Source organism: Streptomyces sp. NPDC107546 (assembly GCF_055639175.1).
This window is the reverse complement of sequence record NZ_JBVKBA010000016.1, coordinates 1-56,175: the sequence shown is the minus strand read 5'-3', so window position 1 is coordinate 56,175 and position 56,175 is coordinate 1. Positions and strand designations below refer to the sequence as shown.

Here is a 56,175-nt window from a genome sequence, read left to right as displayed (position 1 = left end):
GGTTGTCGATCGGCCCGGGCGGCAGGCCCTTGATCTTGTAAGTGTTGTACGGGTCGTCGATCTGCCGCAGAGCGTTCACGGAACCGGTGTCGAGCTTCGACTGGCCGCGCAGGTAGTTGACCGTGGAGTCGAAGTCGAGCAGGCCGTAGGTCTCGGTGTTGTTCGGCTTGAGCCGGTTGTAGACGACCGTCGCGACCTTCTCGAAGTCGTGCTTGTACTTGCCCTCGGCCTGCACGAGGCTCGCGACCGTGAGGACCTGCAGCGGATTCTGCAGGTTGAGGCTCGTGGCCTTGGCCTGGATGCCGAACTCGGCATACTTCTCCTTGGCCGTGTCGACCATCTGCTTCAGGACGTCCTCGGGCTTCATGCCCTTGGAGACCGGATAGGCGGAGGGGTAGAGGAAGCCCTCCAGCGGGTCCTTGATCTCCTTGCTGCTGTTGGCCCAGTCGGGCAGACCGAAGGTCGACCACTCCTTCTTGGCGACGTCCCGGGTGGTTCCCGGCTTGAGCTGCAGCCGCTGGTCGATCGCCGCGTAGACCTTGGTGTTGCGCCACCCCTCGGCGATGATCAGGTTGTTCTTGCTCTTCGGGCTGAGCATCAGCTGCACGGCGGCGGCCGCGGACATGTGCTTGTTCAGCGTGTATGTGCCCGCCTGGATGCTCTTGCCGTTGGGGTTCTGCTCCTGTGCCGCGACGAAGGCGTCGACGCTCTTGACGACACCGGCCTGTTTCAGCACCCGGCCGATGGTGTAACCGCCGGCTCCCTTCGGAATGGTGACCGTGACCTGTTCGCCGTCGCCCTCGCCCACGTAGTCGGGCGCCGCGCCGAAACGATTTTGGTAGAACTGGTACCCGAAATATCCGACTGTGCCGGTACCGCCGCCGAAGACCAGTACGACCACCAGGCAGGCGCATCCGTTGCGGCGCTTCTTGCCCTTGGCGGTCTTGCCGCCGCGTCCCCGCCGGTCACCGCGGCCACGCCGACCCTCCGGCTCGTCGTCGGCCTCGTCCTCGTCGTCACCGTCCGCGAAGAACGCGTGGTCGCCCTCCTGGGGGTCGGGGTCCCAGTCGGTCCTCGGTTCCGGCTCGGCGCGCCGCCGGTTCGGCGGCTCCGGCGGCGGATACGCGTCGGGCGTCTGGTAGAAGTCGGGCTGCTCGCCGCCGTAGCCACCGGGCTGGGCGCCGTAGGGGTCGGCCGGGTCGGGGGCGTACGGCACATGGGCCTGCCCGCCGCCGTCCCAGCCGCCGTTGCCGTAGTCCTGCTGCCCCTGACCGGGGTACTGCTGCTCGTGCTGTCCCTGCCGGTCCGGGTACTGCGGCTGGTTCTGCTGTCCCTGCCCGCCCGGGTACTGCTGCTCGTACTGCGCCTGCGTGTCGTACCGCTGTCCGTCCGGATGCTGTCCCGGCTGCTGGTACTGCTGCTGGTCCGCGTACTGCTGGTGGTCCTGCTGCCCCTGGTCGTGCGCGCCCTGCCGGCCGCCTCCCCAGTCGCCGTAGTGCTGCTGCGGCTGCTCCGGCTGGTGCTGGCCGCCGTAAGGGGACGGGGCGGCGTGGCCCTCATGTCCTCCCCATCCGCCGTCCCCGTACAACGGGTCCTCCGGATGCCACGGTGCGGAGCCTGGGCCCCGGCCATACTCAGTCATCGATCCCCTAGAGCCGCGAGGCTTCAGGTCGCGCGGCGCTGTGACCCGGCTCCCGTTCCGCCTCTCTCTGTGCGGTGGCTGTTCGAACACCATCGCATCGCGCGGAACGTTACCGTATCGCGATCAGATGACCACTTCGACGCCTTCGCCAGGAGATTGCCCTGACACCCGTTCGGATTCCAGCGCCTGCTGCAGGATGATGACGGCGGCCGCCTGGTCGATCACCGAGCGGCCCTTCTTGGACTTCACGCCGGAGGCGCGCAGTCCCTGACTGGCCGTCACCGTGGTCATGCGCTCGTCCACCAGTCTGACCGGAACCGGCGCGATCATGCGCGCCAACTCCTGGGCGAAACCACGGACCTTGACTGCCGCCGGACCCTCGCCCCCCTTGAGGGAGCGAGGGAGTCCGACGACGACCTCGATCGGCTCGTACTCCTCGACGAGCTGCTTCAGTCGCCGCTGGGCGGCCGGGATGTCCCGCCCCGGGACCGTTTCCACCGGGGTGGCGAGGATCCCGTCGGGGTCGCAGGAGGCGACCCCGATCCGGGCGTCACCGACGTCGATCGCGAGTCGGCGTCCTCTTCTCATCATCACGACCGTTTCTTGACCGGTTCTTTACTTGACGGTCTCGGCGACCAGGCGCTCCACGGCGTCGACGGCCTCGCCGACGGCGGCCGGGTTCTGACCGCCGCCCTGGGCGACGTCCGGCTTGCCGCCACCGCCGCCGCCGAGGGTCTTGGCGGCGGTGCGGACCAGGTCACCGGCCTTCAGACCGCGCTCGCGGGCGGCCTCGTTGGTGGCGATGACCGTGAGCGGCTTGCCGTTGTTGACGGTGAACAGGGCGACCACGGCGGCGCGGCCGCCCTGGATGCGGCCGCGCACGTCGAGGACCAGCTTGCGCAGGTCGTCGGGCGTGGTGCCGTCCGGAACCTGACCGGTGACGACGGCGACGCCGTGGACGTCCTTGGCGGACTCGGCGAGTCCGGCGGCGGCCTGGAGCACCTTCTCGGCGCGGAACTTCTCGATCTCCTTCTCGGCGTCCTTCAGCCGGGCGAGCATGCCGGAGATCTTCTCGGGCAGCTCCTCCGGGCGGCCCTTGAGCAGCTCGGTGAGCTGGTTGACGACCGTGTGCTCGCGGGCGAGGAAGTTGTAGGCGTCCACGCCGACCAGGGCCTCGATACGGCGCACACCGGAGCCGATGGAGGACTCGCCGAGCAGCTTCACGAGGCCCAGCTGGGCGGTGTTGTGCACGTGGGTGCCGCCGCACAGCTCCTTGGAGAAGTCGCCGATGGTCACCACGCGGACGCGCTCGCCGTACTTCTCGCCGAACTCGGCGATGGCCCCCTGCTTCTTGGCCTCGTCGATGCCCATGATCTCGGCGTGCACGTCGAGGTCGCGGGCCAGCACCTCGTTGATCTTCTGCTCGACGTCGGTCATCACGACCGTCGGGACGGCCGACGGGGAGCCGAAGTCGAAGCGGAAGCGGCCCGGCTGGTTCTCGGAACCGGCCTGGGCGGCCGTGGGGCCGAGCGCGTCGCGCAGGGCCTGGTGGGTGAGGTGGGTGGCCGAGTGGGCGCGGGCGATGGCCTTGCGGCGACGGGTGTCGATGGTGGCGTGGGCCTTGGCCCCGACGGTGACCTCACCGACCTGGACGACGCCCTTGTGGACGTAGACGCCCGGGACCGGCTTCTGGCAGTCGCGGACCTCGATGACGGCACCGGAGTCGACCTTGATGCGACCGGTGTCCCCGATCTGGCCGCCGCCCTCGGCGTAGAACGGGGTGCGGTCGAGGACGATCTCGACCTCGTCGCCCTCGGTGGCGGCCGGGGAGGACACGCCGTCGACCAGGATGCCGACGATCGTGGACTCGCCCTCGGTGTCGGTGTAGCCGATGAAGTCGGTCTCGCCGGCGGTGTCGGCGATCTCGCGGTAGGCGCCGAGGTCGGCGTGACCGGTCTTCTTGGCCTGGGCGTCGGCCTTGGCGCGCTCCCGCTGCTCCTTCATCAGACGGCGGAAGCCGTCCTCGTCCACGGACAGGCCCTGCTCGGCGGCCATCTCCAGGGTGAGGTCGATCGGGAAGCCCCAGGTGTCGTGGAGCAGGAAGGCCTTGTCACCGGGCAGCACGGTGGAGCCGGCGGCCTTGGTCTCGGCGACGGCGGTGTCCAGGACGTTCGTGCCGGCGTTGAGCGTCTTGAGGAAGCGGGACTCCTCGGCGAGGGCGACCTTCTCGATGCGCTCGCGGTCGGTGACGAGTTCGGGGTACTGCTGGGCCATCATGTGGATCACCACGTCGGTCAGGTCCTTGACGACCGGACCGGTGGCACCCAGCAGGCGCATGTTGCGGATGGCGCGGCGCATGATGCGCCGCAGGACATAGCCGCGGCCCTCGTTGCCGGGGGTGACGCCGTCGCCGATCAGCATGGTGGCGGTGCGCATGTGGTCGGTGACCACGCGCAGCGAGACGTCCGAGTCGTGGGCGTCGCCGTAGCGCACACCGGTCAGCTCGGTGGCCTTGTCGATCACGGCCATGGAGGTGTCGATCTCGTACATGTTCTGCACGCCCTGCAGAATCATGGCGAGCCGCTCGAGGCCGAGGCCGGTGTCGATGTTCTTGCTCGGCAGGTCCCCGAGGATCTCGAAGTTGTCCTTGCCGGTGCCCTCGCCGCGCTCGTACTGCATGAAGACGAGGTTCCAGATCTCCACGTACCGCTCGTCGTTGACGGCGGGGCCGCCCTCGACGCCGAACTCGGGGCCGCGGTCGTAGTTGATCTCGGAACAGGGGCCGCACGGGCCGGGGACGCCCATGGACCAGAAGTTGTCCTTCATGCCGAGGCGCTGGATGCGCTCGGCGGGGACGCCGACGACGTCACGCCAGATCCGCTCGGCCTCGTCGTCGTCCTTGTAGACGGTGATCCACAACCGGTCGGGCTCGAGGCCGTAACCGCCCTTGTCCTGGGGCGTGGTGAGCAGCTCCCAGGCGAGCTTGATGGCGCCTTCCTTGAAGTAGTCGCCGAAGGAGAAGTTGCCGCACATCTGGAAGAACGTGCCGTGCCGCGTGGTCTTGCCGACCTCTTCGATGTCGGGCGTGCGCACGCACTTCTGCACGCTGGTGGCGCGCGGGTAGGGCGGCTTGACCTCACCCAGGAAGTAGGGCTTGAAGGGCACCATGCCGGCCGGGACGAGGAGCAGAGTCGGGTCGTCCGCGATGAGCGACGCCGAAGGGACGACGGTGTGACCGCGCTCCTCGAAGAAGCTCAACCAGCGGCGGCGGATCTCAGCCGACTCCATCAGTGGTCCTCATTCCGGTTGTACGAGTACGTCGTGGTCTCGACGTACTTCGGGCTGTTGCGGTTCTCGATGGCGGCGTACCGCCGGGGTCCGGGGAGTTCGGGCTCGACGGCGGCGTTCAGACCGAGCGCGTCGCCGAGTTCGGCCTCCCGCCGGTTCATGTTGTCGCGGACGTCGAAGGCGAATTCCACCGCGCGGTCCTTGAGCCGGTGGCCGGCCTCGATCGCCTTGTTCGCCGCTGTCGCGGCCAGGCTCTCGGGGGTCAGCTGCTTCAGCTTGCGATTGACCTTGGTGGTGGCCCACACACCGGCGGCGACGCCTGTGGTGAACCAGAACGTACGGCGGAACATTCGCTAGTCCTTCTTCCGCTTCGCCCGTCGCGGGGACGGGACGGTGCGGCCCACGATCACGGTACGTCGGGGGGCCTTGGCGGGCACGTTCTCCCGGCGGCCGGCGATCGCCTGGCGTACGCCGTAGCCGAAGGCCGCGACCTTGACCAGGGGGCCGCCGAAGGTCGACGCGACGGTCGTCGACAGTGCGGACGCGTTGGAGGTGACCTCCTGGACGTCCGACGCGATGGCGTCGACCCGGTCGATCTGGGTCTGCGCGGAGCGCACCGCGGCGGAGGCGTCGGAGAGCAGCGGGACGGCCTGGTCGGTCACGTCCGCCACCAGCTTGGTGGTCGCCTTGAGCGTCTGGGCCAGCCTCGCCAACGCCACGGCGAGGAAGGAGACCAGGATCGCCCAGAAGACGGCCACCAGGATCCCGGCCACTTCTCCACCGGACACCGTTGTGCACCCGCTCCCTGGAACGTGCCTGAACATCGAAAAGTCGGTTCCCCGAGCCTATCGCGCCCGGGCGGCCGCTCCGTACCGGATTAGAGGTGCGGGCGACGGGCTCGGGGAGAGCCGATGCGCGAAAGCCCGCCGTCCGCCCGCCCTGAAGGGGCGGGAAGACGACGGGCTCTGCGGGGGTGGGAGTGCTACGTCCGCCGGAAAGTGATCAGCGGGCGTAGTACTCGACGACGAGCTGCTCGTCGCAGATCACCGGGATCTCCTTGCGGTTCGGCTCGCGGTCCAGGCGGAACGCCAGGGCCTTGAGGTTCACCTGGAGGTAGCGCGGGGTCTCGCCGTCGGGGGCGAAGCCACCCTCGCGGGCGACCTGGAAGAGCGCCTTCTCGCGGCTGCGCTCGCGGACCATCACGACGTCGTCGGGGCGGACGCGGTACGACGGCTTGTCGACCTTGTGACCGTTGACCTCGATGTGGCCGTGCACGACCATCTGGCGGGCCTGGTAGATCGTGCGGGCGATGCCCGAACGCAGGACCAGCGCGTCGAGACGGCGCTCGAGCTCGATGATCAGGGCCTCACCGGTCTTGCCCTGGACCTTGGAGGCACGCTCGTAGGCGCGGACGAGCTGGCGCTCGGACACGTCGTACTGCGCGCGCAGACGCTGCTTCTCCAGCAGACGGACCTTGTAGTCCGAGTTCTGCTTGCGGCCACGACCGTGCTCACCCGGCGGGTAGGGGCGCGCCTCGAAGTACTTGACGGCCTTCGGGGTCAGCGCGATACCGAGGGCACGCGACTTCTTGACCTTGGGGCGGGACTGGTTCGCCATGAACCAAACACCTCGTGTTTCTGTGTGTAATCGGCTTCACCAGGGTTAGGGGAGGTCGCATCCGCAGCCGGGGAAACCCTGCGGGTCCGCGTGGGACCTGCCGGGCAGCCGCTCCCCTGGTCTGGGCACATACGTGCAGCACGCGAGTGGCCCACCGACCGTGCCCGGGCTCCGGGTGGTGGTGGGCTGCCCGCGACACCGTTCGACGGTGCGCGACGCTCCTGGAGCCCCGTGCCGTACGGCGGTGGGGTTCCGGCTGGATGTCCCGCTCTGGTGGTGCCGGACCCTTTTGAGGTGCCGAACACGGGACGCAGCGCTTCGAGCAATTCTACAGGCCCGCTAGGACCGCCTGCGACCGAGGTGCTTGCGGGTCCACTCCACGGCGTCCGCGTACCGCGCCTCGGCGCCGTGCCGGGTCGGGGTGTAGTACTCGCGGTCCTTGAGGGCGTCCGGGGCGTACTGCTGGGCGGCGATGCCCTCCGGCAGGTCGTGCGGGTAGACGTACCCCTGGGCGTGGCCGAGCTTGGCCGCGCCCTTGTAGTGGCCATCGCGCAGATGCGGGGGCACGGGGCTGGCCAGCCCCTTGCGGACGTCCTCCAGGGCCGCGCCTATCGCCATGGTCGCCGCGTTCGACTTCGGAGCCAGGGCGAGGGCGATGGTGGCGTGGCTGAGGGTGAGCGCGGCCTCGGGGAAGCCGATCATGGCGACGGCCTGGGCGGCGGCGACGGCGATCGGCAGCGCGTTCGGATCGGCGAGGCCGATGTCCTCGCTGGCGGAGATCATCAGGCGGCGGGCGATGAAGCGGGGGTCCTCACCGGCCTCGATCATCCGGGCCAGGTAATGCAGGGCCGCGTCGACGTCGGAGCCGCGGATGGACTTGATGAGCGCGCTGGCCACGTCGTAGTGCTGGTCGCCGTCGCGGTCGTACTTCACGGCGGCCCGGTCGACGGTCTCCTCCAGCGTCGTGAGGCCGATCTCCGTCTCACCCTTGTCCAGGGCGGCTCCCGCGGCGGCCTCCAGGGCGGTCAGGGCGCGCCGGGCGTCGCCGCCGGCGATCCGCAGCAGGTGGTTCTCGGCGTCCTCGGGGAGCGTGACGGCGCTCTTTAGGCCCCGCTCGTCGGTCAGTGCCCGGCGGATCAGGCCGCGGACGTCGTCGTCCGTGAGCGGTTCGAGGGTGAGCAGGAGCGAGCGGGACAGCAGCGGGGAGATCACCGAGAAGTACGGGTTCTCTGTGGTCGCCGCGATCAGGGTCACCCAGCGGTTCTCGACGGCGGGGAGCAGGGAGTCCTGCTGGGCCTTGCTGAAGCGGTGGATCTCGTCCAGGAACAGGACGGTCTCCTTGCCGAAGCCCCCGCTCGCGCGGCGGGCGCCGTCGATGACCGCGCGGACCTCCTTCACGCCCGCGGTGATCGCCGACAGCTCCACAAACCGCTTGTTGGTGGCCTTGGAGACGACGTACGCCAGTGTCGTCTTGCCGGTGCCGGGCGGGCCCCACAGGATCACCGAGGAGGGCCCGGCGGGGCCGCCGCCCCCCTCGCCGACCAGTCTGCGCAGCGGGGACCCCGGCTTGAGCAGGTGCTGCTGGCCCACCACCTCGTCGAGGGTGCGCGGGCGCATGCGGACGGCCAGGGGACTGGCGCTCGGGTCCTTCTCCTGGCGTTCTTCTGCGGCGGCGGTGAACAGGTCGGGCTCCACGAGGGAAACCCTAAGTCACGGCACTGACAACGCCCCGGGGCCCGGGGCTCAGGCCCAGAGCTGGCTGCCCCACCGGGTCAGGATCAGCATGGCGATGACGCCGCAGTGCGTGACCGGCAGCACCCAGGTGAACTCGCCGAGGAAGTTCTTCACCGGGCGCGGGGCGCGCAGGAAGTCGTTGCGGACGTTGAACGAGGTGACGTACCAGAACATGGTGATCGTGGCGACCCAGGCCAGCGAGCACCACAGGCACAGCGCGTTGATCCGGTACAGCGACTCGAACTGCAGCCAGGTGACGAAGCCCACGCCGAACAGCGTGCCGAAGTTGAAGGTCAGCCAGTACCAGCGGGGGAAGCGGGCACGAGCGAGCAGGCTCATGCCGACGCAGACGACGATGCCGTAGCAGACGAGGCCGAGCATCGGGTTGGGGAAGCCGAAGGCGGCGGCCTGCTTGCTCTCCATCACGCTGCCGCAGGACACGATCGGGTTGATGCTGCAGCTGGGGGTGAACGTCTTGCCGCTCACCTTGCCCTCGAGGATCTTGAACTTGTCGATCGTGATGACCCACGCGGCGAGCAGACCGGCCGCACCGGTGATCACCAGCAGCAGGCCGAACGCGCGGCTGCCGCCCACTGTGCCGGGCGTGTGCGTACTCGCCGGCTCGGTGGATCCGGTGGAGACGTCCCTGACTGTCGTCTTGCTCATCACGCCGCTTCCGATGCTCGAGAGGTGGACCTGCGGGGTTGGGGTCATTGTGCCGCACGCGCGCGCGTGTCCACCGTTCGTTGGACATAAGGAAGTACGCGCGGTCGTCCCGGAGCGTTCGGTTCGGACCGAGGCCCGTCGTGTGATCACAGGGTGGTTCCGGCGAGGGGCGCGCGAGCGTGGCGCTCGAAAGGGGGAATCGTCCGGCAGGACGAATCGGCGCCCGCGGAGTTGACGGGGTCGGGAGGCGGTACGCGACTTCGCGCGCCTCCAGCGTTCGAGAGCGGGGCCTGGGGGCGCAGCCCCCAGAAGGAGACCACCCGGTCTCCACCCCCGGTGGCGTCAGCCCAGGCGGGACTCCAGTTCGGCCACGATCTCGTTCACGCCCACCGCCACCTGCTCCCCGGACTCCATGTCCTTCAGCTGCACCACGCCCTCCGCGAGATCGCGCTCACCGGCGACGATCGTGAAGCGGGCACCGCTGCGGTTGGCGTTCTTCATCGCGCCCTTCAGCCCCTTGCCGCCGTACGCGAAGTCCGCCGCGACACCGAGCTTGCGCAGCTCCGTGACCTTGGCGAACAGCACACGGCGGGCCTCCTCGCCCAGCGGGACCGCGAACACGCTGGTGGCGGCCGGGAGTTGCAGCTCGATCCCCTCCGCCTCCAGCGCCAGCACCGTACGGTCGACGCCCAGCGCCCAGCCCACCGACGGCAGCGCGGGGCCGCCGATCATCTCGGACAGGCCGTCGTAGCGGCCGCCGCCGCCCACCGCGGACTGCGAGCCCAGGCCGTCGTGCACGAACTCGAACGTCGTCCGCGTGTAGTAGTCCAGACCGCGCACCAGCTTGGGGTCGTCCTCGAAGGCCACGCCCGCAGCGGTGATCAGCTCGCGGACCTCCTCGTGGTACGCCTTGCACGCGTCGCACAGGTAGTCCCGCAGCAGCGGCGCGCCGTCGAGCTGCTTCTGGACGGACTCCCGCTTGTCGTCGAGAACCCTCAGCGGGTTGATCTCGATGCGGCGGCGCGTGTCCTCGTCCAGGTCCAGGCCGCGCAGGAAGTCCTGGAGCGCGGAGCGGTACACCGGGCGGCACTCCTTGTCGCCCAGCGAGTTGAGCAGGATGCGGAAGTTCCTCAGGCCCAGGGAGCGGTACGCCTGGTCCGCCAGGATGATCAGTTCGGAGTCGAGGGCCGGGTCCTCGGCGCCGATCGCCTCCGCGCCCACCTGCGAGAAGTGGCGGTATCGGCCCTTCTGCGGGCGCTCGTAGCGGTAGTACGAGCCCGAGTACCAGAGCTTGACCGGCAGGTTGCCCGCCTTGTGCAGGTTGGCCTCGAGGGCGGCGCGCAGCACGGACGCCGTGCCCTCGGGGCGCAGGGCCAGCCTGTCGCCGCCCTTCGTCTCGAAGGCGTACATCTCCTTCGTCACGATGTCCGTGGACTCGCCCACGCCGCGCGCGAACAGTTCCACGTTCTCGAAGCCCGGCGTCTCGATGTAGCCGTAGCCGGAGTTGCGCAGCGGCGCCGCGATCGCCTCGCGGACGGCCAGGTACTTGGCGGAGTCCGGCGGGATCAGGTCGTACGTGCCCTTGGGGGCCTTGAAGGTGCTCACGGAAGGTCTCTCGTCACATTCCTCGTCGGGGAGCCTCCTGGGCTCCCTGGCCGGCGGCCACCTGCCGCAGATACGGGTTGGTGGAGCGCTCCCGGCCGATGGTCGTCTGGGGGCCGTGGCCGGACAGCACCACGGTCGAGTCGTCGAGCGGCAGGCACACGCGGGCCAGCGAGTCGAGCATCTCGGCCATGTCGCCGCCGGGCAGGTCGGTGCGTCCGATGGAGCCGGCGAACAGCAGGTCGCCCGAGAAGAGGATCGGCGGGATGTCCGCCGCCTCGGGCAGGCCGAAGGTCACCGACCCCTTGGTATGGCCGGGCGCGTGCGCGACGGACAGCTCCAGACCGGCCAGCCGAAGGGTCGTACCGTCGGTCAGCTCCTTGACGTCGTCCGGCTCCCCCACGGTCAGCTCGCCCATCAGCGGCATACCGATGGAAAGCCCGAGGGCCTTCTCCGGGTCGCTCATCATGTACCGGTCGTCGGGGTGGATCCACGCCGGTACGTCGTGCGCGCCGCACACCGGGACGACGGAGGCCACGTGATCGATGTGGCCGTGGGTGAGGACGACCGCGACGGGCTTGAGCCGATGCTTCGCGAGCGCGTCCTCGACTCCCCGGGCGGCCTGGTGGCCGGGGTCGATGATCACACACTCCTCACCCGCGGCGGGGGCGACCAGGTAACAGTTGGTCCCCCAGGCCCCGGCGGGGAACCCGGCAATCAGCACGATCGTCCTTCGTTGTGTCGTACGGGCGTCACTGGCTGTGGGTCAGAGCCTACCGGCGCTGCCGATTCCTCAGCGAACCCATATACGGTACGGGGCACACGCATGCGGTCGGCACACCAGACGCACGCGTACCGGTCGGCGGATGAGACGCATGAGGAGAAAACCCCGTGGTCAGCCAGGAACAGCGGCGGCGACAGCTCGCCCGGGAGAAGTTCTTGCGGCAGCAGCAGCGGCGTACGGAGGCGCGGCGCAAGGCGCGGATGCGCAATTCCGTGATCGCGTCGGTCCTCGGCGTGTTGCTGGTGGGCAGTGTGGTGTCGTACACGGCCGGGGTCTTCAAGAACGACGACAAGAAGGCCAACGCGGGCGCCGAGGTGTCCCCGAGCGCCGCCCCGACCAGCAAGGCGCCGGATCCCTGCGCGAAGCCCGCTCCGGGCAAGGTCAAGTCGCTGAGCTGGAAGAAGGAGCCGGCGATGACCATCGACACGTCGGCGAAGTACACGATGAAGCTGGCGACCACGTGCGGTGACATCGGCATCGCGATGAAGACGGCCGCGGCCCCCCACACGGTGAACTCGTTCAACTTCCTCGCCGCGCAGGGCTTCTTCGACCAGACCAAGTGCCACCGGCTCACCACCAACGGCATCTACGTGCTGCAGTGCGGCGACCCGAAGGGCAACGGCACCGGCGGTCCCGGCTACACCATCCCGGACGAGAACCTGAAGGACAAAAGCCTGAAGGGGAACGTGTATCCGGCGGGGACCGTGGCCATGGCCAACCAGTACAACGCCTCGACCAACCAGGGCCGCAACACCGGCGGAAGCCAGTTCTTCCTCGTCTACCAGGACAGTCAGTTGCCGCCCAACTACACCCCGTTCGGCACCATTGACGCCGCCGGCATGAAGGTGCTGAAGAAGATCGCCGCCGCAGGCGAGAGCACGGGCGCGGGCGACGGAACGCCGAACGCGACCGTCGTGATCAACAAGGCGACGGTGACGAAATCCTGAACGTCAACAGCTGAATTTCGGTCGCGCGGGATGCGGACAGCCGCCCCGCCGGTCGCCTATGTTGGCCGTGACGAAACTGTGGACGATGCCCGGGGGCGCTGAGGCTCCTCGCAGGCATCATGTGGAGGAGGCGCTGTGAGCAGCGACCCGTGGGGCCGCGTCGACGAGACGGGGACCGTGTACGTGCGGACGGCCGATGGTGAGAAGGTCGTCGGTTCCTGGCAGGCCGGCTCCCCGGAGGAGGCGCTGGCCTACTTCGAGCGCAAGTACGAGGGCCTGGTGGTCGAGATCGGCCTCCTCGAGAAGCGAGTGCAGACCACCGACCTGTCGGCGAAGGACGCCATGGCCGCCATCGACCACCTGCGCGAGCAGGTGGACGCCCATCACGCGGTCGGTGACCTGGACGCGCTGCGCGCCCGCCTGGACAAGCTCGTGGAGATCGTCGAGGCCCGCCGTGAGGAGCGCAAGGCACAGCGTGCCCGGCAGTCCGACGAGGCCCGCCACGCCAAGGAGGCGCTGGTCGCGGAGGCGGAGCAGCTGGCGCAGTCCGACCAGTGGCGGGCGGCCGGTGAGCGGCTGCGGTCCCTGGTGGACACCTGGAAGGGGCTGCCGCGGCTCGACCGGAAGTCGGACGACGAGCTGTGGCACCGCTTCTCGCACGCGCGGTCGGCGTTCTCCAAGCGTCGCAAGGCGCACTTCGCGCAGCTGGACGCACAGCGCGAGGAGGCCCGCAAGACCAAGGAGAGGCTGGTCGCCGAGGCCGAGGCGCTGTCGGGTTCGACGGACTGGGGGCCGACGGCGGCGCGCTACCGCGAGCTGATGGCCGAGTGGAAGGCCGCCGGCCGTGCGCAGCGGGAGCACGAGGACGACCTGTGGAACCGGTTCCGCGGTGCGCAGGACGTGTTCTTCGCCGCGCGCAGCTCGGTCTTCGCGGAGCGGGACGCCGAGCAGGCCGAGAACCTCAAGCTCAAGGAGGAGCTGGCCGAGGAGGCGGAGAAGCTGCTGCCGATCGCCGACCTGAAGGCCGCGCGGGGCGCCTTCCGCTCGATCAACGAGCGCTGGGAGGCCATCGGGCATGTGCCGCGGGACGCGCGGGCGCGAATCGAGGGCCGGATGCACGCGGTCGACCGGGCCATCCAGGAGGCCGAGGAGGCCGAGTGGCGGCGTACGAACCCGGAGGCGCGGGCGCGTGCGGAGGGCCTGACCGGTCAGCTGCAGGCGGCCGTGGACAAGCTGCGGGCGCAGATCGAGCAGGCCAGGTCGGCGGGCAACACCGCGAAGGCCGAGAAGCTGGAGAGGGAGCTGGAGGGCCGCCAGGCGCTCCTGGACCAGGCCCTGAAGGGCCTGCAGGAGTTCGGCGGCTGACGGCCGACTGAAAAGGGGCTCTCGTACCTCGGTACGAGAGCCCCTTTCGTGTGCTGCGCGTCCGGTTACGGCCGGCGGGCCGAGGTGACGCGGTAGACGTCGTAGACGCCCTCCACGCCCCTTACCGCCTTCAGGACGTGGCCCAGGTGCTTCGGGTCGCCCATCTCGAAGGTGAAGCGGGAGGTGGCGACGCGGTCGCGGGACGTCTGGACGGCCGCCGAGAGGATGTTCACGTGCTGGTCGGACAGGACCCGGGTGACGTCCGAGAGCAGCCGCGAGCGGTCCAGCGCCTCCACCTGGATGGCGACCAGGAAGACGGAGGACTGCGTGGGCGCCCACTCCACGTCGAGGATGCGCTCCGGCTCGCGCGACAGTGACTCCACGTTGACGCAGTCGCTGCGGTGAACCGATACGCCATTACCTCGTGTGACGAAGCCGATGATCGGGTCACCGGGGACGGGCGTACAACAACGGGCCAGTTTGACCCAGACGTCCTCGACGCCCTTGACGACCACACCCGGATCGCTGCTGGCACGCCGCTTGCGGCCACGGCCCCGCGACGGCGGAACGGCCTCGTCGATCTCCTCGGTGGCCGCCTCCTCGCCGCCGAGCGCCTGCACCAGCTTCTGCACGACGTTCTGGGCCGCGACATGGCCCTCGCCGATCGCGGCGTACAGGGACGAGATGTCCGGGTAGCGCATCTCGTGGGCGAGGGTGACCAGCGAGTCGCCGGTGAGGATGCGCTGGATCGGCAGGTTCTGCTTGCGCATCGCCCGCGCGATCGCCTCCTTGCCCTGCTCGATCGCCTCGTCACGCCGCTCCTTGGAGAACCACGCCCGGATCTTGTTGCGGGCACGCGGCGACTTCACAAAGCCGAGCCAGTCGCGGGAGGGGCCCGCGCCGGGCGCCTTGGAGGTGAAGACCTCCACCAGGTCGCCGTTGTCCAGGGTGGATTCCAGTGGCACGAGCCGTCCGTTGACCCGGGCTCCTATCGTCCGGTGGCCGACCTCCGTGTGGACGGCGTAGGCGAAGTCGACCGGGGTGGCGCCGGCCGGCAGCGCTATCACGTCGCCCTTCGGGGTGAAGACGAAGACCTCGTTGCGGGACAGGTCGAAGCGCAGGGACTCCAGGAACTCGCTGGGGTCCTCGGTCTCCTTCTGCCAGTCCAGCAACTGCCGAAGCCACGCCATGTCGTTGATGGCGTCCTTGTCCTTGGCGCTCGAACGCGGCGTGTCCGTACGCACCTTGGAGGCGCCGGCGACGGCCTCCTGCTTGTACTTCCAGTGCGCGGCGATGCCGTACTCGGCGCGGCGGTGCATGTCGAACGTGCGGATCTGAAGTTCGACCGGCTTGCCGTTGGGCCCGATGACCGTCGTGTGCAGCGACTGGTACATGTTGAACTTGGGCATCGCGATGTAGTCCTTGAACCGCCCCGGAACCGGGTTCCAGCGGGCGTGGACCGTGCCCAGTGCCGCGTAGCAGTCGCGGACCGTGTCGACGAGGACGCGGATGCCCACCAGGTCGTAGATCTCCGCGAAGTCACGGCCGCGGACGATCATCTTCTGGTAGACGCTGTAGTAGTGCTTGGGGCGGCCGGTGACGGTCGCCTTGATACGGGCGGCGCGCAGGTCGGCCTGGACCTCGTCGGTGACGATCGCGAGGTACTCGTCGCGCTTGGGGGCGCGCTCGGCGACCAGGCGGACGATCTCGTCGTACATCTTGGGGTAGAGGATCGCGAACGCGAGGTCCTCCAGCTCCCACTTGATGGTGTTCATGCCCAGGCGGTGGGCGAGGGGCGCGTAGATCTCCAGGGTCTCGCGCGCCTTCTTCTCCTGCTTCTCGCGCTTGAGGTAGCGCATGGTGCGCATGTTGTGCAGTCGGTCGGCGAGCTTGATGACCAGGACGCGCGGGTCCTTGGCCATGGCGACGACCATCTTGCGCACGGTCTCGGCCTGCGCCGCCTCGCCGAACTTGACCTTGTCCAGCTTGGTGACGCCGTCGACGAGGAGGGCCACGGTGTCGCCGAAGTCGCGGCGCAGCTGGTCCAGGCCGTACTCGGTGTCCTCCACCGTGTCGTGCAGCAGGCCCGCCATCAAGGTGGCCGGGTCCATGCCGAGCTCGGCGAGGATGGTGGTGACGGCGAGGGGGTGCGTGATGTACGGGTCGCCGCTCTTGCGCTTCTGGCCGCGGTGCCAGCGCTCGGCGACCTGGTAGGCGCGCTCGATCTGGCGCAGCGTGGAGTTCTCGATCTTCGGGTCGTTGCTGCGCACTATCCGCAGCAGCGGCTCCAGGACCGGGTTGTACGGGTTGGCGCGCTGCACGCCGAGCCGGGCGAGGCGGGCGCGGACGCGGTTGGAGGAGCCGCTGCGGGCGGGCGGGGACGGCGTCGCGCGGACCGCCGGAGTGTGCTCGGGAGGGGCCGGCTTGGGGCGCGGCTGCTCGGCCGCCTGGTCCGCGGGCGCCGACTGGGCGTGCTCCACCGTCCCGTGCGGGGCGTTCTTCGCGCTGCGCGCGGGGGTGGCCGCGGCCTTCGACGCGGGGTCGGGCTTGGCGGCGGTCAGTGGCTGGGCCTCGTCTGGCAAGAGGGCTCCTCGTGCGCGATCCGGGTCCCCCGGTCAGGCTCCGGAGCACCCATGGTAGCGATCCCGGGCTCCGGGCTCGCCCTGAGGCCGCAGGACGGCCTGTTATGGAAGAAACGCACGAGGCGGGCCCCGGATTCCTCCGGGGCCCGCCTCGTGGTGTCCTGCGGCCCCACGGGGCCTTGAGCAGGGGTGTACGGCGCGGAACTCAGACCTGGAGCAGTGCCTCCAGCGGGGCGTCGGCCAGGGCCGGTTCCAGTCGGGCGCGGCCGCCGAGGAAGCCCAGTTCCATGAGGACGGAGACGCCCGCGACCTCGGCGCCCGCCCGGCGGATGAGCTGCAGTGAGGCCTCGGCGGTGCCGCCGGTGGCGAGGACGTCGTCGACGACCATCACGCGGTCGGACGCCGACAGGTCCTCGGCGTGCACCTCGATCTCCGCGGAGCCGTACTCCAGGTCGTACGCCTGCCGCAGGGTGGCTCCGGGCAGCTTGCCCGCCTTGCGTACGGGGACGAAGCCGATGCCCGCGCGGACGGCGACCGGGGCGCCGAGGATGAATCCGCGCGCCTCCAGGCCGACGATCTTCGTCGCGCCGTGCCGTACGGTCAGCTCCGCCAGCGCGTCGGTGAGCGCGGTGAAGGCCTCCGGGTCCGCGAGCAGCGGGGTGATGTCCTTGAACATCACCCCCGGCTCCGGGTGGTCCGGCACGTCCCGGATACGGCTGAGCAGCAGTGCCTGTATGTCGGTCGTCTCGGTCATCGGCGCTTTCCGGAGGGTCGGCCGCGACCGCGGTTACGGGACGCGGGCTGGCTGCGCTGGCCGACGACCGCCGGTGCGGCGTCCTCCGGCTCGTCCGCGCCGGATCCGTCCTCGGCCGGCGCCCCGGTGGGCTCGGTCTCCGCGGCCTGTGCCCGCTTGGCCAGGACACGCCGCTTGAGGGCCTTCATCTGCGGCTCGCGCTCCTTGAGGTCGGCGACGAGCGGAGTGGCGATGAAGATCGAGGAGTACGCACCGGCCGCGAGGCCGACGAACAGCGACAGCGAGATGTCGTTGAGCATGCCGGCGCCGAGGAAGCCGCCACCGATGAACAGCAGGCCCGCCACCGGCAGCAGCGCGACCACGGTGGTGTTGATGGAGCGGACCAGGGTGCTGTTGATCGAGCGGTTGGCGACGTCGCTGAAGGTCCAGCGGGTCTGCTTGGTGATGTCCTTCGCCTGCTCCTTGAGGCTGTCGAAGACGACGACCGTGTCGTAGAGCGAGTAACCGAGGATCGTCAGCAGACCGATCACGGTGCCGGGCGTGACCTCGAAGCCGACGAGGGCGTAGATGCCGGTGGTGATCGTGATGTCGTGGATCAGCGCGACGAGGGCCGCGACGGCCATGCGCCACTCGAAGGCGATCGCCAGATAGATCACGACCAGCACCATGAAGATCGCCAGGCCTTCCCAGGCCTTGTTGGCGATCTGCTCGCCCCAGCTGGGGCCGACCAGGTCGGCGTTGATCTGCTCCGAGGGGACGTTCAGGTCCTTGGCCAGCTCATCCTTGATCTGGTCGGACTTGCCGGTGTCGATCCCTGCGATCTGGATGCGCAGGCCGCCCGTGCCGAGCTTCTGCACGACGGCGGTGTGGCCGGAGGCCTCCTGGCCGTAGGTCTCGGCCTGGGCCACCGAGACGCTCGTCTTCGGCGTGGTGAAGACCGCTCCGCCCTGGAACTCGATGCCCATGTTCAGGCCGCGCACCACCAGGCCGACGATGGCCGTGACGGTGATGAGGATCGAGACGCCGTACCAGATCTTGCGCTTGCCGACGAAGTCGTAACCGACCTCGCCTCGGTGGAGCCGGGCGCCGAGGTTGCCGAGCTTCGACATCTCTCACGCCTCCTTCGGGTCGACGGGGGCGGAGGGACGACGGGTGCGCCGCAGGGGCGGCTTGGCGCCCAGGCGCTTGGGGTCGAGGCCGGACCAGCTGTGGCCGCTCGCGAAGAACTGCCGGCGGGCCAGGATCGTCAGCAGCGGCTTGGTGAACAGGAACACCACCACGACGTCGAGCAGGGTCGTCAGGCCGAGCGTGAACGCGAAGCCCTGGACCTTTCCGACGGTGACGATGAAGAGCACCGCGGCGGCGAGGAAGGACACGAAGTCGGAGACCAGGATGGTGCGCCGGGCGCGCGGCCAGCCGCGTTCGACGGCCGGGCGCAGGGAGCGGCCCTCGCGGATCTCGTCACGGACGCGTTCGAAGTACACGATGAACGAGTCCGCGGTGATGCCGATCGCGACGATGGCACCGCACACGGCGGGCAGGTTCAGCGCGAAGCCGATGGTCGGGCCGAGCAGCGCCATGATCACGTAGGTGAGGATCGCGGAGACCACGAGGGACGCGACGGCGATGGCCGCGAGGCCGCGGTAGTAGACGACCAGGTAGATCACGACCAGGGCCAGGCCGATGGCGCCCGCGATCAGACCGGCGTGCAGCTGCTCACCGCCGAGCGCGGCGGTCACCGTGGTGACGCTCGACTCCTTGAAGGAGAGCGGGAGAGCACCGTACGACAGCATGTTGGACAGGCTCTGGGCGTCCTGCTGGGTGAAGCTGCCGGAGATCTCCGCGTTGCCGCCGGTGATGGCCGTCTGGACGTACGGGTGGGAGACGACCTCGTCGTCCAGGACGATCGCGAACTCGTTCTGCGGGGTCGTCTTCTGCGAGAGCTGACCGGTGATGTCGGCGAACTTCTTCGCGCCGCTGGAGTTGAAGGTCATCTGGACCTGCCAGCCGGCGGCGCCCTGCGTGTCGTAGACGGCCTGGGCCTTCTTGACCTCCGTGCCGTCGACCGCGACCGGGCCGAGCAGGAACTTGTTCCACACGTTGCCGTCCTTGCCGCAGGCGACGGTGGGCTCCTCCTTCTTGGCGCCCTTGCCGGCCGTGGCGCGCTGCTCGGGCTTGGAGCAGTCGAGGGCGGCGTACTGGGCCTGGAGCTTCGCCGTGTCACCGGAGGGGGAGCCGGCGCTCGAGGACGGCAAGGCGCTCGCGGAGGGCTTGGTGGAGGCGCCGGCGGGCCCGGAGCTGTTCGCGGACGGCGTGGACGTCGCCTTCAGCGCGTCGGTGACGGGACGGCCCTGAGAGGTGGCGGAGGACGACGGGCTCGCGGAGCCGGACGTCGCCTTGCTCTTGCCCGCCGAGCTCGACGGGCTGGGCGAGGCGCTGCCGCCCGCGCTGGAGCTGGGGCTGGGGCTCGCCGAAGCGCCGGTGCCGGAGGCATCGCGCTGCAGGACCGGACGGAAGTACAGCTTGGCGGTGGTGCCGACCTGGTCCCGGGCCTCCTTGGAGTTCGTGCCCCGGGGGATGTTGACGATGATGTTGCGGTCGCCCTGGGTCTGGACCTCCGCCTCGGTCACGCCCAGACCGTTGACCCGTCGGTTCATGATCTCGACCGCGGTGTCCATGTTCGTCTTGTTGATCGCGTTGGGCTGACCGGGCTCGTTGACCGCCGTCAGCGTGATGCTGGTGCCGCCGGCGAGGTCGATGCCGAGACGCGGAGTGGTGTGTCCGGAGGCGAACATTCCCCCGGTGAGCGCCGCGATGGCGATCAGGATGAGGGCCAGCGAGCGCCCTGGCTTGCTCTGGGCGCTCGCGCTCCGGCCCTTCTTCGGTGCTGCCACCTTCTCGTACTCCCTCTCGAGCCGCCGCGCGCGGGGTCAGCGCACGGGCAGCCATGCCATTGTGTCGGGATTCCACACGAAAACCGCACAGCCCGGCCCGGGACGCGCCGATCGCGCGCCCTGGTCCGGGGTGCGGTCACTTCGCGTCGGAGTCGCCGTCGGTCTTCTTCGGCTCTGCTTCGTCGGCCTTCGCGTCGGTCGCGGCGTCCGCGTCCTTCTTGCCGAGGTCGACCTTGTCGTCGGAAGGGCCCGAAGAGTCGGCGGCGGGCTCGTCGGTCTCGGTGAGGGAGGAGGCGTCGGCCGGCACGACGGCGCCGTCGGCCTTCAGGTCGTGCTCGATGCCGTGGACGATGCGGTTGTACTCGTCGTCGGTCAGGACGGCGCCGATCGCGTTCTTCGCGAAGAGCAGCTCCACGCCCGGGCCCGCGTCAAGGAGGACCGTGTCCTCGTTGACCTCCTTGACCGTCGCGTACATGCCCCCGATCGTGCGGACGCCGCTGCCGGGCTGCATGTCGTTGCGCATTTGCGCGGCCTGCTGCTGCTTGCGCTTGGCCGAGCGGGTCATCAGGAACATGGCCCCGATGAGCACGATGAACGGGAGGAGGGTCACGATATTCACGGGACGGAATTTCCTTCGCACGACCGCTCGATCGGCGGCCTGGTGAATGGGGGTGTGATGGGCGCCGCCCGCGAGGGCGGCATCGGCGGAGTCTAAGCGAGTCCGCACGCAAGGAACAACGCTCAGCATGGCACCCGGGTTCCTGGTGGGGCGAGTCCCGCACCGTCACGCCCCGAACAGGTCCTGTTGTCCGTTTCCCCCGGTCGCTCCGCGTGGCGCGGTCAGCCCGAGGTGCGCCCATGCGGCCGGGGTCGCCACCCGTCCGCGCGGGGTGCGGGCGAGCAGGCCCTCCCTGACCAGGAAGGGCTCGGCGACCTCCTCCACGGTTTCGCGCTCCTCCCCCACGGCGACGGCGAGCGTGGACAGGCCGACGGGGCCGCCGCCGAACAGCTTCAGCAGGGCCTGAAGGACGGCGCGGTCGAGGCGGTCGAGGCCTCGGGCGTCGACCTCGTAGACACGGAGCGCCGCGGCGGCGATCTCCCGGGTGATCACTCCGTCGGCCTTGACCTGGGCGTAGTCCCGAACGCGGCGCAGCAGCCGGTTGGCGATACGGGGGGTGCCACGGGAGCGTCCGGCGATCTCCGCGGCGCCCTGGGGGTCGATCTCCACGTCGAGCAGGCCCGCCGAGCGGTGGATGACGCGCTCCAGCTCGGCGGGCTCGTAGAACTCCATGTGCGCGGTGAAGCCGAAGCGGTCGCGCAGCGGGGGCGGCAGCAGGCCCGCGCGCGTGGTGGCGCCGACCAGCGTGAACGGCGGCAGTTCCAGCGGGATGGCGGTGGCGCCGGGGCCCTTGCCGACGATCACGTCGACGCGGAAGTCCTCCATCGCCATGTAGAGCATCTCTTCCGCGGGCCTGGACATGCGGTGGATCTCGTCGAGGAAGAGGACCTCACCCTCCTGCAGGGAGGAGAGGATCGCGGCCAGGTCGCCGGCGTGCTGGATGGCGGGGCCGCTGGTGATGCGGATGGGTGCGCCCATCTCGGCCGCGATGATCATCGACAGGGTCGTCTTGCCGAGTCCGGGGGCGCCGGACAGGAGCACGTGGTCGGCGGTGGCACCCCGCGCGCGGGCCGCGCGCAGCACCAGGTCGAGCTGCTCCCGGACCTTTTCCTGGCCGATGAACTCGTCCAGATCCTTGGGGCGCAGGGCGGCTTCGACGGCCTGGTCCTCACGGTCGGCGACAGAGCCCACCAGCCGCTCGGGAGCGGGGGTGTCGGTCGTGTCGTCCCAGTTCACTCACGTACTCCCTGGCTCAGCGGGCTCGGTTCAGGGTCTGCAGGGCCGCCTTGAGGAGGGCACCCACCTGGGGCGTGCCCCCAGCGGCCTCGGCCTGCGGGGCGACCGCGGCGACGGCCTCCTCGGCCTCCCGGGTCGCGTACCCGAGGCCGACCAGGGCGGCGTGCAGCTGGTCGCGCCAGCCGGAGGCAGCGGGTGCGGCGGCCGTGGGGGCGCCGACCGGCTCGCCCAGGCGGTCCTTCAGCTCCAGGAGCAGCTTCTGGGCGCCCTTCTTGCCGATGCCGGGAACGGCGGTGAGCGCCTTCTCGTCACCGGTCGCCACGGCGCGGCGCAGCGCGTCCGGGGAGTGCACGGCCAGCATGGACTGCGCCAGGCGCGGGCCGACACCGCTCGCGGTCTGCAGCAGCTCGAAGATCTGGCGCTCGTCGTCGTCCGCGAAGCCGTACAAGGTCAGCGAGTCCTCCCGGACGACCAGGGAGGTCGCGAGCTTCGTCTGCCGGCCGAGCCGGAGCCCGGAGAGCGTGTTCGGCGTGCACTGGACGGCGATGCCGATGCCGCCCACCTCGACCACTGCGGAGTCCGGGGCGAGGGCGGCGACCGGGCCGCTGACGAAGGCGATCATGCGGTACGGCCTTTCGTGACGTGCTTCGATGCGTGCAGGGCGACAGCCTGCTGCAGCCGGTTCTGCGCGGGGGCGCGCCAGATGTGGCAGATGGCGAGGGCGAGGGCGTCGGCGGCGTCGGCGGGCTTGGGTGGCGCCTGAAGCCGGAGCAGTCGCGTGACCATCGCGCCGACCTGCGCCTTGTCGGCACGTCCGCTGCCGGTGACGGCCGCCTTGACCTCGCTCGGGGTGTGCAGGGCGACGGGGATGCCGCGGCGGGCGGCGCACAGCATGGCGACGGCGCTGGCCTGGGCGGTGCCCATCACCGTCCGCACGTTGTGCTGGCTGAAGACACGCTCGACGGCGACGAACTCGGGCCGGTGCTCGTCCAGCCACTGCTCGATGCCCTGCTCGACGGCGACGAGGCGGTGGCCGAGGTCGGCGTCCACGGGCGTCCGGACGACGCCGACGCCGAGCATGGTGAGCGTGCGTCCGGGCACGCCCTCGACCACCCCGACACCGCACCGCGTCAGCCCCGGGTCCACCCCCAGCACGCGCACGCCTGTCCCCTCCCGTCGATTCGCCTGTTTGTGCAGGCTATCGGGTGCCACCGACAACCACCCGCAAAGCGACGGGCCGACGGGAGTGTCCCGTCGGCCCGTCGAACCCAGCGGCAGCGTTACGCGCCGACCTTCTCCATGATCTCGTCGGTGACGTCGAAGTTCGCGAAGACGTTCTGGACGTCGTCGCTGTCCTCGAGCGCGTCGATCAGCTTGAAGATCTTCTTGGCGCCCTCCTCGTCCAGCTGGACCTGCATGGTCGGGACGAAGTTGGCCTCGGCGGAGTCGTAGTCGATCCCGGCGTCCTGCAGGGCCCTGCGGACCGCGACCAGATCGGTCGCCTCGCTGATGACCTCGAAGGACTCACCCAGGTCGTTGACCTCCTCGGCGCCCGCGTCGAGCACGGCGCCCAGGACGTCGTCCTCGGTCAGCTCGCCCTTGGGGACGATCACGACGCCCTTGCGGTTGAACAGGTACGAGACCGAGCCCGGGTCGGCCATGGAGCCGCCGTTGCGGGTCATGGCCACGCGCACGTCGGAGGCGGCACGGTTGCGGTTGTCGGTGAGGCACTCGATGAGCACCGCGACACCGTTCGGACCGTAGCCCTCGTACATGATCGTCTCGTAGTCGGCACCGCCGGCCTCGAGCCCCGCGCCACGCTTGACGGCGGAGTCGATGTTCTTGTTCGGGACCGACGACTTCTTCGCCTTCTGGATGGCGTCGTAGAGAGTCGGGTTGCCGTCGGGGTCCGCGCCGCCCGTCCGGGCCGCCACCTCGATGTTCTTGATCAGCTTCGCGAAGAGCTTGCCGCGCTTGGCGTCGATCACGGCCTTCTTGTGCTTCGTCGTGGCCCATTTAGAGTGGCCGGACATCTGCCTGTCTCCTTCGCGTAACCCATCTCTGCAACGAACTCCCCCAGACCTTAACGGCTGGGGGGACGCCCAGAGATCCTACTAGGACTCCGGTACCCGATCGGCGCGCACCATGTCGACGAACAGGGCGTGCACCCGGTGGTCGCCGGTCAGCTCCGGGTGGAACGACGTGGCGAGTGCGTTGCCCTGGCGTACGGCGACGATGTGGCCGCCGTGCTCGGCGAGCACCTCGACTCCCGCCCCGACGGACTCGACCCAGGGGGCGCGGATGAAGACGCCCTCTACAGGATCGCCCTCGATGCCCTGGACGTCGACGGCCGCCTCGAAGGACTCGTTCTGCCGTCCGAAGGCGTTGCGGCGCACGATCATGTCGATGCCGCCGACGGTCTCCTGCCCGGAGCGCGGGTCGAGGATCTTGTCCGCGAGCATGATCATGCCCGCACAGGTGCCGTAGACGGGCATCCCGTCGCGCACACGCGCGCGGAGGGGGTCCATCACTCCGAAGAGGATGGCCAGCTTGGAGATGGTGGTGGACTCGCCGCCGGGGAGGACGAGGCCGTCGACCTCGGCGAGCTCTTCGGGGCGCCGCACCGGCCTGGCCACGGCGTCGGCCGCGGCCAGGGCGATGAGATGCTCCCGTACGTCGCCCTGGAGGGCCAGGACGCCTATGACGGGTGCGTCAGTCATGTGTTCGTGCAGTCCTCGTGCTGTTCCTGCGGTGACTTACCAGCCGCGGTTGGCGTAGCGCTCGGTCTCGGGGAGGGTGTCGCAGTTGATGCCGACCATGGCCTCGCCGAGGTTGCGGGACGCGTCCGCGATGATCTTGGGGTCGTCGTAGAAGGTGGTGGCCTTCACGATGGCGGCGGCACGCTTGGCCGGGTCTCCGGACTTGAAGATGCCGGAGCCGACGAAGACGCCCTCGGCGCCGAGCTGGCGCATCAGCGCGGCGTCGGCCGGGGTGGCGACGCCACCGGCGGAGAACAGCACGACCGGGAGCTTGCCCAGCTCGGCGACCTCCTTGACCAGCTCGTACGGGGCGCGCAGTTCCTTGGCGGCGGCGTACAGCTCATGGTTGTCGAAGCCGCGCAGGCGGGCGATCTCGTTCTTGATCTGGCGCAGGTGGCGGACGGCCTCGACGACGTTGCCGGTGCCGGCCTCGCCCTTGGAGCGGATCATCGCGGCACCCTCGGCGATGCGGCGCAGGGCCTCGCCGAGGTTGGTGGCGCCGCAGACGAAGGGGGTGGTGAAGGCCCACTTGTCGGAGTGGTTGACCTCGTCGGCGGGGGTGAGGACCTCCGACTCGTCGATGTAGTCCACGCCGAGGGACTGCAGGACCTGGGCCTCGACGAAGTGGCCGATGCGGGACTTGGCCATGACCGGAATGGAGACGGCGTCGATGATGCCCTCGATCATGTCCGGGTCGGACATGCGGGCCACACCGCCGTCCTTGCGGATGTCGGCCGGGACCCGCTCCAGAGCCATGACGGCGACGGCGCCCGCGTCCTCGGCGATCTTCGCCTGCTCCGGCGTGACGACGTCCATGATCACGCCGCCCTTGAGCTGCTCGGCCATGCCGCGCTTGACGCGGGCGGTGCCGGTCTCGGGGGTCTGGGGGATGGAGAGCTCGCTGGACACGGGTTTCGACCTCACTCGGAAAAAGAGGGATTACTGCTGGACCGAGGAAACGGGACGGGTGCAGGCCACTGCAAGGGCCAATGGGGAGCCGGTGGATCGTTTTGCGCCGTGGCGCGAAACGACACCCGTGGCCTGCGGCCTGTGTGTCACTTGTTCCCGGCACCCGCGTCCCCGTGGCCCGTGTCCCATGGCCCGTGGGCCCGTGCCCCGCGGTCCCGTGTCCCTTGCCGCTCTCCCGTGGTGTCAGGCCGCCGAGCGGTCCGTCAGTGCCGCCGGGGGCTCGTCGTCCATTTCGAACGCCATGGGGAACGGGGCGTGCCCGGCGAGGCGGAACCAACGCACCTTGCGGTGCCGGCGCAGGGCCCGCGCCGCGCGTACGGCGTCGTTGTGGAAACGGCGGGCCATCGGCACCCGGCGCACCGCCTCGGTCAGCTCCCGTGCGGCCGCCTCCCCGCCGGGCGCCTCGCGCACCGCCTCGACCTGCTGCGCCTCCGCGAACACGGCCCGCAGCGCCTGGCTCAGCTCGCTCTCGGCGACCTCCCGCTGCTCCTCCTCGGCCTGCCGGGCCGCGTGTGCGGCCTCGTACAGGACGATCGACGCGGCCGGGTCGAGCACACCGGAGGTGGCCAGCTCCTGGGCGACCGAGGCCCGCCGCAGCAGCTGTGCGTCGAGCGCGGCGCGCGCCGCGTCGATCCGGGCGTGCAGCCGGTCGAGCCGCCCCGCGGTCCAGCTCAGATAGAGGCCGATCGCGACGAGGGCGACAAGGATCCAGATGAGGGTTGCGGTCACGGGCGAAGGTTATCGGCCCCCGCTCACCGCTCCCTCGGCTCCCTCAGGCCCACCTGAACGCCGGGCCCGGCGGCCGGACCTCAGTCCCGCGCCAGACCCAACCGCGCCCGCAGCCCCGTGCGCTCGTCCGCCGCCACCGCCGCCGCGCCCGCCGTCACCGTCTCGTAGACCGACAGGATGTCCGCGCCGACCGTCGACCAGTCGAAGCGCCGCACGTGGGCGCTGCCCCGGGCGCGCAGTTCGGCTCGGCGGTCCGCGTCGTCCAGCAGGCGTACCGCGGCGTCGGCGAGGGCGCCGGCGTCCTCGTTGGCGAACAGCTCGCCGGCCGCTCCCTGGTCCAGGACCTGCGCGAAGGCGTCCAGGTCGGAGGCGAGGACCGGGGCCCCCGCCGACATGGCCTCGACGAGGACGATGCCGAAGCTCTCGCCGCCGGTGTTGGGCGCCACGTACAGGTCGACGCTGCGCAGCAGGCGCGCCTTGTCCTCGTCACTGATCATGCCGAGGAACTGCACGCGCGAGCGCAGCTGGGCGGGGAGCGTCTCGACCGCCTCCTCCTCGTCTCCCCGGCCCGCGACCAGCAGCCGTGTCCGGGGGCGGGCGGCAAGGATCTCCGGCAGGGCCTTCATGAGGACCGGCAGGCCCTTGCGCGGTTCGTCGATGCGCCCGATGAATCCGATCGTGTCCCCCTGCCACTCGGACCTGGGCTCGGCCTTCGCGAAGAAGTCGACGTCCACGCCGTTGGGGATCACCACCGCGTCGCCGCCCAGATGTTCGACGAGGGTGCGCCTCGCGTACTCGCTCACCGCGATCCGCGCGCTGATCTTCTCCAGGGCCGCCTGGAGGATCGCGTACGCGGCGATCATGGCCCGGGAGCGCGGGTTCGAGGTGTGGAAGGTCGCCACGATCGGGCCCTGCGCCGCCCAGCAGGCCAGCAGGCCCAGGGACGGCGAGGCGGGCTCGTGGATGTGGATCACGTCGAACCCGCCGTCGTGCAGCCAGCGCCGTACCCGCGCGGCGCTCAGGAAGCCGAAGTTCAGGCGCGCCACCGAGCCGTTGTACGGCACCGGGACGGCACGTCCGGCCGAGACGACGTACGGCGGCAGCGGGGTGTCGTCGTCCGCGGGGGCGAGGACGGACACCTCGTGCCCGAGGCGGATGAAGTACTCGGCCAGATCGCGGATGTGGAACTGGACGCCGCCCGGCACGTCCCAGGAGTACGGGCAGACGATGCCGATCCTCACGGCGTGCCCTTCCCGGGGCCCCTGCTCGGGTCCAGGTCGGCGAGCCACAACCGCTGCAGCATGTGCCAGTCCTCCGGATGCTCGGCGATCCCCGTGGCGAAGGCGTCGGCCAGCGCCTGTGTCATGACAGACGTCTTCTCGGCCCGGCTGCCTGACCGGGGTACCTCGATCGGGGGGTGCACGCGGCCCTGCATGACGGGCGAGTCGTCGTACCAGAGCGTCACCGGCAACAGCAGCGCGCCGGTCTGCTGGGCGAGCAGCGCCGGTCCCGCCGGCATCCGGGCCGTCTCGCCGAAGAAGGTGACCTCGACGCCGGAGGCGGACAGGTCCCGGTCGGCGACCAGACAGACCAGTCCCCCGTCGCGCAGCCGCCGGGCCAGGGTGCCGAACGCGGAGCCGCCGCTGTGCGGCAGCACCTCCATGCCGAGGCCCTCGCGGTAGGCGACGAACCGGTCGTAGAGCGTCTCCGGCTTGAGCCGCTCGGCCACCGTCGTGAACGGCATGCGCAGCTCGGTGGTGACCCAGGCGCCCGCCAGGTCCCAGTTGGCCAGGTGCGGCAGCGCGAGCACGACGCCCTTGCCGGCGGCGAGCCCGTCGGTGAGGAAGGGCAGGTCCTTGGGGTCGAAGCCGCGCCTTATCCGCTCCGGGCTCCACACGGGCAGCCGGAAGGACTCCATCCAGTAGCGCAGGTACGACCGCATGCCCGCCCGCGTCAGCTCGGCGAGCCGCTCCGGGGTCGCCTCGGGCACCACGCGCGCGTAGTTGCTCTCGAGCCGTCGTACGGCCTTGCCGCGCTGTTTCCAGGCGAGGTCGGCGATGGTGCGGCCGAGCCGGGTGGCGACGGGTTCGGGCAGCGTCTTCACGGTGCTCCAGCCGAGGCCGTAGAGCCCGTCCGTGAGCCGTTCCTGGAGACTGGTCATGCCGTCGCCCCGCTCCTCTTGCCGCCCCTCACTTGGCCGCCTCACTGCCGTGCGAGGCGCTCTGGTCGTCCTCAGCGCCCGCGGCGGCGTCCGCCTCGGCGGACTCCCGGCGCACGGTGACGACCCGCTGGATCAGCGTGACCAGGCTGCCGACGGCGACGATCCACAGCGCGATCGGCAGCAGGTACTGGATGCCGGGCACACCGAACTTGTGCAGGCCCGCGAGCCCGGCGGCGACCAGGGAGATCACCAGGCGTTCGGCGCGCTCCACGAGCCCGTTGACCGCCACCGGCAGCCCGATCGACTCGCCGCGGGCCTTGGTGTACGACACCACCTGGCCGCTGGCCAGACAGAAGATCGACACCGCGCACAGGACGTTGTCGTTGCCGTTGCCCGCGTACCACAGGGCGAAGCCGCCGAAGATCGCGCCGTCGGCGACCCGGTCGAGTGTGGAGTCCAGGAAGGCGCCCCAGCGGCTGGTGCGGCCCAGCTGGCGGGCCATGTTGCCGTCGACGAGGTCCGAGAAGACGAACAGCGTGATCACGACCGTGCCCCAGAAGAACTCGCCCCTGGGGTAGAAGACCAGTGCGCCCGCGATCACGCCGGCGGTGCCGATCAGCGTGACCGTGTCGGGGCTGACGCCCCGCCGGATCAGAAACGCGGCGAACGGTGTGAGAACACGCGTGAAGAAAGCACGCGCGTACTTGTTCAGCATGGCCTTCCCGACGGTCGGTGAGCCGCGCGGCCCCTGCTGGCCACCGGCGCGCCCAATCGTAGCCACGCGCGCGTGGGCGCGACGGCCGGGCACCCAAGGCCCTGTGTCACGGCCTGATGGCGCCCGGGTCACGGCGCGATCGCGCCCTGACCGCAGCACGGCCCGCAAACGGGATCACGTCCCTCGTATGGACGCATTGTGACGCGAGTGCAAAGCTCGAAAGAACCGCGGGCGTCACCGGAGCCGCCTCGCACGCGGGTCCGCATGTCCGCGCCCACAGTGACCTCACCGTGCACGGGAGGCAAGGCCATGGGCGACAAGGCGAACGTACACCCCGGAGCCGCCGGCAGGGCAACGGCGGCCGACCGGCCCGCGTCCGTACGGAATGTGGTGCTGGTCGGCCACAGCGGATCGGGCAAGACGACTCTGGTGGAGGCTCTCGCGCTGACGGCGGGAGCGCTGAACCGGGCGGGCCGTGTGGAGGACGGCGGCACCGTCTCCGACTACGACGAGATCGAGCACCGGCAGCAGCGCTCGGTGCAGCTCTCCCTGGTTCCCGTCGAATGGGACGGGATCAAGATCAACCTGCTGGACACTCCTGGATACGCCGACTTCGTCGGGGAGCTCCGGGCCGGTCTGCGGGCCGCGGACGCGGCCCTTTTCGTCGTCTCGGCCTCGGACGGTGTGGACGGCTCCACCCGGATGGTGTGGGAGGAGTGCGCGGCCGTCGGCATGCCACGCGCCATCGTGATCACACACCTGGAGGCGGCCCGGGCGGACTTCGAGGAGATGACCCGCCGTTGCGCGGAGGCCTTCGGCGGGGACGACCCCGACGCCGTCCTGCCGCTGTACCTGCCGCTGCACGGCCCGCAGGGCCCCGACGGGCACGCGCCCGTGACCGGTCTGATCGGGCTGCTCACGCAGAAACTGTTCGACTACTCGACCGGCGAGCGCAAGGAGTCCGAGCCGGGCGAGGACCAGCTGCCGGGGATCGGGGAGGCCCGCAACCGGCTCATCGAGGGGATCATCTCCGAGAGCGAGGACGAGACCCTCATGGACCGCTACCTCGGTGGCGAGCAGGTGGAGATCAAGACGCTGATCCAGGATCTGGAGCGGGCCGTGGCGCGCGGCAGCTTCTTCCCCGTCCTGGCCGCCGCACCCGCCGCCGAGGGCGCCAAGCAGGGCCTCGGCACGGTCGAGTTGCTGGAGCTGATCACCGGCGGGTTCCCGACCCCGTTCGAGCACCCGATGCCGGGGGTCACCACCATCGACGGCAGGCCGCGCGAGCTGAAGGGCTGCGACACCGAGGGCCCGCTCGTCGCCGAGGTCGTCAAGACCTCCTCCGACCCCTACGTCGGCCGCATCTCGCTGGTCCGCGTCTTCTCCGGCACCCTGCGCCCCGACCAGACGGTGCACGTCTCCGGACACGGCCTGGCCGACCGCGGCCACGAGGACCACGACGTCGACGAGAAGATCGGCGCCCTGTCCACGCCCTTCGGCAAGCAGCAGCGCCCGGTCACGCACGCCGTCGCGGGCGATCTGGTGTGCGTGGCCAAACTCGGCCGTGCCGAGACCGGGGACACCCTCTCGGCCAAGGACGACCCGCTCCTGATGGAGCCCTGGCAGATGCCCGACCCGCTGCTGCCGCTCGCCATCCAGGCGCACAGCAAGGCGGACGAGGACAAGCTCAGCCAGGGCCTGGCCCGACTGGTCGCCGAGGACCCGACCATGCGCCTCGAGCAGAACCAGGACACTCACCAGGTGGTGCTGTGGTGCCTGGGCGAGGCGCACGCGGACGTCGTCCTGGAGCGGCTGCGCAGCCGGTACGGCGTCCAGGTCGACGTGGTCCCGCACAGGGTGTCCCTCCGGGAGACCTTCGCGGGCAGGTCCGCCGGCCGGGGCCGTCATGTGAAGCAGTCCGGCGGGCACGGCCAGTACGCGATCTGCGAGATCGAGGTCGAACCGCTGCCGGGCGGCTCCGGCATCGAGTTCGTGGACAAGGTGGTCGGCGGAGCGGTGCCCCGGCAGTTCATCCCCTCCGTCGAGAAGGGGGTGCGCGCGCAGGCCGCCAAGGGTGTGGCCGCCGGCTACCCGCTGGTGGACATCCGGGTCACGCTGCTCGACGGCAAGGCGCACTCCGTGGACTCCTCGGACGCCGCCTTCCAGACGGCGGGCGCGCTCGCCCTGCGCGAGGCGGCGGCCGACGCCACGATCCACCTGCTGGAACCGGTCGCCGAGGTGTCGGTGCTGGTGGGCGACGAGTACGTGGGCGCCGTGATGAGCGACCTGTCCGCGCGGCGCGGCCGGCTGCTGGGCACCGAGCAGGTCAGCGGCGGCCGGACCCTGGTACGGGCCGAGGTGCCGGAGATCGAGATCGGCCGGTACGCGATCGACCTGCGCTCCCTCTCGCACGGCACCGCACGCTTCAGCCGCTCCTACGCGCGGCACGAGCCGATGCCGCAACAGCTCGGGGAAAAGATCCGTCAAGAGGCCCAGAAGTCGCAGTAGTTGAACCCTTGTTTCCCTCTCCCCGCGGGAGCGGACCTCTTCCGGTCGTCCGCTCCCGCATGTCAGTGCCTGCGGATACGCTGATGTCCTGATCAAGTCGACGCACGATCAGCACACCGACCTGTTCAACAGGTGTGCGGAGCAAGGAAGTCGGGAAAGGCCGCAGGAGCGGGTTCGGCGGCGAGGGGGCGGCAGTGACGGACGGATTCGATTTCAGCCCCGGGGCGCAGGTGCCCCTTTCGGGCTCCGCGGGCCAGACGGCGGCGACCTACGCCCTGGCCTCGGCGGCGTACCGGGAGGACGACGAGGTCACCAAGATCCTCGAGGCGGACAACGAGTGGCATCAGTCGACCGTCAAGGCCCCGCGTCCGTGGGCACGGATCTTCCGTCCCAAGCTCGGTGAGGCCTACTCCCGCGCGGTGATCGACCGCATGCTGGGCGCCGGGCGCAAGCCCCTCATCCAGTCGTTCGGCACCGAGCCGCAGGTCGTCGTGGAGCACTGTCTGGCGGCCCACCGCATCCGCCGGGAACGCGACAACTGGCTGACGGCGGTGACGGTCCTGTGCGGGGTGCTGTTCCTGCCGGGATTCCTGGTGTGGCTGCTGGTGTTCCAGATCCGGACCACCCTCGGCAAGCGCACGGACAGGAGCGCCGGTGCGCTCGCCACGACCCTTCTCGCCGCCGTCGGCGCCCTCGCCGTGATCTTCCTCATCCGTATGCCGTTCTCCGGCTTCTGGGCGTGGTACGCGCGGGCGGCGGTCGTCATGCCGGTCGTCGGCTGGTTCTGGGCCAAGCAGATCTGCGAGCGTACGGCGAAGGACCTGCGTGAGCGCTGGGACAGTCTGCTCGCGGGCGGCGGCCTGGGCGCCAAGATCCCCGAGGCGGTGCCCGGGCACCCCGGCGACGCGGCCGAGCAGCTGCGCAAGGAGCTCACCCGGCTGAGCGCCGAGCAGAGGTCCAACTCCGTCTTCTACGCCGGCCCCAAGGGCATCCTCGGCATGGGCACACGCTGGGGCAGCTGGCAGCTGGCCGAGGACCTGGTCTCCGCGGAGCCGGGGAAGGACTTCCACCCCTTCCGCAGCTGGGACGTGATCACCGCGATCCAGGGCGACCTGGCCATGCTGGAGCGGACCTCCATCAACACCGGCGGCTTCCCGAAGCCCTCCATAACGCACTGGATCGTCACGCCGATCGGGGAGAAGGCGAAGGAGGTCTCCCGGCCCAGCGGCACCGACGTGGACGCGTACACGATCAAGACGCACGCGATACAGGACATCTGCAACAAGCAGCAGTTCGGCAGCGGCGACCGGCACTACCTCGGCGTCCAGTGGACGCTGTGGGACGGCCAGTTGATCATCACCATGCTCATCACGGTGACGGTGCTGCACGACACCCTGCGCATCGAGGTCACCGGGCACGCCCTGGGCCCCGTCAACTCCCTGTTCACCACGAAGCCCGAGCCCAAGGAGAAGGAGGTGGCGAAGACCGTCAAGTTCTGGGAGACCCACAAGGTGAGGCTGCCGCTGGTCGACGCCGACGAGGTGGTGCGGCTCGCCGCGCGCGCCCCGCTCACCTGGTATCCGCCGTTCCTGAACTGGCTCGGCGGCTCGCTGACCCTCCCGGAGCCGTTCGGTCTGCGCCACGCCTGGGCGGACCAGCCGTGGCGTCACCGTTTCATGGCCGACGACGCCCTGCGCGCGGCCACGCCGGTGCTGCGGGTGGTGCACGCGGCGGCGATCCGGGTCCTGAGGGACCACGGGGTGGACGTGGAGGCCTTCGGGACGCGGTCGGCGTTTCTCAGCACGCTGGTGCAGGACCCTACGCCGAAAAAGGCGGATGTCTACGACGCGTAGGCCTCCGGCGGTTCGGCCGGTGCCGCTCGGTGCAGTGGCCGTTCCAGGGGCAGCCGCCCCCGGACCCCGCTATCGACCTGGACGGCCTCGTCCTCGAACTCCCCCATGCCCTACGAGCAGGGGGTGCCCCCGGACGGGCTGAACGGCACCCCGGCTACGCAGAGCCCGTAGGCCAAGCCTCCGCCAGCATCTTCCGCGTGTCCGCCAGCAGCTGCGGCAGTACCTTCGTGTGGCCGACCACCGGCATGAAGTTCGTGTCGCCGCCCCAGCGGGGCACGATGTGCTGGTGCAGGTGGGCGGCGATGCCGGCACCGGCGACCGAGCCCTGGTTCATGCCGATGTTGAACCCATGGGCCCCGGAGGCCGTGCGCAGCGCGGTCATCGCCTGCTTGGTCAGCTCGGCGAGCTCCGCGGTCTCCGACTCCGTGAGGTCGGTGTAGTCGGCGACATGGCGGTAGGGGACGACCATCAGATGGCCGCCGTTGTACGGGTACAGGTTCAGCACCGCGTACACCTGCCCGCCCCGCTTGACGATCAGCCCGTCCTCGTCCGACTTGGCCGGGATGGAGCAGAACGGGCAGCCGTCGTCGGCTCCCGGACCGGTCGGCTTGTTCTCGCCCTGGATGTAGGCCATCCGGTGGGGCGTCCACAGGCGCTGGAACGCGTCCTGCGTCCCCACTCCGATCTGCTGCTCCGGCTCACTCGTCATGAGGTGCAGCATATGGCGTCTTCGCCGGGGCAGGGCAAAGGCCCCCGGGATCGCCCGGGGGGCCTTTGGGCCTGTCTGTCAGGTCGGGCCCCTGACGGCCGTCAGACCTGCGCCCGCTCCTCGACGACCTTCACGATCTTGGCGATGGCCTCGTCGAACGGGATGCCGTTCTCCTGGGAGCCGTCCCGGAAGCGGAACGACACCGAGCCGTGGGACATGTCCTCGTCGCCCGCGATGACCATGAAGGGCACCTTCTGCTTCTGGGCGTTGCGGATCTTCTTCTGCATACGGTCGGACGAGGAGTCGACCTCGACGCGCAGGCCGCGCTCCCGCGCCCGCTCGGCGAACTTCTCCAGGTAGGGCACGTGCGCGTCGCCGATCGGGATGCCGACCGCCTGAACCGGGGCGAGCCAGGCCGGGAAGGCGCCCGCATAGTGCTCCAGGAGCACGCCGAAGAACCGCTCGATCGACCCGAAGAGGGCCCGGTGGATCATGACGGGCTGTTGGCGCGAGCCGTCCGCCGCCGTGTACTCCAAGCCGAACCGCTTCGGCTGGTTGAAGTCGACCTGGATCGTCGACATCTGCCAGGACCGGCCGATGGCGTCCCGGGCCTGTACCGAGATCTTCGGGCCGTAGTAGGCCGCGCCGCCCGGGTCGGGGACCAGGGGCAGGCCCTGCTTCTCGGCGGCCTGGCGGAGCGCCTCGGTGGCCTCCTCCCAGTCCTCGTCCGAGCCGATGAACTTGTCGGAGTCGTCACGGGTGGACAGCTCCAGCTCGAACTCGGTGAGGCCGTAGTCGCGCAGCAGGTCGAGGACGAAGGTCAGGAGCGTGTCGAGCTCCTGCGGCATCTGCTCCTTGGTGCAGTAGATGTGCGAGTCGTCCTGGGTGAAGCCGCGCGAGCGGGTCAGGCCGTGCACGACGCCCGACTTCTCGTACCGGTACACGGTCCCGAACTCGAAGAGGCGCAGGGGCAGTTCGCGGTAGGAACGGCCGCGCGACTTGAAGATCAGGTTGTGCATCGGGCAGTTCATCGCCTTGAGGCGGTAGTTCTGCTCGTCGAACTCGATGGCCGGGAACATGCCGTCCGAGTAGTGCGGCAGGTGCCCGGAGATCTCGAAGAGCTTCTCCTTCGAGATGTGCGGCGTGTTGACGAACTCGTAGCCGGAGACCTCGTGGCGCCGCCGCGAGTAGGTCTCCATCTCCTTGCGGATGACCCCGCCCTTGGGGTGGAACACCGCCAGGCCGGGGCCCAGCTCCTCGGGGAAGGAGAACAGGTCCAGCTCGGCGCCGAGCTTGCGGTGGTCGCGCTTCTCGGCCTCGGCGAGGAAGTCCAGGTACGCCTTGAGCTCGTCCTTGGACGGCCAGGCGGTGCCGTAGATGCGCTGCAGCTGCGGGTTCTTCTCGCTGCCGCGCCAGTAGGCGGCGGCCGAGCGCATCAGCTTGAACGCCGGGATGATCCGGGTGGTGGGCAGGTGCGGACCACGGCAGAGGTCCTTCCAGCACAGCTCGCCGGTCTTGGCGTCCAGGTTGTCGTAGATCGTCAGCTCGCCGCCGCCGACCTCGGCGTCGGCGCCCTCGGCGGCCTGCGCGGCGTTGCCCTTGAGGCCGATGAGCTCGAGCTTGTACGGCTCGTTCGCCAGTTCCTCGCGGGCGTCCTCGTCCGTGGTCACCCGGCGCGAGAAGCGCTGGCCCCGCTTGATGATCTCCTGCATCTTCTTCTCGATGCGCTTGAGATCGTCCGGAGTGAACGGCTCGGCCACGTCGAAGTCGTAGTAGAAGCCGTCCCGGATGGGCGGGCCGATGCCCAGCTTCGCCTCGGGGAAGATCTCCTGCACGGCCTGGGCCATCACGTGCGCGGTGGAGTGGCGCAGGATGTTCAGGCCGTCGTCGGAGGAGATCTCGACGCCCTCGACGGTCTCGCCGTCCTTCACCTCGTGGGCGAGATCCTTCAGCTCACCGCCCACGCGCGCGGCGATGATCGAGCGCTCGCCGGCGAAGAGGTCGGCGGCCGTAGTGCCCGTCGTCACCACGCGCTCTTCCCGCTCGGAATCGCGTTGGATGATCACACGGACGTCTGACACCGGACTCTCCTGACTGCTGGTGGATGCGGCGCCATACCTGGAGCGCGCGCATGAGTGGGATCGTACCGACCCACGGCCGCCCACCGCGAAACGGTTACGGTGCCCCGGGGCTTCAGTCCCCGCCGCACGCCTCCTCGAAGAAGGTCGTGATCTCCGCGGTCTCCTGGAGCGACTTCATCAGCCGATCCCGCTCGGCCTCGTCGACCTGCACCGGCGCCACCCCGGACGCGGCCGCGAGGCGCCGGAAGCCGCCGCGGCTCTCCAGCCGTCCGTGCACTCTGATCGGCAGTCCGAGGAGGTGGGCGTGGCCCGCGATGCGGTACGACTCCTCGTCCAGGGTCATCCGTACGTGCGGCACCTCCGCCCCGGCGAGGACGCGCAGCCGTACGGTGCCCTCGCCGCGCGGTCCCGAACGGCGCAGGCGGACGACGGCGCCGGTGATCCGCACCGGTACCGACGGCTCCTCGCGCAGATAGCGGGCTCCGGCCTCGCGCAGGGCGGGCAGGTCCCCGGGGGAGAACTCGACCGGCTCGGCGGGCGCCGCACCACCCTCGGGGACACCGGCGGCGGGCGCCCACTCGACGGCGATCCGGGCACCTTCGGACCCGCGGACGAGGGCGACGAGCGCCTCGGTCAGCTCGTGGCTCACGCCGGCCTCGACGGCGGCGTCGAAGGCGTCCATGCCGCCGGTGGCCCGCTGGTAGTCGATGGCCTCGCGGGCGGCGTGCAGCGCCTGGTGCAGGCGCACGGCGAGCGGCCGGCCGGTGGCGACGGGCACGAAGGCGGTGAGCTCCCGGCCGCCGGTGGCCGCGCCGATCAGGACGTGCTCGAGCGACGCGGCGGCGGGCCTGCGGTGCCGGGCGCCGTAGTAGCCGGCCCGGGCGCGGGTGGCGAGGGCGCCCGCCAGCAGCATCCGGCGGGCGGCGCTGCGCAGCTGGTCCTCGACGTCCCAGGGAGCGGTACCCACCGGTCCCGTCGGCACGTCACGCCACCAGTGGATCTCGTCACTGGGCACGGTCAGGCCGACCAGCACGTCGCGGGCGGAGGGCGAGCCGCTGCGGGTCAGGGCGAGGAGGGCCTCGCCGATCAGGTCGTCGCAGTCGGGGAAGGCGCGGCTCTCCGGCAGCAGCAGACTCGTACCACTGCCGCCGGGGCCGGGCGGGGTCCAGCGGCCGTAGCGCCCGGGGGCCCCGCCGCGGCGCTGCCAGCCGTGGCGGCGCAGTAGGGCGCCGAGCACGGCGGGGTCGACCTGGTCGGGGGCGGGCGGCCGGTTCCACAGTGGCTCGGCCGGGTGCGGCCGGACGGTGCGGGACTGCTCGTCGAGGGGACGGTGTGTCACGGTCTGCCTCCCGTTCCGACCCGGGTCATGATCTCGCACAGGGCGCGGTCGTCGAAGATGCGCGAGGTCGGGACGCGCACGGTGGTGCGGTGCCGGCCCGTGATCGGGTGTCCGGCGAGGTTGGTCCAGTAGCAGCAGTGCCGCAGGTCCATTCGGTCGTGACCGGCCCGCAGCCACTGGTCCTGGGTCCGGGGGACGATCATCACGACGAGGATCTTGTGCACGGAGACGGGGGTGCGGGCGAGCTTCCGCAGGTGCTCGTTGTCGAGCGTGAAGGAGAAGAAACGGCCCGGGGGGTTCGGCGGTATCTGGTACGTGCACTTCAGCTGCACTTTGATGGTGACCTCGTCGTCGACCGTGTGGCCGGGCGCGCTGTGGCTGACGTGCCAGTCGATGCCGTTGTCCGGGAAGGGCTGGGACAGCGAGCAGCCGGCCGCCGCGGCGACCGCGTGCAGATAGCCCACCTGCAGTGTCTCCATGCAGGCGGTGGTGGCGAGTGTGCCGCGATGGGGTGCCGTCCGCTCGGGCAGCAGCCCGCCCCGCTCGGGCTGCGCTATCGCCATGACCAACAGCCTTCCCTGCGCGGTGAATCCCCGTCGAGCCCAGCTGAACTGCAAAGACCCGTACTCCTGTTGTCTCCTTCCGGCGTACGGCGCAAACAGCCCGGGTATCACCAAACAGGCAGAAGACGGTACGTCAGCTGCCACGCGTGAACGAGGAGTTGAGTAGGCATGACGTTCTGGTACGAGGGCCCGCTCGCCGCGTTCGACACGGAGACCACCGGCGTGGACGTCGAGACCGACCGGATCGTGTCGGCCGCCGTCGTCGTCCAGGACGCTCCGGGGACCCGGCCGCGGGTGAGCCGCTGGCTGGTGAACCCGGGGGTGCCGGTGCCCGCGGAGGCGACGGCCGTGCACGGGCTGACGGAGGAGCACCTGCAGCGCAACGGCCGCTGGCCGTCGCCGGTGATGGAGGAGATAGCCCGGGACCTGGGCGAGCAGTCGATGCGGGGCCGGCCGCTGGTGGTGATGAACGCGCCCTTCGATCTGACGCTGCTGGACCGGGAGTTGCGTCGCCATCGGGCGTCCTCGTTGGAGCGCTGGTTCGCGTCGGCGCCGCTGCGCGTGCTCGACCCGAGGGTGCTCGACAAGCACCTGGACCGCTACCGCAAGGGCCGCCGCACCCTCACCGACCTGTGCGCGCACTACGGGGTGCCGCTGGAGGGGGCGCACGACGCGGCGGCGGACGCGCTGGCCGCGATGGAGGTCGTACGGGCACTGGGGCGTCGCTTCGCGACCCGACTGGAGCGCCTCTCCCCCGCCGAGCTGCACACGCTGCAGGCGACCTGGCACGCGGCACAGGCACGCGGGCTGCAGGCGTGGTTCGCCCGCAACGGCACGGAGGAGCCGGTGGACACGGCCTGGCCCCTGCGCCCGGAGCTGCCGGCAGCCGCCTGAGCACACGAAAAACCGGTCCGTCGTGGACGGACCGGCCTTCTCCGGGTGGGCGATACTGGGTTCGAACCAGTGACCTCTTCGGTGTGAACGAAGCGCTCTCCCACTGAGCTAATCGCCCGGGAACGCAGTGAACAATACAGGCCCCGGTGTGGTTCCTTCAAACCGCTTCGAGGTGTGCGACCAGTCCCCGTCGTCCGGAGCGCATCATCAGCCGATGGTTCGCCCGGAAGATCGGCCGCCCCGGCACGGCGAACCTCCTGAGCAGCCATTTGTTCACGTCGACCGCCTGGTCGTAGCGGGCGACGGTGCCGGGACCGGTGGCGGTGACCGTCCAGCGTGCCCAGCCGTCGACGTCACCGGACAGCGCGACCTCCAGAATCCCGGCCGCCGGGTCGCGTCGCACCTCACGCACGGTGAAGGTCAGGTCGTACGGCAGCAGGGAGCGGACCCGGACGACGCCGCTCGTGTCGTCGAGCCGGGTCACCTCCCGCACCTGGCGCCACCACCGCGGGTACTCCTCGGGCCGCTCCAGCGCCGCGTACACGGCGGCGGGCGGCGCGGGCAGGGCCCACATGCTGCGGAAGCGGTAATGGCTCCGGTCCATGGGCACAGTCTTCCCGGGTCCGCCCCCCGGTATCTGAGTACGTGTACTCATGCGGTAGGAGGTGACGAGCGCCACACTGACGGATGCGAGCGCCGCCGCCCGTGCGGCGGCGCTCCCACGGGCCGGTCAGGACGGCATCTTGTCCCCGAGCAGCGCCAGGTTCTCGATGGCGGCGAGGCCGTAGAGCGCGGTGTCGTTGGTGGACACCCAGGCCGCCTCGCTGCCCGCGACGAGCGTGGCCGGGCCGCTCAGCGGTTCCGTCTTCCACGGCGAGGACTCGGTGTAGCCGTCGGAGTTGTAGAACTTGCTCCACGCCCGCTTGGCGAGCGTCGCGTCGCCGGTCTGGACGGCGGCGTACGCGTCGAGACGCGAGTGGCCCTGGAAGAGCAGCAGGCTGCCGAAGTCGGAGCCGTAGCGGGCCTTCTGCTCGGCTTTGGTGGCGTTGAAATAGCGGCAGTAGTCCAGGTACGCCTCCTTGAACTTGGGCATGTCGACCAGGTAGTCGAGCTCGGCGCACAGCTCGTTGAGGCCGAAGACGGCCGAGAGGTGGGAGACGGACACCACCGGCTTGTCGGCGACGGCGAACTTGCCGGTGTCGAGGTCGTACAGCCCGCTGCCCTGGACGAAGCCGTTGGGCTGGGCGGCGATGCCCTCCATCGTGGAGAGGACGCGTGCCTTGGCCTTCTCCCACTTGGGGCCCTTGCGCTCCCACTCGGTGAGCCACGCCGACACCAGGCCGCTCCAGTCCGTGCCGAAGCCGATCGACAGGGCGTGCCTGTCGGGGGTGTAGGGGTCGGTGCGTACCTTGCGCTGCGGGTCGAGGACGAGGAACGTCTCGTCGGAGTCGACGTTGGCCCGCATGAGGTCGCCGACCCGCTCGTCGGCGGTGAGGAAGTAGTAGAAGCGCCGGTAGGTGGTGTTGGCGATGCGCTGCTGTTTGGCGCTGTCGGCGAAGTGCTGCACGCCGTGCCGGGTGCCGAGGCCGGCCCACTTGCCGGTGTGGTAGACGTCGACCTCGCCGGTGTGCCGGGTCATCGCCTCGGCGAAGCGGAAGATGTCCGCGCGGCCGCTGCGCAGGTATGCGTACCAGAGCCACAGGTCGGGCGACAGCTCGGAATTGTCCCAGGCGTAGCCGCCGATGTCGTACCGCCACACGTGCCGGACGGTGTCGTAGGTGTGCATGATGTCGCCGTAGTCCCAGAAGCCGTACCAGCGGCGCTGCTCCACCTGGTCCTTGTAGTAGGTGAAGAGGAAGTCGAGGTGGTCCTCGATCTTCGCCTTGGCCGGTGTGGAGCGGTCGGGCTCGGAGTACAGGCCCGGGCCGAAGACCCTGGCCTTGATGAGCTGTCCGGGCGGGGCGGCGAGCTGCGGCAGCGTCCGGACGGCCTTGACCTGGTCGGCTAGCTGGTCGGGGGTCGGGGTGGCGGCGTTGGCCCAGAAGAGGAGTTCGGAGGTTCGGGCGATGCCGTACGGGGTGCCGAACTCCGGTTCGTAGTCCTCGTAGGTGATGTTGAGGCCTTCGAGCTGCTTGGCGTAGGTGTCCTGGCCCATGCCGTCGTGGTAGAAGCGCAGGTCCATGGGCTGCGCCTCGGGCGACCAGAGCCAGAGGGTGACCTCGGCCTCGTCGGTGTGGGCCGCGCGGATGTCGAGCTGGGCGGGGAACTTCTCCCAGAAGTCCCTCAGGCCGAAGGAGAGTCCGCCGCTCGGTCCGCCGACGTAGCCGAAGCCGGAAGCGCGCTTGCCACCGCCGGCACCGATCCACCCGTAGCCCTTCTTGGTGCGCTTGCGCAGGGTGAAGCCATCGGCGGAGAGCTGCGAGAGGGTGTAGTCGCCCCAGTGCGGGATGTACTGGAGACGGGTCGTCACCCGTTGGTCCCACGTCGAGGGGTCGGGCAGTTTCTGTCCGGCGTACTGCGCCGCCTGCACGGCCGCCCCCGGGTCGCGGCGCAGCCCGGTGATGCCCTGCACGGCCTCGCGCAGCAGACCGGTGCCCTCGCCGCCGATCCGGATGTGCCGGTCGTAGGCGGCGTCGCGCATCGGCACGGTGAAGCGCACGCCGAGCCCGCGGACGAAGTCGCCGCCGGTCTTGCCGGGTTCCTGGGTTCCGTCGTAGGTGATGGTGTGCACCATGCGGAAGGAGTCGGCGCCCGCGTAGAAGTAGAGCCGGATCGAGAACGGCAGCCAACTGCGCTCGCCCTTGCGGTGCTTGCCGTCGATGCGGACGACGGCCCGGACGGGGCCCTCCTGTTCGACGGCGACCTCGGAGATGGCGCCGTCGAAGCGCTCGGTCTTCACCGTGCCCTGGTCCTCGTCCTCGATCTCCGGCTGGCGGATGAGGACGAGACGGCCGTTCTTCGCGATCTCGGTGGAGCCGCGGGTGACCGACTTGATCAGCGTGGAGCCCGACTTGCCGATCTTCGCGGTGATGACGCCGGTCGATATGTCGATGGTGCCGCCGCTCTTGTCGACGGTGACCTTCTTGTCGGGCGTCGCGGGGATGCCGGCGGTGAGCGTCAGCTTGCCGGAGCCGGAACTGAGGGCGTGCGCCGTCCACTTGAGGGAGCCGTCCGGCCAGTACGCGAGCGGCCAGGACTGGACGGGTACGGCCTTGCCGTTCTCGTCCGTCAGAGCGAACGTCTGGTCGTCCTGGTAGGCACCCTTCGGCCAGGGCACGCCGACGGTGGAGCCGGGCGCGGCGCCGAGACCGCCGTCCTCGAGCCAGTCGAGTGTCACCGGATCGGCGTCGGCAGCCTCGGCTCTGGGCGCCGCCTGCGCGTCCCTGGCCCCTAGCGTCCAGCTGAACTGAGCGGCGGCTCCGGCGACGGCGGCGGCCTTGAGGAGGGACCTGCGGGGGATGGGAGACATGAGAGATGCAGCCTTCCTTTCCTGGCGGTGATGCAGAGAGGTCAGGGGCATGACAGAGGGAGGTGCGACGCCGGGGCGCCGACCGGAGAGGGTGCCGACCGGCGTCAGCGGCGCCGGTGGCGCTCCTCGACGGCGACGGCGGCCGCCGTCACGGCCCCGAGGACGGGGACCGCGAGCGGCGCGACGAACCAGGCGGAGCAGAGCACCAGGGCGGCTCCGCAGACGAGGAGGAAGGACCCGGCCGGGTCGAGGACGGTGCGGCGTCCGGCCACCGCGAGCAGGGCCCGCCAGGAGACGCCCGGCGCCCAGGCCGCCGCCGCCCGCAGCCCGGCGACGGCCGCGCCGATCAGGGTGAGGACGCCGACCGCGCCGACGATCGGCCCGCCGGGCAGTCCGGCGCGCACGGCCTGGACGTCGACCCGGACCGCGGCCGCCGCCGCCCAGCCGGCGAGCCCGACGATCCAGCCCCGGCGCGCGGCCGCGCCGAAGTCCCCGGCGAACTCCCGCCAGCCGCCACCCTCGTGGGCCGCACGCCGGCGCAGATGGCGGGCGCCCGCGGCGAAGGCCGCGGGGTAGGTGACGAGCGGCAGCGAGGCCACGGCGATCCAGACACCGGTGAGCAGACACTCGGCGAACAGGGCGAACCTCTCGGCGAGCAGCGACCCGCGGCGGGCCTTCGGACGGGCGTGGTCGGTGGCCATGTCAGCCCTTCAGTCCGGAGGTCGCCATGCCGTCGATGAGGTAGCGCTGGAAGGCGAGGAAGAAGAGCAGCACGGGCAGCAGCGCGACCAGGGACATCGCGATCATGCCGCCGTAGTTGGCGGCCACGCCGTCGGAGTCACGGAACATCATCATGCCGAGGGAGACGGTGTACTTGCCGGGGTCGTTGAGGTAGATCAGCGGGCCCATGAAGTCGTTCCACGCGTTGATGAACGTGAAGATCGCGCTCGTGATGAGGGCCGGACGGCACAGCGGCAGCACGATCGACCAGTAGATCCTCAGGTGCCCGCAGCCGTCGATCCTGGCGGCCTCGTCGAGTTCCTTCGGCAGGCTCCGCATGAACTGCACCATGAGGAAGACGAAGAACGCCTCCGTGGCCAGGTACTTGCCGAGCAGCAGCGGCACATAGGTGTTGATCATCTGCATCTTCTGGAACATCACGTACTGCGGGATGAGCAGCACGTGGTAGGGCAGCAGAAGCGTGCCGATCATGAGCGAGAACAGCAGGCTGCGGCCCGCGAACCTGATCCGTGCGAACGCGTAGGCGGTCAGCGAGCAGGAGATCAGGATGCCGACGACGGCGCCGACGGCGTACAGGAGGGAGTTCTGGAAGAACGTCCAGATGGAGATGTCGGCGATGCCTTTGGCCAGGCCCTTGAAGTTGGCGAGGATGGGGTGGACGGGGAACAGCTGCAGGCTGTTGATGATGTCCTTGCTGGGCTTGAACGACGCCCCGATCACCCACAGAACGGGATAGAGGACGACCGCGAGGACCAGCAGGGCGCCGATGTGCCAGGCGAGCGAACCGGCGCGCTTGCGCCCGGGGCTGCCGAGCGTCGTGCGGACGGTGGTCGTGGTGGTGCTCATCGGGCGTCCTCCTCGTAGTGCACCCACTTCTTCTGGGACCAGAAGAGGACTGCCGTCACGAGGGCCACGGCGAGCAGCAGCATCCAGGCCATCGCGGAGGCGTAGCCCATCTGGGCGTTCTTGAAGCCCTGCTGGTACAGGTAGCAGGTGTAGACGAGCGTGGCGTCGGCCGGGCCGCAGTAGGTGTTGGAGACGACGTAGGCCGAGGCGAAGATCTGGAACGAGTGGATCGTCTCCAGCAGCACGTTGAAGAAGAGCACCGGGGAGATCATCGGCAGCGTGATGTTCCAGAACCTGCGGAAGGCTCCGGCGCCGTCCATCGCCGCCGCCTCGTGGAGCTCCTTCGGCACCTGTTTGAGCCCGGCCAGGAAGATGACCATGGGCGCGCCGAACTGCCAGACGGTGAGCGCCACCAGGCAGTACAGGATCCAGTCGGGGTTGCCGACCCAGCCGCCCACGTGGATGCCGAAGACGGACATCGTGCGGTCCACGATGGCGTCGTCGGAGAAGATCGACCGCCAGACGAAGGCGACCGAGACGCTGGCGCCGATGAGCGAGGGGGCGTAGAACGCGGCCCGGTAGAACGCCTGTCCGCGGCGGCTCTGCGCGAGCAGCAGAGCGACACCGAGGGCGAGCAGCAGCTTCAGCGGCGTGCCGATGACGACGTACTTCGCCGTCACCTCCACCGACTTCTGCCACCGGGGGTCGTCGAACATCCTGGTGAAGTTGTCGAGGCCGACCCACTTCGGCGTGTTGAAGAGGTTGTAGTCGGTGAACGCGAAGTACAGCGAGGCGACCATGGGTCCCGCGGTCAGGAGCACGAAGCCGGCGATCCACGGGGACATGAAGAGGTAGCCGGCGAGGTTCTCCCGGCGGCCCCGCCGCTTGTGGGCGGCGGGAGCGGCGGAAGGGGTCTTCCGGGTGTCGAGAGGCGAGTCCTTGACGAGCGTCACGGGGGTTCCCATCAGTTCCGGTCAGGCCTGGAACGCGGCCTGCGACTCGTCGAAGAACTGCTTCACCGCGTCGGCGACCTTGACCTTGCCGAGGCCCAGGTCGCCACCGATGCGCAGGAAGGCGGCCTCGATGGTGTCGGCGCCGGAGGGGTGCGGGGTGATCGTGCCGAGGACACCGGCCTTGGCGGTGTCGTCCTCGTACTGCGCGATCTCCTTGTTGACCTCGTCGGTCGGCTTGAAGGCCTCGTACTGTTCGGTGCCGGCGAGGATGCCGCGGTCGTAGCCCATGATCTTGCCGACCTCGGGGTCGTGGACCATGAAGTTGATGAACTGGGCGACTTCCTTCGGGTGTGAGGTGCGCGCGGAGGCGCTCAGCATCAGCGAGGCGAGGTACTGGCCGGTGTGCTTGCCGTCCATGGTCGGGATCGGCGCGAGACCGTAGGTGCTGTTCCCCTCGGCGGTGTAACGGACCGTGAAGTTGTCCCAGGTGAATTCGGACGCCCCGTGCCCGGCCGAGAGCGAGGACTTGGGCCGGTCCTGGGCGACTGTCTTCGGGTCGGTGACGATCCCGGCCTTCACGCGGTTGTAGCCGTCCTGCCACCACCCCGTCAGGTCGGCCTTGTCGAAACCGAGTCCGTCCCTGGTGTAGAAGGCCTTGCCGTTCTGCCGGAGGTAAAGGTCGTACAGGTACATGATGCTGAAGTAGCCCGTGTCCCCGGGGACCTTGGTCTTGTCGTGGATGGTCTTGAGGGCCTTGAAGTACTCGTCCCAGGTCCAGCCCGTCGTCGGCTCCACGCCGGCCTTCTGGAAGACCTTCTTGTCGATGACGAGCGCCATGGTGTTGGAGCCGACGGGAATGCCGAGCTGCTTGCCGTCGACCTCGCCGACCTTCGTGACACCGGCGCGGAAGTTGCTCAGGCTGATATTGCCCGCGTCGATCTGTGACTTGAGGTCGAGGAGGACGCCTCGCTTGTCGTACTTCCGAAGGAATGTGACGGCGTTCTGGAATACGTCCGGGGGATTTCCGCCGGACGCCTGCGTCTGGAACTTCTCCCAGAAAGACTGGTAGTCCTGGAAGTCTGTTTTGACCTTGATCTTCGGATACTTCTTCTCGAAGAGTTTGATGGTTTCGTTGATCTTCTTCGCCCGTTCGTCGGCACCCCACCACGAGTAACGGATCGTCACGGTCCCATCCGCGGAGGTGCCGCCGTCACCCCCGCAGCCTGTCGTCGCGGCCAGCCCCAGGGTGGCCATCGAGACTCCCGCCGCCTTCAGGATCGTGCGCCTTTCAACATTCCCGGTACCCACAGTCAGACCCCTCCCCGCAGCAACGCCGCCGCTCGTGAATCGTTTCAAGTAAGCGCTTGCTGGCACAAGGTACGGAGGCCCTCCGGCCTCGTCAATGATTCGGACAGGAATTGGTGAGAGTGCGACTGGGCGGTAACGGCCACCGGAGGGGGGCGAGTTCGGACCGGGAACGAGAAGCGCCCAGGTCGCGAGGGGCGGCACTGCCGAGGTCGGCCGGTGCGGCGGTCGAGAGCCGGATACCGGATTCGGCCCGCGTGGCGGCCTGGAGCCGCATGCCGGACTCGGCCGGTTCGGCGGCATGCCGGACGTCGGGCTCCGCCGGTGCGGCGGCACACCGGGGACGGGTGCGAGGAGGCGCTGCTCAGCACAGGGCCCGCACACGGGCATACGCCAAGGGCGGCGCCGCTCATCTGCTGAACAGCGCCGCCCTTGATCTTGTGGGCGATACTGGGATCGAACCAGTGACCTCTTCGGTGTGAACGAAGCGCTCTCCCGCTGAGCTAATCGCCCGGGCGCAGGAAGAACATTACCGCATGTCAGCGGATGCCTCCGACCACGGGCCGATCACTCCTCCCTGATGTTCCAGGGCGTCACGAGGCCGAACTTCCAGACGTACACGCCGACCAGCGCGGCCACGATCGCCACGCCGGCGGTCGTCAGCAGGAGGTTGCGGCGCCGCACCCTGGGGTCGAGCGCACGGTGCGTCGCCTCCGTGACCTTCCGTTTCGTCCAGCGCAGCACCAGCTGGGCCCAGACGAACTCGGTCGCCCAGATCGCCATGCCTGCGAAGATGACCAGCCACCCCGGGCCCGGCAGCGGAAGCAGGATCACGCCGCCCGCGACCACCGCGAGGCCGATCACGAAAACGCCCACCTGCCAGCTGAGGTGCAGCGCACGGCGGGCCTTGATGAATTCCGGCGCCCTGGAACCGAGCGCCCGCTCGGTCTTCGGCCCCTCGGCGGCCACGGCGGACTCACCCCGCTCGTCACTCCGCGTATTCATACAGCCAAACCTACCCGAGAGAAACCAGTCACCGGAATGGCCGCATCGCACGAAGGATGTCTCGGCCGGATGAGCTACGTAAAGACAGGCAAAACACTCAGAGGGGTTTACAACGGCACCGTAGGTGGCATGTCGATTTCGCCGACGTGCGAATCCCCGAGCGCACACTGAGCGAAAGGCCCTGGCGCTTATGAACACCACGGTCAGCTGCGAGCTGCACCTGCGCCTCGTTGTGTCGAGCGAGTCCTCACTGCCTGTACCCGCGGGACTGCGGTATGACACGGCCGATCCCTACGCCGTGCACGCCACCTTCCACACCGGAGCCGAGGAGACCGTCGAGTGGGTGTTCGCCCGCGACCTCCTTGCGGAGGGCCTGCACCGGCCCACAGGGACCGGCGACGTCCGCGTCTGGCCGTCCCGCAGCCACGGTCAGGGCGTCGTCTGCATCGCCCTGAGCTCTCCGGAGGGCGAGGCTCTGCTCGAGGCCCCGGCGCGGGCACTGGAGTCGTTCCTGAAGCGGACCGATGCGGCCGTGCCGCCCGGCACGGAGCATCGCCATTTCGATCTCGACACGGAGCTCTCCCACATCCTGGCCGAGAGCTAGCGCAACACAGCCACGCCACCCGGCGCCGTCCACTCGGGGAGACGGCTCGGGTCAGGACAACCGCATACGGCACACCCGGGCGCCGTCACCGCGAGCCCTCGCGGAGGCGGCGCGCTGGCCTTCTACGGAGAGTCACGCTCCCGCCCCGTTGCGTGACGGGCCCGAAGCCGACCCTGCGGTGCTTCTCTCGGGGCGGGAAGCCGCTAGGCTCGGCCAGCATCGGCGGGCGTCCGCCCGACCCCAGGCCAGGGAGCGACACGTGCTGATCACCCATGACACCCGGTGCGCGCTCGACCTCGTGGTGGACCTCGTGAACACCACACCGGAGGGCGACGAGCCGGACGGGCTCCCGGATGTCGCCGCCCTCGACGACTTCGCGCGCAGACACGCGGTGAGCGATCTCGGCGTACTGTCGGAGTTCGACCTGTCGGCCGTGCGCAAGATCCGCGGACGGTTCGCCGCGGTCTTCGCCGCGACGGACGCCCGAGTCGCGGCGGGCCTCATCAACGAACTGGTCGCGGCGGCGGGCACCACGCCCCGGCTGACCGACCACGACGGCTACGACTGGCATGTGCACTACTTCGCCCCCGGTGCCTCCCTGGCCGACCACATCGCCGCGGACTGCGGGATGGCGCTGGCGTTCTTCGTGGTGGCCGGGGAGCAGGAGCGGCTGCGCCGCTGCGAGGCGCCCGACTGCCGGCGCGCCTTCGTGGACCTCTCCCGCAACCGCTCACGGCGCTACTGCGACAGCCGTACCTGCGGCAACCGCCTCCACGTGGCCGCCTACCGGGCACGCCGCAAGGAGGCGGCCGGCTGAGCGAGGCCCTCGCGGGAACGCGGGTGCGGACGGGCGCGGCGACGGCGCAGGGCTGAGGGAAGTCCCGAGGCGGGAGGCACTGAGGAGCGGACGTGTGCAGACACTCACCGTCCGTGACCAGACATGCGGCCCGCCTTCGTCGCTCACGCGGTGGGCTGTCGGAGCCCTCGGCGGGTGGCGCCAGGGGCTCCGCATACGGCTCAGAGCAGCAGCAGATCGTGCAGCGATGCCATGAGCAGCAAACAGCCGATCACCGCAAGGAAGATCATCAGCGGTGGCTGGGAAAGCGCGAAGAGACAACCCCGACGATCCTCGGGAGGAGCGGCGGTGTCGCTCTGGGTTGTGTCCAGCATCTCCCGGCGATGATGGCGCAGCCCGCACCCGCCGTGCGATCAACACGCAAGGGATGACGATGTGATCGCCGATTCCGCGAGGTGCCGAGCGAAGATGATCTAGGCGTGCCCACCCTTGATCGTCAGGGCGCCGCGACCCGACCGCTCCCTCGTCTCCCATCCGACCCGCGCCGGCGAGGCGTCATATGCCGTGCTTCTTCAGGATGGCCTCGATGTCGCTGAAGTCCTCCGCAGGCTCGGCCGCCCGGGGCCCCGCCGTGGGACGAACCGCGGGAGGGCCCCCGGTGCCGAGCGCCGGCGCGGAGGACGAGGGAGCCGTCGCCTCCCGCCGCGCGGCACGGGCCGCCCTGCGTTCCTTGCGGGTGCCGCCGCGCCTGCGTTCCACGGCCCGGGTGGTCGCGAACAGCAGCCAAGCGGCCCCGAGCACGCCGAAGCCCGCCCAGGCCGTGGGGCTGAACGCGGTGTCGGCGAGCCAGCCCACCACTCCTGTCATCACCAGGCCGATCGGCACCAGCGCGTACGCGGCGATACGGGCCGCGGCCAGAAAACGCTTGCGGAAGGCCGTGACCGCGGCGATGCCGAGGCCGGCCGCGGAGACGGCGGAACAGACTGTCTCGGCAATCATCCGGTCCTCCAAGCGGAGATCGGTCGGGTGAGGGGATCGGTCCGGTGAGGGGGATCGGTCCGGTGAGGGGGATCGGTCCGGTGAGGACGGTTCGTCCCTTCCATCCTGCACCGCCCCACCCCCCGCGGGCCACGGTCCGAACACGCCTCAGGGACATCTCCGGGACATCTCGGGGTCCTCTCCTCCCCAGGGCGCGGACCCGTCTCCACCCCGGACCTCACCGGCGCTCTCCACGCCTCCACCTCCGGCTGGGGAGTTCGCGTTTGGGAGCCGTCGCGGGTGCTGGGAGACTGTGACCATGAGTGATTCCTCCCCAGCCCGCGCAGCCGCCCCCGTCCTGGACGTGTGGTGCGAACTCCAGTGCCCCGACTGCCGTACCGCCCTCGATGATCTGCGCGCGCTGCGCGACCGCTACGGCGACCGGCTGGAGCTGCGGCTGCGGCACTTCCCGCTGGAGAAGCACCGGCACGCCTTCGCCGCGGCGCAGGCCGCCGAGGAGGCGCTGGCGCAGGGGCAGGGCTGGCCTTACGTGGAGGCCGTGCTCGGCCGGGTCGAGGAGCTGGACCGCACAGGAGAGGCGTTCCTCATCGAGGTGGCCCGCGAACTGGGGCTGGACGCCGAGGAGTTCGACACGGCTCTGATCGACGGCCGGCACATCCTGATCGTCGACGCCGACCAGGCCGAGGGCAAGGCGATCGGCGTGACCGGCACTCCGACCTATGTGATCGGAGGTGAGCGCCTCGACGGCGGCAAGAGCCAGGAGGGACTGCGCGAGCGGATCGAGGAGATCACGGACCGGCTGCTGGCCGGGCAGGGAGCCTGATCGCGCCCGGGCCGCCCTACAGCAGGGGTTTGTACAAGGCGTACTCCGTCGTCCGGTAGCCGAGTGACTCGTAGAGACGCTCGGCCGGGGTGTTGCCCGCGAACACGTTCAGTCCGAGGACCTGCCGACCGGCGGTGAGCGCCTGGGCCTCCGCCAGGAGCATGAGCGTGCGGCCGTGCCCCCTCCCGCGGCGGGCGGCGTCGGCCTCCACGTAGAAGACGAACGCCATGTCCTTGCGCACCGCCAGCCACAGGGTTCCCACGCGCGTGCCCTCGTGCTCCAGCACGCTGAACGTCATGCCCTCGGTGCGCATCCCCCGCGGCAGGAGCTGCTCGTGGTCGCGTCGCGCCTTGGCGTGCGCCACGGCCTCGGGCACACCCCGCTCGATCCACGAGCGCGCGTAGTGCTCCCATTGGTACTCCTGCCAGGCCGCGAACTCCGCCTCGGTCATGGAACGTGCGCGGCTGCCCTCGGGCAGCGGGGGCGGGGTGTCACCGAGCCGCTTCTCCATACCGCGGTTGCGCAGGACATAACCGAGCGTCTCGGTGAGCCGCAGTGCGACGCGCGCATCGGCGGGGACCCGGGCCTCGATCTGCCGGCAGCCCCAGCCCCGCGCCACCTCCTCCGCGGCGAGCGCGGCCACGGTTCCCCGGCCGCGCCGGCGGTCGGACTCCTCGATGCGCAGGTCGATGATGCGGGCCACCGACTCGCCCAGGGACGGCGAGGTGCCGAGGTGTATCGCCCCGACGGGACGGCTGTTCACGCACACCTGGTAGCGACGTGAACGCGTTCCGTCGGCGTGATGCTGAAGCGGCTCGGTCGGCCGCAGGGTCGTGGTCATCACGGGTGTTCTACCCTCGGCGGTGACCCGCGTCAGCTGGTTTTCCCGGCGCTCACGGATCCAGGTCGTTTCCGGACCGCTCGTCGAAGATCCGCATGGCCTTGGCGGTCACCGGCCCCGGCGCCCCCGCGAGTTCCCGCCCGTCGACCCGGTGCACGGCCTGCACGTCCCGCAGCGTGGACGTGAGGAAGATCTCGTCCGCGTGCTCAAGGACGTCCAGCGACAGATCGGTCTCCTTGGCGCCGGTCCACTCCACGGTGAGGGCCCGGGTGATGCCCGCGAGACAGCCGGAGGCGAGCGGCGGGGTGTGGATCTCGCCGTCGAGGACGACGAAGACGTTCGACCCCGTGCCCTCGCAGAGCAGGCCGGCCGTGTTGCCGAACAGGGCCTCGGTCGCGCCCTGCCCGGTCGCCCGGGCGAGCGCGACGACGTTCTCGGCGTACGAGGTGGTCTTCAGGCCGGTCAGCGCGCCGTGCTCGTTACGGGTCCACGGCACCGTGATCACGGCCGTGCAGTCGGGGCGCCGGGTGGTCGCGCCGAGGGCCACGACGAGGGTGGGGCCCTGGTCGCCGCGGTCGGAGCCGAGGGGGCCGTGGCCGCCGGTGTACGTGATGCGCAGGCGCCCGAGCGGCATCGGGTTGGCCTGGAGGACGGCGGTGCAGGCGCGGCGGACCTCGTCCAGGTCCGGGTCCGGAAGACCGAGACCGCGGGCGGAGCGGGTGAGCCGGTCGAGGTGGCGGGTGAGTGCGAACGCCCGGCCCTCGACGGCTTTGACGGTCTCGAAGACGCCGTCGCCGACGGTCAGTCCGTGGTCGAAGACGGAGACGCGGGCGGACTCGATGTCCTGCAGCCCGCCGTCGAGCCAGAGCTTCACTGGTCTTTACCTCGCAAGATCGTGGCGAAAGCGTCGTGCGACGCGTCGTGCGACGCGTCGTCCGGCCCGTGGCCGAACCGCGCAGCCCTGGACATGTGCCGCGCATGAAGGGTCATTCCGGCCCCAGGTCCTGGTACTCCCCCGACGCTACCGCGAGCAGCCGGGCGGCCTTCAGTTCGGTCTCGCGCCACTCGCCCTCCGGGTCGGAGTCCCAGGTGATGCCGGCGCCGGCGCCGAACCGCAGCACGGCCGCGCCGTCGGCGCTCCGGTCGATCCAGAAGGTGCGGATGCCGACGGCCAGCTCGCCCACGCGCCGGTCGGCGTCGACCCAGCCGATGCCGCCGCAGTAGGGGCCGCGGCGCGCGGTCTCCAGGGCGTCGATGATCCGCAGCGCGCTCGACTTGGGGGCGCCGGTGATCGAGCCTGCCGGGAAGGCGGCGGCGAGCAGGTCCGGCCAGCCGGCGTCCGGGCGCAGCTCCCCGCGGACCGTGGAGACGAGGTGGACGAGGCCGGGGTGCTTCTCGACGACGCACAAATCGGGGACGGTGACGCTGCCGGTGACGCAGACGCGGCCGAGGTCGTTGCGGACCAGGTCCACGATCATCACGTTCTCCGCGTAGTCCTTCTCCAGCAGCTCCGCCTCGGTGCGGGCGGTGCCCTTGATCGGGCCGGACTCGACGGTGCGGCCGGCGCGGCGCAGGAACAGCTCGGGGGACGCGGTGGCCATCTCCACGCCGTGTTCCGGCAGGCGGATCGTTCCTGCGTACGGGGCCGGGTTGCCGCGGGCCAGCACGGCGGCCAGGGCGTCCACGTCGGCGCCGGGCGCGACCGGCGCGGACAGCACACGGCAGAGGTTCACCTGGTAGACCTCCCCGGTGGCGATGTGCTCGCGGATCCGGCGCACGCCCGCCGTGTACGCGGCGCGGTCGAGAGAGGACACCCAGTCACCGACCTCGGGTCCCCGCCATTGGCCGGGCACGGGCGCGGGCACCGGCTCTTCCTGTACGTGTGCGAAGCGAGCGCAGGTCAGACGCCCCTCGTAGTCCGCGCAGACCGCCCAGAAGCCGGTGGAGTCGAGGGCGGCCGGGTCACTGGTGACATCGAGGAGACCGGTGGCTACGCGGTCGCCGAAACGGGCGAGAGGAGGCAGGTCGGGCACGCCGTCGAGTCTAGGGCGGGTGTCCGTCGGGTGGCTCGCGAGTGTCCTGGCGGTGGTCCGGCCGTGTCCTTGACCAGGCGCAAGGCAGCACGCTGCGCAAACGCGTTTTTGTACTGGCCCCGGAATCCGCTAGAGTTCAACACGTCGCCGGGACGCGGAAGCGGACCGGACAAACGACAAGCGGACGTAGCTCAGTTGGTAGAGCGCAACCTTGCCAAGGTTGAGGTCGCGAGTTCGAGCCTCGTCGTCCGCTCGAAGGAAGCAGGGGATCTTCACGGACCCCTGCACTCCTGGTGGAGTGGCCGAGAGGCGAGGCAACGGCCTGCAAAGCCGTCTACACGGGTTCAAATCCCGTCTCCACCTCCAAGGACGATTAGCTCAGCGGGAGAGCGCTTCCCTGACACGGAAGAGGTCACTGGTTCAATCCCAGTATCGTCCACTGGATCTTCGGATCCCCGCGCGATTAGCTCAGCGGGAGAGCGCTTCCCTGACACGGAAGAGGTCACTGGTTCAATCCCAGTATCGCGCACGCACTGCCCGTGATCTTCGGATCGCGGTCCCGAGGACGATTAGCTCAGCGGGAGAGCGCTTCCCTGACACGGAAGAGGTCACTGGTTCAATCCCAGTATCGTCCACACACCGAAGCCCCCGGCCGCATGGCCGGGGGCTTCTTCGTGGGCTCAGCTGGAGAACAGCATGTGTCCGAAGCTCTTGTGGCGGTGGTGGCCGTAGTGACCGTGGCCCCCGTGATGGCCCTCGTGGTGGCCGCCGTGCGGGGCGCCCCAGGCGGGAGCGGACGGGTACGCGGGCGGGGGCGGCGGGGCGGGCTGTGCCCACTGGGCCTCCAGACGGGTGAGCGCCTCCAGCTCCCCGTAGTCGAGGAAGATGCCGCGACAGCCGCTGCACTGCTCGATCTGGACGCCGTTGCGGTTGTATGTGTGCATCGGCGCACGACACTTCGGACACTGCATGCTCGGCTCAACTCCTCGCCGGTCGGTGGGGCTTCGCCAGATAGGGACTCGGCACCGGCCGGAACGGTTGCAACCTGGGGTCCGGATCACTGCCCCAACTGCGGAGGAATCGCGGCTATTCGGGCACAGGCGTCGACCACGGCCTGTTCCACCTCGTCCAAGGCCCGGCCCGCGGCGGCGGACTTGGCGACGGCCCGGGCGGCCGTCTGCACGGTGAGGGCGCGGGCGGGAACCTCCAGGGCCGGCCAGGGGTCGCCGGTGGAGGGGACCGCGGGACCGCCCGCCCGGCGGTACGCGTGGAGGAACCGGGCCCACTCGTCCGGCGGGAGCAGACCGCAGGCGTACCAGGCGGCCGGGCGGGCCAGGTCCCAGGCCGGTTCACCGAGGCCCAGGTCGTCGACGTCGATCAGGAGCCAGGGGCCGGTCTCCGCGGGGTGGCGTACGAGCTGGCCGAGGTGGAGGTCGCCGTGACACAGAGAGCGCGCGGAGGGCATGGGCGCCTCGGCTCGGGCCCAGCCCGGTAGGCCGGCCCAGGCGCGGAGGACGCTTGCGGCGGCCGGGTGGGGACCGGCGGCCTGGAGGCGCTGGACAGCGCGGGCGGCCTTGGCGGGGCCGCGCATGGCCGGGAGACCGGTGGGCGCGGGGGCCTGGTGCAGCTGGGCGAGAAGGGTGGCGGCGGCCTCCCAGGGAGCGGCGTCCGGAGTGTCGGGATCCACGGGGGCGCCGTACGGCCAGAAGGTCACCAGGCGGCCGTGGAGGTCGGCAGGCACGGAGCGGAGGGGCGCCAGGAAGATCTCGGGGAGGCCGGCGGCGATCCCGAGACGAAGGGAGAGCTCCCCGAGGTCCGTACCAGGGGCGTGCGCCTTGGCGACCGTGCCACCGTGCCGCACGACCGTCCCGTCCCCCCGCTCGGCCAGCACGGTGTCGGGGTGCCCACAGCCTCCTCCTCGAGGATGAGCCGCACACCGGGCTGTGGCTGTGAGGGCGGACAGTACGTCGGCGGTCACGGATCTCCCTGGGCAGTACAGCACTCGCCCCAGAGCGTACGCACAAGGCAGAAGCTGTGGTCTCTCACCCAGGCCCACAGCAACCATCAATTGAAGAACCACGACGGCGAGAACCACGTCCGCGAGAGCGGCGCCGGTTTAGGCGCAGAATAACGCCCGCGCAGCTCCCCAGCTGCGCGGGCGTTGGTGCCGTCCGTCGTACCCCCGTCCCCACGGGGTTGCATGGGTGAATGTCCCCGCCCGGACCGCTCTTCCGGGCCTGGGGCGCCGCTCAGCGCCCCAGCATCACGCCCACGGACGACGCTTGTGTGACCACTGCATCCCAGCCGCCGAAGGCGTACACGAGCAGGGCCGCCAGGGGGAGGACCATCGCGGTCGCCACCAAGGGGTGGCGGCGGCCCTTGCGGCGGGTGCCGAACGTGGCGTACGCCCTGCGTCCCTGCGCGCGGATCAGTGTCCGCGGTGCCGTGTGGGCCATGGTCCCTCTCCTGACCGTGGTGCTGTTGTCGTTGGCAGCGGCGGGTGTCTGACCTCGGGGGACGAGTGCTGCACCCGCCGCTTGACCTCAAATCTAGGCTTCGGGCGATCCCCGGTCGTCATGCCCTCGTATCGATTCCCTGGCCTCCCCGAGGAGGAGCGATGACCTGCGGCGTACTCCCCTGGGTGGAGACGAGGTCCTAGGCGCTGTTTCTCGGATCTCCCTCCGCGAGTGAGGTGTTGGGGGCAGGCTGACTGCATGGGACGCGGAGACCTGACGAACGCAGAGTGGGAG

51 protein-coding genes, 7 tRNA genes and 2 pseudogenes (1 of these 60 only partly in view) are annotated in these 56,175 nt (G+C 70.1%); 14 read left to right on the top strand and 46 right to left on the bottom strand.

Annotated elements, in window-relative coordinates; all coding sequences use genetic code 11:
* The 8 genes from mltG to ACZ7L1_RS23415 all read right to left on the bottom strand — a co-directional run.
* Positions 1 to 1,642, bottom strand: partial view of an endolytic transglycosylase MltG gene (gene mltG / locus ACZ7L1_RS23450; RefSeq protein ID WP_471439827.1) — the 5' portion only. Its footprint begins 158 nt before the window's first position; 1,642 of the gene's 1,800 nt are visible here — the first part of the coding sequence; it begins with the start codon at positions 1,640 to 1,642; its stop codon lies beyond the left edge, outside the window.
* 123 nt (positions 1,643 to 1,765) lie between these two features.
* On the bottom strand, positions 1,766 to 2,230 hold the full coding sequence (gene ruvX / locus ACZ7L1_RS23445; protein WP_471439987.1) for a Holliday junction resolvase RuvX: 465 nt from the start codon (positions 2,228 to 2,230) through the stop codon (positions 1,766 to 1,768).
* Between the two features lie 27 nt (positions 2,231 to 2,257).
* Positions 2,258 to 4,930: an alanine--tRNA ligase gene (alaS, locus tag ACZ7L1_RS23440; protein WP_471439826.1), complete on the bottom strand. Its 2,673-nt coding sequence runs from the start codon at positions 4,928 to 4,930 to the stop codon at positions 2,258 to 2,260.
* Positions 4,930 to 5,280 (bottom strand): hypothetical protein, encoded by a 351-nt coding sequence (locus ACZ7L1_RS23435; RefSeq protein WP_471439825.1) that lies wholly within the window; start codon positions 5,278 to 5,280, stop codon positions 4,930 to 4,932. The genes alaS and ACZ7L1_RS23435 overlap by 1 nt, the downstream gene beginning before the upstream one ends.
* Positions 5,281 to 5,283: 3 nt before the next feature.
* A complete protein-coding gene (locus ACZ7L1_RS23430) occupies positions 5,284 to 5,754 on the bottom strand; it encodes a DUF948 domain-containing protein (RefSeq protein WP_471439824.1) in 471 nt (156 codons plus the stop codon).
* 178 nt (positions 5,755 to 5,932) lie between these two features.
* On the bottom strand, positions 5,933 to 6,547 hold the full coding sequence (rpsD, locus tag ACZ7L1_RS23425; RefSeq protein WP_103842665.1) for a 30S ribosomal protein S4: 615 nt from the start codon (positions 6,545 to 6,547) through the stop codon (positions 5,933 to 5,935).
* A gap of 339 nt (positions 6,548 to 6,886) precedes the next feature.
* Positions 6,887 to 8,242 (bottom strand): replication-associated recombination protein A, encoded by a 1,356-nt coding sequence (locus ACZ7L1_RS23420; RefSeq protein ID WP_471439822.1) that lies wholly within the window; start codon positions 8,240 to 8,242, stop codon positions 6,887 to 6,889.
* A 48-nt stretch (positions 8,243 to 8,290) separates the two neighbouring features.
* Positions 8,291 to 8,947 carry a vitamin K epoxide reductase family protein gene (locus ACZ7L1_RS23415; protein ID WP_471439820.1) on the bottom strand — a complete coding sequence of 219 codons (657 nt, stop codon included), beginning with the start codon at positions 8,945 to 8,947 and terminating at the stop codon, positions 8,291 to 8,293.
* Between the two features lie 159 nt (positions 8,948 to 9,106).
* Between ACZ7L1_RS23415 and ACZ7L1_RS23410 the strand changes: the two are divergent.
* A pseudogene (locus ACZ7L1_RS23410) lies at positions 9,107 to 9,215 on the top strand (ABC transporter ATP-binding protein); the annotation flags it as partial.
* 74 nt (positions 9,216 to 9,289) lie between these two features.
* Here ACZ7L1_RS23410 and hisS read toward each other — a convergent pair.
* Together hisS and ACZ7L1_RS23400 are read right to left on the bottom strand one after the other, a co-directional pair.
* Positions 9,290 to 10,552, bottom strand: coding sequence for a histidine--tRNA ligase (gene hisS, locus ACZ7L1_RS23405; protein WP_471439819.1), 1,263 nt, complete (start codon positions 10,550 to 10,552; stop codon positions 9,290 to 9,292).
* A 13-nt stretch (positions 10,553 to 10,565) separates the two neighbouring features.
* Complete coding sequence (locus ACZ7L1_RS23400) at positions 10,566 to 11,273, bottom strand: MBL fold metallo-hydrolase (RefSeq protein ID WP_471439817.1); 708 nt, start codon at positions 11,271 to 11,273, stop codon at positions 10,566 to 10,568.
* A gap of 167 nt (positions 11,274 to 11,440) precedes the next feature.
* Between ACZ7L1_RS23400 and ACZ7L1_RS23395 the strand changes: the two genes are divergently transcribed.
* Both ACZ7L1_RS23395 and ACZ7L1_RS23390 read left to right on the top strand, forming a co-directional pair.
* Complete coding sequence (locus ACZ7L1_RS23395) at positions 11,441 to 12,280, top strand: peptidylprolyl isomerase (RefSeq protein ID WP_471439815.1); 840 nt, start codon at positions 11,441 to 11,443, stop codon at positions 12,278 to 12,280.
* Between the two features lie 135 nt (positions 12,281 to 12,415).
* Entirely contained in the window at positions 12,416 to 13,645 is a 1,230-nt protein-coding gene (locus ACZ7L1_RS23390) for a DUF349 domain-containing protein (protein WP_471439814.1), read from the top strand.
* A gap of 65 nt (positions 13,646 to 13,710) precedes the next feature.
* Here ACZ7L1_RS23390 and ACZ7L1_RS23385 read toward each other — a convergent pair whose 3' ends face one another.
* From ACZ7L1_RS23385 to pgsA, 15 genes and pseudogenes are all read right to left on the bottom strand, one after another.
* Entirely contained in the window at positions 13,711 to 16,227 is a 2,517-nt protein-coding gene (locus ACZ7L1_RS23385; RefSeq protein ID WP_471439812.1) for a RelA/SpoT family protein, read from the bottom strand.
* A gap of 205 nt (positions 16,228 to 16,432) precedes the next feature.
* Positions 16,433 to 16,981, bottom strand: coding sequence for an adenine phosphoribosyltransferase (locus ACZ7L1_RS23380; protein ID WP_471439811.1), 549 nt, complete (start codon positions 16,979 to 16,981; stop codon positions 16,433 to 16,435).
* Positions 16,978 to 18,090, bottom strand: coding sequence for a protein translocase subunit SecF (gene secF, locus ACZ7L1_RS23375; RefSeq protein ID WP_471439809.1), 1,113 nt, complete (start codon positions 18,088 to 18,090; stop codon positions 16,978 to 16,980). Before secF ends, ACZ7L1_RS23380 begins: the two co-directional genes overlap by 4 nt.
* Before the next feature lie 3 nt (positions 18,091 to 18,093).
* Complete coding sequence (secD, locus tag ACZ7L1_RS23370) at positions 18,094 to 19,875, bottom strand: protein translocase subunit SecD (RefSeq protein ID WP_471439808.1); 1,782 nt, start codon at positions 19,873 to 19,875, stop codon at positions 18,094 to 18,096.
* Between the two features lie 136 nt (positions 19,876 to 20,011).
* Positions 20,012 to 20,494, bottom strand: coding sequence for a preprotein translocase subunit YajC (gene yajC, locus ACZ7L1_RS23365; protein ID WP_471439806.1), 483 nt, complete (start codon positions 20,492 to 20,494; stop codon positions 20,012 to 20,014).
* A gap of 165 nt (positions 20,495 to 20,659) precedes the next feature.
* Entirely contained in the window at positions 20,660 to 21,730 is a 1,071-nt protein-coding gene (ruvB, locus tag ACZ7L1_RS23360; RefSeq protein ID WP_471439805.1) for a Holliday junction branch migration DNA helicase RuvB, read from the bottom strand.
* 16 nt (positions 21,731 to 21,746) lie between these two features.
* Complete coding sequence (ruvA, locus tag ACZ7L1_RS23355) at positions 21,747 to 22,352, bottom strand: Holliday junction branch migration protein RuvA (RefSeq protein WP_471439804.1); 606 nt, start codon at positions 22,350 to 22,352, stop codon at positions 21,747 to 21,749.
* Positions 22,349 to 22,891 carry a crossover junction endodeoxyribonuclease RuvC gene (gene ruvC / locus ACZ7L1_RS23350; protein ID WP_471439802.1) on the bottom strand — a complete coding sequence of 181 codons (543 nt, stop codon included), beginning with the start codon at positions 22,889 to 22,891 and terminating at the stop codon, positions 22,349 to 22,351. Before ruvC ends, ruvA begins: the two co-directional genes overlap by 4 nt.
* 119 nt (positions 22,892 to 23,010) lie before the next feature.
* The gene (locus ACZ7L1_RS23345; RefSeq protein WP_471439800.1) at positions 23,011 to 23,763 is read right to left on the bottom strand and encodes a YebC/PmpR family DNA-binding transcriptional regulator; all 753 of its coding nucleotides are present in this window, start codon (positions 23,761 to 23,763) and stop codon (positions 23,011 to 23,013) included.
* Positions 23,764 to 23,844: 81 nt separating this feature from the next.
* Positions 23,845 to 24,450, bottom strand: coding sequence for a pyridoxal 5'-phosphate synthase glutaminase subunit PdxT (gene pdxT, locus ACZ7L1_RS23340; protein ID WP_471439799.1), 606 nt, complete (start codon positions 24,448 to 24,450; stop codon positions 23,845 to 23,847).
* Between the two features lie 36 nt (positions 24,451 to 24,486).
* Positions 24,487 to 25,398 carry a pyridoxal 5'-phosphate synthase lyase subunit PdxS gene (gene pdxS, locus ACZ7L1_RS23335; protein ID WP_471439798.1) on the bottom strand — a complete coding sequence of 304 codons (912 nt, stop codon included), beginning with the start codon at positions 25,396 to 25,398 and terminating at the stop codon, positions 24,487 to 24,489.
* 243 nt (positions 25,399 to 25,641) lie between these two features.
* A complete protein-coding gene (locus tag ACZ7L1_RS23330; RefSeq protein WP_403623203.1) occupies positions 25,642 to 26,187 on the bottom strand; it encodes a LemA family protein in 546 nt (181 codons plus the stop codon).
* Positions 26,188 to 26,267: 80 nt separating this feature from the next.
* Positions 26,268 to 27,428 carry a glycosyltransferase family 4 protein gene (locus ACZ7L1_RS23325; RefSeq protein ID WP_471439796.1) on the bottom strand — a complete coding sequence of 387 codons (1,161 nt, stop codon included), beginning with the start codon at positions 27,426 to 27,428 and terminating at the stop codon, positions 26,268 to 26,270.
* Positions 27,425 to 28,348, bottom strand: coding sequence for a phosphatidylinositol mannoside acyltransferase (locus ACZ7L1_RS23320; protein ID WP_471439794.1), 924 nt, complete (start codon positions 28,346 to 28,348; stop codon positions 27,425 to 27,427). The genes ACZ7L1_RS23325 and ACZ7L1_RS23320 overlap by 4 nt, the downstream gene beginning before the upstream one ends.
* A gap of 28 nt (positions 28,349 to 28,376) precedes the next feature.
* Positions 28,377 to 29,119 (bottom strand): annotated as a pseudogene (gene pgsA / locus ACZ7L1_RS23315) (phosphatidylinositol phosphate synthase).
* Between the two features lie 253 nt (positions 29,120 to 29,372).
* On the opposite strand from pgsA, the gene ACZ7L1_RS23310 reads away from it, so the two are divergent.
* On the top strand, positions 29,373 to 31,571 hold the full coding sequence (locus ACZ7L1_RS23310; protein WP_471439793.1) for an elongation factor G-like protein EF-G2: 2,199 nt from the start codon (positions 29,373 to 29,375) through the stop codon (positions 31,569 to 31,571).
* 194 nt (positions 31,572 to 31,765) lie between these two features.
* Entirely contained in the window at positions 31,766 to 33,424 is a 1,659-nt protein-coding gene (locus ACZ7L1_RS23305) for a hypothetical protein (RefSeq protein WP_471439792.1), read from the top strand.
* Between the two features lie 154 nt (positions 33,425 to 33,578).
* Here the strand turns inward: ACZ7L1_RS23305 and ACZ7L1_RS23300 are convergent, their stop codons facing one another.
* The 4 genes from ACZ7L1_RS23300 to ACZ7L1_RS23285 form a co-directional block, all read right to left on the bottom strand.
* Positions 33,579 to 34,145 (bottom strand): HIT family protein, encoded by a 567-nt coding sequence (locus tag ACZ7L1_RS23300; RefSeq protein ID WP_471439791.1) that lies wholly within the window; start codon positions 34,143 to 34,145, stop codon positions 33,579 to 33,581.
* Positions 34,146 to 34,234: 89 nt separating this feature from the next.
* The gene (gene thrS / locus ACZ7L1_RS23295) at positions 34,235 to 36,214 is read right to left on the bottom strand and encodes a threonine--tRNA ligase (RefSeq protein ID WP_471439790.1); all 1,980 of its coding nucleotides are present in this window, start codon (positions 36,212 to 36,214) and stop codon (positions 34,235 to 34,237) included.
* 112 nt (positions 36,215 to 36,326) lie between these two features.
* Positions 36,327 to 37,553 carry a hypothetical protein gene (locus ACZ7L1_RS23290; RefSeq protein WP_471439788.1) on the bottom strand — a complete coding sequence of 409 codons (1,227 nt, stop codon included), beginning with the start codon at positions 37,551 to 37,553 and terminating at the stop codon, positions 36,327 to 36,329.
* Positions 37,550 to 38,116 (bottom strand): DUF4365 domain-containing protein, encoded by a 567-nt coding sequence (locus ACZ7L1_RS23285; protein WP_471439786.1) that lies wholly within the window; start codon positions 38,114 to 38,116, stop codon positions 37,550 to 37,552. Before ACZ7L1_RS23285 ends, ACZ7L1_RS23290 begins: the two co-directional genes overlap by 4 nt.
* 168 nt (positions 38,117 to 38,284) lie before the next feature.
* On the opposite strand from ACZ7L1_RS23285, the gene ACZ7L1_RS23280 reads away from it, so the two are divergent.
* Positions 38,285 to 39,010: an exonuclease domain-containing protein gene (locus tag ACZ7L1_RS23280; protein WP_471439784.1), complete on the top strand. Its 726-nt coding sequence runs from the start codon at positions 38,285 to 38,287 to the stop codon at positions 39,008 to 39,010.
* Between the two features lie 46 nt (positions 39,011 to 39,056).
* Here the strand turns inward: ACZ7L1_RS23280 and ACZ7L1_RS23275 are convergent.
* From ACZ7L1_RS23275 to ACZ7L1_RS23235, 9 genes are all read right to left on the bottom strand, one after another.
* Positions 39,057 to 39,128, bottom strand: a tRNA-Val gene (locus ACZ7L1_RS23275).
* Positions 39,129 to 39,167: 39 nt separating this feature from the next.
* A complete protein-coding gene (locus ACZ7L1_RS23270) occupies positions 39,168 to 39,614 on the bottom strand; it encodes an SRPBCC family protein (RefSeq protein WP_471439782.1) in 447 nt (148 codons plus the stop codon).
* Between the two features lie 126 nt (positions 39,615 to 39,740).
* On the bottom strand, positions 39,741 to 42,479 hold the full coding sequence (locus ACZ7L1_RS23265) for an exo-rhamnogalacturonan lyase family protein (RefSeq protein ID WP_471439781.1): 2,739 nt from the start codon (positions 42,477 to 42,479) through the stop codon (positions 39,741 to 39,743).
* A 104-nt stretch (positions 42,480 to 42,583) separates the two neighbouring features.
* Positions 42,584 to 43,180 (bottom strand): hypothetical protein, encoded by a 597-nt coding sequence (locus tag ACZ7L1_RS23260; protein ID WP_471439779.1) that lies wholly within the window; start codon positions 43,178 to 43,180, stop codon positions 42,584 to 42,586.
* Between the two features lies 1 nt (position 43,181).
* On the bottom strand, positions 43,182 to 44,066 hold the full coding sequence (locus ACZ7L1_RS23255; protein ID WP_471439778.1) for a carbohydrate ABC transporter permease: 885 nt from the start codon (positions 44,064 to 44,066) through the stop codon (positions 43,182 to 43,184).
* Positions 44,063 to 45,031 carry a carbohydrate ABC transporter permease gene (locus ACZ7L1_RS23250; protein WP_471439776.1) on the bottom strand — a complete coding sequence of 323 codons (969 nt, stop codon included), beginning with the start codon at positions 45,029 to 45,031 and terminating at the stop codon, positions 44,063 to 44,065. The genes ACZ7L1_RS23255 and ACZ7L1_RS23250 overlap by 4 nt, the downstream gene beginning before the upstream one ends.
* A gap of 9 nt (positions 45,032 to 45,040) precedes the next feature.
* Positions 45,041 to 46,327 (bottom strand): ABC transporter substrate-binding protein, encoded by a 1,287-nt coding sequence (locus tag ACZ7L1_RS23245; protein WP_471439775.1) that lies wholly within the window; start codon positions 46,325 to 46,327, stop codon positions 45,041 to 45,043.
* 438 nt (positions 46,328 to 46,765) lie between these two features.
* Positions 46,766 to 46,837 (bottom strand) — tRNA-Val (locus ACZ7L1_RS23240).
* 54 nt (positions 46,838 to 46,891) lie between these two features.
* Positions 46,892 to 47,329: a TIGR02611 family protein gene (locus ACZ7L1_RS23235; protein ID WP_471439773.1), complete on the bottom strand. Its 438-nt coding sequence runs from the start codon at positions 47,327 to 47,329 to the stop codon at positions 46,892 to 46,894.
* A gap of 190 nt (positions 47,330 to 47,519) precedes the next feature.
* Here ACZ7L1_RS23235 and ACZ7L1_RS23230 point away from each other — a divergent pair, with 190 nt between their 5' ends.
* Both ACZ7L1_RS23230 and ACZ7L1_RS23225 read left to right on the top strand, forming a co-directional pair.
* Complete coding sequence (locus ACZ7L1_RS23230) at positions 47,520 to 47,933, top strand: SsgA family sporulation/cell division regulator (RefSeq protein ID WP_003959770.1); 414 nt, start codon at positions 47,520 to 47,522, stop codon at positions 47,931 to 47,933.
* A gap of 259 nt (positions 47,934 to 48,192) precedes the next feature.
* Positions 48,193 to 48,750, top strand: a complete 558-nt coding sequence (locus ACZ7L1_RS23225; protein WP_471439772.1) for a CGNR zinc finger domain-containing protein — start codon at positions 48,193 to 48,195, stop codon at positions 48,748 to 48,750.
* Between the two features lie 200 nt (positions 48,751 to 48,950).
* On the opposite strand, the gene ACZ7L1_RS23220 is transcribed toward ACZ7L1_RS23225, so the two are convergent.
* Positions 48,951 to 49,103 (bottom strand): hypothetical protein, encoded by a 153-nt coding sequence (locus ACZ7L1_RS23220; protein WP_200421241.1) that lies wholly within the window; start codon positions 49,101 to 49,103, stop codon positions 48,951 to 48,953.
* Between the two features lie 181 nt (positions 49,104 to 49,284).
* Positions 49,285 to 49,728 (bottom strand): hypothetical protein, encoded by a 444-nt coding sequence (locus ACZ7L1_RS23215; RefSeq protein WP_471439770.1) that lies wholly within the window; start codon positions 49,726 to 49,728, stop codon positions 49,285 to 49,287.
* 298 nt (positions 49,729 to 50,026) lie between these two features.
* Here ACZ7L1_RS23215 and ACZ7L1_RS23210 point away from each other — a divergent pair, with 298 nt between their 5' ends.
* A complete protein-coding gene (locus ACZ7L1_RS23210) occupies positions 50,027 to 50,551 on the top strand; it encodes a DsbA family protein (RefSeq protein WP_471439769.1) in 525 nt (174 codons plus the stop codon).
* Positions 50,552 to 50,567: 16 nt separating this feature from the next.
* On the opposite strand, the gene ACZ7L1_RS23205 is transcribed toward ACZ7L1_RS23210, so the two are convergent.
* The 3 genes from ACZ7L1_RS23205 to ACZ7L1_RS23195 form a co-directional block, all read right to left on the bottom strand.
* Complete coding sequence (locus ACZ7L1_RS23205; RefSeq protein ID WP_471439767.1) at positions 50,568 to 51,392, bottom strand: GNAT family N-acetyltransferase; 825 nt, start codon at positions 51,390 to 51,392, stop codon at positions 50,568 to 50,570.
* Between the two features lie 52 nt (positions 51,393 to 51,444).
* A complete protein-coding gene (locus ACZ7L1_RS23200; protein WP_471439765.1) occupies positions 51,445 to 52,266 on the bottom strand; it encodes an aminotransferase class IV in 822 nt (273 codons plus the stop codon).
* A gap of 112 nt (positions 52,267 to 52,378) precedes the next feature.
* The gene (locus tag ACZ7L1_RS23195; protein WP_471439763.1) at positions 52,379 to 53,425 is read right to left on the bottom strand and encodes a chorismate-binding protein; all 1,047 of its coding nucleotides are present in this window, start codon (positions 53,423 to 53,425) and stop codon (positions 52,379 to 52,381) included.
* A 180-nt stretch (positions 53,426 to 53,605) separates the two neighbouring features.
* Here ACZ7L1_RS23195 and ACZ7L1_RS23190 point away from each other — a divergent pair.
* The 5 genes from ACZ7L1_RS23190 (at position 53,606) to ACZ7L1_RS23170 (ending at position 54,060) form a co-directional block, all read left to right on the top strand.
* Positions 53,606 to 53,678 (top strand) — tRNA-Gly (locus ACZ7L1_RS23190).
* Between the two features lie 39 nt (positions 53,679 to 53,717).
* Positions 53,718 to 53,791 (top strand) — tRNA-Cys (locus ACZ7L1_RS23185).
* A gap of 1 nt (position 53,792) precedes the next feature.
* A tRNA-Val gene (locus ACZ7L1_RS23180) sits at positions 53,793 to 53,864 on the top strand.
* Positions 53,865 to 53,882: 18 nt separating this feature from the next.
* A tRNA-Val gene (locus tag ACZ7L1_RS23175) sits at positions 53,883 to 53,954 on the top strand.
* Between the two features lie 34 nt (positions 53,955 to 53,988).
* A tRNA-Val gene (locus ACZ7L1_RS23170) sits at positions 53,989 to 54,060 on the top strand.
* 45 nt (positions 54,061 to 54,105) lie between these two features.
* On the opposite strand, the gene ACZ7L1_RS23165 is transcribed toward ACZ7L1_RS23170, so the two are convergent.
* The 3 genes from ACZ7L1_RS23165 to ACZ7L1_RS23155 form a co-directional block, all read right to left on the bottom strand.
* Entirely contained in the window at positions 54,106 to 54,396 is a 291-nt protein-coding gene (locus ACZ7L1_RS23165) for a TFIIB-type zinc ribbon-containing protein (RefSeq protein WP_471439761.1), read from the bottom strand.
* 86 nt (positions 54,397 to 54,482) lie between these two features.
* Positions 54,483 to 55,403: a phosphotransferase family protein gene (locus tag ACZ7L1_RS23160; protein WP_471439759.1), complete on the bottom strand. Its 921-nt coding sequence runs from the start codon at positions 55,401 to 55,403 to the stop codon at positions 54,483 to 54,485.
* Between the two features lie 271 nt (positions 55,404 to 55,674).
* Entirely contained in the window at positions 55,675 to 55,881 is a 207-nt protein-coding gene (locus ACZ7L1_RS23155; RefSeq protein ID WP_471439757.1) for a hypothetical protein, read from the bottom strand.
* Positions 55,882 to 56,175 lie beyond the last annotated feature (294 nt).

Bases quoted from the DNA above. Each gene is read 5' to 3' on its own strand.
- ACZ7L1_RS23155 (WP_471439757.1), bottom strand. From the start codon at position 55,881: ATGGCCCACACGGCACCGCGGACACTGATCCGCGCGCAGGGACGCAGG.
- ACZ7L1_RS23250 (WP_471439776.1), bottom strand. From the start codon at position 45,031: ATGGGAACCCCCGTGACGCTCGTCAAGGACTCGCCTCTCGACACCCGG.
- ruvA (WP_471439804.1), bottom strand. From the start codon at position 22,352: ATGATCGCCTTCGTCAGCGGCCCGGTCGCCGCCCTCGCCCCGGACTCC.
- ACZ7L1_RS23255 (WP_471439778.1), bottom strand. From the start codon at position 44,066: ATGAGCACCACCACGACCACCGTCCGCACGACGCTCGGCAGCCCCGGG.
- ACZ7L1_RS23435 (WP_471439825.1), bottom strand. From the start codon at position 5,280: ATGTTCCGCCGTACGTTCTGGTTCACCACAGGCGTCGCCGCCGGTGTG.
- ACZ7L1_RS23215 (WP_471439770.1), bottom strand. From the start codon at position 49,728: ATGATTGCCGAGACAGTCTGTTCCGCCGTCTCCGCGGCCGGCCTCGGC.
- ACZ7L1_RS23430 (WP_471439824.1), bottom strand. From the start codon at position 5,754: ATGTTCAGGCACGTTCCAGGGAGCGGGTGCACAACGGTGTCCGGTGGA.
- ACZ7L1_RS23320 (WP_471439794.1), bottom strand. From the start codon at position 28,348: ATGACCAGTCTCCAGGAACGGCTCACGGACGGGCTCTACGGCCTCGGC.
- ACZ7L1_RS23345 (WP_471439800.1), bottom strand. From the start codon at position 23,763: ATGTCCGGCCACTCTAAATGGGCCACGACGAAGCACAAGAAGGCCGTG.
- ACZ7L1_RS23210 (WP_471439769.1), top strand. From the start codon at position 50,027: ATGAGTGATTCCTCCCCAGCCCGCGCAGCCGCCCCCGTCCTGGACGTG.
- ACZ7L1_RS23270 (WP_471439782.1), bottom strand. From the start codon at position 39,614: ATGGACCGGAGCCATTACCGCTTCCGCAGCATGTGGGCCCTGCCCGCG.
- secF (WP_471439809.1), bottom strand. From the start codon at position 18,090: ATGTCGAAGCTCGGCAACCTCGGCGCCCGGCTCCACCGAGGCGAGGTC.
- ACZ7L1_RS23300 (WP_471439791.1), bottom strand. From the start codon at position 34,145: ATGCTGCACCTCATGACGAGTGAGCCGGAGCAGCAGATCGGAGTGGGG.
- ruvX (WP_471439987.1), bottom strand. From the start codon at position 2,230: ATGAGAAGAGGACGCCGACTCGCGATCGACGTCGGTGACGCCCGGATC.
- ACZ7L1_RS23205 (WP_471439767.1), bottom strand. From the start codon at position 51,392: ATGACCACGACCCTGCGGCCGACCGAGCCGCTTCAGCATCACGCCGAC.
- ACZ7L1_RS23235 (WP_471439773.1), bottom strand. From the start codon at position 47,329: ATGAATACGCGGAGTGACGAGCGGGGTGAGTCCGCCGTGGCCGCCGAG.
- ACZ7L1_RS23265 (WP_471439781.1), bottom strand. From the start codon at position 42,479: ATGTCTCCCATCCCCCGCAGGTCCCTCCTCAAGGCCGCCGCCGTCGCC.
- alaS (WP_471439826.1), bottom strand. From the start codon at position 4,930: ATGGAGTCGGCTGAGATCCGCCGCCGCTGGTTGAGCTTCTTCGAGGAG.
- ACZ7L1_RS23280 (WP_471439784.1), top strand. From the start codon at position 38,285: ATGACGTTCTGGTACGAGGGCCCGCTCGCCGCGTTCGACACGGAGACC.
- ACZ7L1_RS23220 (WP_200421241.1), bottom strand. From the start codon at position 49,103: ATGCTGGACACAACCCAGAGCGACACCGCCGCTCCTCCCGAGGATCGT.
- ACZ7L1_RS23260 (WP_471439779.1), bottom strand. From the start codon at position 43,180: ATGGCCACCGACCACGCCCGTCCGAAGGCCCGCCGCGGGTCGCTGCTC.
- ACZ7L1_RS23285 (WP_471439786.1), bottom strand. From the start codon at position 38,116: ATGGCGATAGCGCAGCCCGAGCGGGGCGGGCTGCTGCCCGAGCGGACG.
- pdxT (WP_471439799.1), bottom strand. From the start codon at position 24,450: ATGACTGACGCACCCGTCATAGGCGTCCTGGCCCTCCAGGGCGACGTA.
- ACZ7L1_RS23380 (WP_471439811.1), bottom strand. From the start codon at position 16,981: ATGACCGAGACGACCGACATACAGGCACTGCTGCTCAGCCGTATCCGG.
- ACZ7L1_RS23415 (WP_471439820.1), bottom strand. From the start codon at position 8,947: ATGAGCAAGACGACAGTCAGGGACGTCTCCACCGGATCCACCGAGCCG.
- ACZ7L1_RS23310 (WP_471439793.1), top strand. From the start codon at position 29,373: ATGGGCGACAAGGCGAACGTACACCCCGGAGCCGCCGGCAGGGCAACG.
- ACZ7L1_RS23230 (WP_003959770.1), top strand. From the start codon at position 47,520: ATGAACACCACGGTCAGCTGCGAGCTGCACCTGCGCCTCGTTGTGTCG.
- ACZ7L1_RS23165 (WP_471439761.1), bottom strand. From the start codon at position 54,396: ATGCAGTGTCCGAAGTGTCGTGCGCCGATGCACACATACAACCGCAAC.
- rpsD (WP_103842665.1), bottom strand. From the start codon at position 6,547: ATGGCGAACCAGTCCCGCCCCAAGGTCAAGAAGTCGCGTGCCCTCGGT.